This is a genomic window from Burkholderia sp. SIMBA_051, assembly GCF_046534915.1.
In the GTDB taxonomy this organism is placed as follows: Bacteria; Pseudomonadota; Gammaproteobacteria; order Burkholderiales; family Burkholderiaceae; genus Burkholderia; species Burkholderia ambifaria.
The window spans coordinates 229015-284421 of record NZ_JAWRXS010000002.1; the positions used below are offsets into that span (position 1 = coordinate 229015).

At 68.2% G+C, this 55407-nt stretch carries 54 protein-coding genes, 1 tRNA gene, 1 other RNA gene and 1 riboswitch (2 of these 57 cut by a window edge); of the genes, 29 read left to right on the forward strand and 27 right to left on the reverse strand.

Going from position 1 to position 55407, the window contains the following annotated elements:
• Positions 1-160: the 5' portion of an iron-sulfur cluster carrier protein ApbC gene (gene apbC, locus SB771_RS05010; RefSeq protein ID WP_175660256.1), read on the reverse strand. The gene continues 932 nt to the left of window position 1, outside the view; only the first 160 of its 1092 coding nucleotides appear in the window; the start codon lies at positions 158-160; its stop codon lies off the left edge, out of view.
• 355 nt (positions 161-515) lie between these two features.
• Between apbC and SB771_RS05015 the strand changes: the two genes are divergently transcribed.
• Complete coding sequence (locus SB771_RS05015) at positions 516-1163, forward strand: OmpA family protein (protein WP_012364456.1); 648 nt, start codon at positions 516-518, stop codon at positions 1161-1163.
• A 376-nt stretch (positions 1164-1539) separates the two neighbouring features.
• On the forward strand, positions 1540-3702 hold the full coding sequence (gene metG, locus SB771_RS05020) for a methionine--tRNA ligase (protein ID WP_175660257.1): 2163 nt from the start codon (positions 1540-1542) through the stop codon (positions 3700-3702).
• 87 nt (positions 3703-3789) lie between these two features.
• Here metG and SB771_RS05025 read toward each other — a convergent pair whose 3' ends face one another.
• Together SB771_RS05025 and SB771_RS05030 are read right to left on the reverse strand one after the other, a co-directional pair.
• Complete coding sequence (locus tag SB771_RS05025; RefSeq protein ID WP_175660258.1) at positions 3790-7872, reverse strand: translocation/assembly module TamB domain-containing protein; 4083 nt, start codon at positions 7870-7872, stop codon at positions 3790-3792.
• Positions 7873-7900: 28 nt separating this feature from the next.
• Positions 7901-9736, reverse strand: coding sequence for an autotransporter assembly complex protein TamA (locus SB771_RS05030; RefSeq protein WP_175660259.1), 1836 nt, complete (start codon positions 9734-9736; stop codon positions 7901-7903).
• A gap of 264 nt (positions 9737-10000) precedes the next feature.
• Between SB771_RS05030 and SB771_RS05035 the strand changes: the two genes are divergently transcribed.
• From SB771_RS05035 to panD, 4 genes are all read left to right on the forward strand, one after another.
• Positions 10001-10189, forward strand: coding sequence for a DUF3460 family protein (locus SB771_RS05035; protein ID WP_006761252.1), 189 nt, complete (start codon positions 10001-10003; stop codon positions 10187-10189).
• Between the two features lie 4 nt (positions 10190-10193).
• Positions 10194-11066, forward strand: coding sequence for a segregation and condensation protein A (locus tag SB771_RS05040; protein WP_011657657.1), 873 nt, complete (start codon positions 10194-10196; stop codon positions 11064-11066).
• A 259-nt stretch (positions 11067-11325) separates the two neighbouring features.
• On the forward strand, positions 11326-12165 hold the full coding sequence (gene panC / locus SB771_RS05045; protein WP_011657658.1) for a pantoate--beta-alanine ligase: 840 nt from the start codon (positions 11326-11328) through the stop codon (positions 12163-12165).
• Between the two features lie 41 nt (positions 12166-12206).
• Positions 12207-12593 (forward strand): aspartate 1-decarboxylase, encoded by a 387-nt coding sequence (gene panD, locus SB771_RS05050; protein ID WP_006754524.1) that lies wholly within the window; start codon positions 12207-12209, stop codon positions 12591-12593.
• 234 nt (positions 12594-12827) lie between these two features.
• Here panD and SB771_RS05055 read toward each other — a convergent pair whose 3' ends face one another.
• From SB771_RS05055 to SB771_RS05070, 4 genes are all read right to left on the reverse strand, one after another.
• The gene (locus SB771_RS05055) at positions 12828-13487 is read right to left on the reverse strand and encodes a ParA family protein (protein WP_175660260.1); all 660 of its coding nucleotides are present in this window, start codon (positions 13485-13487) and stop codon (positions 12828-12830) included.
• Positions 13488-13612: 125 nt separating this feature from the next.
• On the reverse strand, positions 13613-14026 hold the full coding sequence (locus tag SB771_RS05060; RefSeq protein ID WP_011657660.1) for a DoxX family protein: 414 nt from the start codon (positions 14024-14026) through the stop codon (positions 13613-13615).
• Between the two features lie 165 nt (positions 14027-14191).
• Positions 14192-14332: a hypothetical protein gene (locus tag SB771_RS05065; protein WP_012364465.1), complete on the reverse strand. Its 141-nt coding sequence runs from the start codon at positions 14330-14332 to the stop codon at positions 14192-14194.
• 82 nt (positions 14333-14414) lie between these two features.
• Entirely contained in the window at positions 14415-15917 is a 1503-nt protein-coding gene (locus SB771_RS05070) for a cobyric acid synthase (RefSeq protein WP_175660261.1), read from the reverse strand.
• A 75-nt stretch (positions 15918-15992) separates the two neighbouring features.
• Here SB771_RS05070 and cobU point away from each other — a divergent pair, with 75 nt between their 5' ends.
• Genes cobU through SB771_RS05090 form a run of 4 tightly spaced genes read left to right on the forward strand, consistent with a single transcriptional unit; the run spans position 15993 to position 19426 of the window.
• The gene (gene cobU, locus SB771_RS05075) at positions 15993-16553 is read left to right on the forward strand and encodes a bifunctional adenosylcobinamide kinase/adenosylcobinamide-phosphate guanylyltransferase (RefSeq protein ID WP_126228327.1); all 561 of its coding nucleotides are present in this window, start codon (positions 15993-15995) and stop codon (positions 16551-16553) included.
• On the forward strand, positions 16547-17491 hold the full coding sequence (gene cbiB, locus SB771_RS05080) for an adenosylcobinamide-phosphate synthase CbiB (RefSeq protein ID WP_175660262.1): 945 nt from the start codon (positions 16547-16549) through the stop codon (positions 17489-17491). The genes cobU and cbiB overlap by 7 nt, the downstream gene beginning before the upstream one ends.
• Positions 17484-18503 carry a threonine-phosphate decarboxylase CobD gene (cobD, locus tag SB771_RS05085; RefSeq protein ID WP_175660263.1) on the forward strand — a complete coding sequence of 340 codons (1020 nt, stop codon included), beginning with the start codon at positions 17484-17486 and terminating at the stop codon, positions 18501-18503. Before cbiB ends, cobD begins: the two co-directional genes overlap by 8 nt.
• A complete protein-coding gene (locus SB771_RS05090) occupies positions 18500-19426 on the forward strand; it encodes a cobalamin-binding protein (RefSeq protein ID WP_175660264.1) in 927 nt (308 codons plus the stop codon). Before cobD ends, SB771_RS05090 begins: the two co-directional genes overlap by 4 nt.
• Before the next feature lie 54 nt (positions 19427-19480).
• Here the strand turns inward: SB771_RS05090 and cobC are convergent, their stop codons facing one another.
• Genes cobC through SB771_RS05115 form a run of 5 tightly spaced genes read right to left on the reverse strand, consistent with a single transcriptional unit; the run spans position 19481 to position 23735 of the window.
• Positions 19481-20065: an alpha-ribazole phosphatase gene (gene cobC, locus SB771_RS05095; protein WP_175660265.1), complete on the reverse strand. Its 585-nt coding sequence runs from the start codon at positions 20063-20065 to the stop codon at positions 19481-19483.
• Positions 20050-20829, reverse strand: coding sequence for an adenosylcobinamide-GDP ribazoletransferase (locus SB771_RS05100; protein WP_175660266.1), 780 nt, complete (start codon positions 20827-20829; stop codon positions 20050-20052). Before SB771_RS05100 ends, cobC begins: the two co-directional genes overlap by 16 nt.
• Positions 20819-21874: a nicotinate-nucleotide--dimethylbenzimidazole phosphoribosyltransferase gene (gene cobT / locus SB771_RS05105; RefSeq protein WP_175660267.1), complete on the reverse strand. Its 1056-nt coding sequence runs from the start codon at positions 21872-21874 to the stop codon at positions 20819-20821. The genes SB771_RS05100 and cobT overlap by 11 nt, the downstream gene beginning before the upstream one ends.
• A gap of 53 nt (positions 21875-21927) precedes the next feature.
• Positions 21928-22740: an ABC transporter ATP-binding protein gene (locus tag SB771_RS05110; protein WP_175660268.1), complete on the reverse strand. Its 813-nt coding sequence runs from the start codon at positions 22738-22740 to the stop codon at positions 21928-21930.
• Positions 22737-23735 carry a FecCD family ABC transporter permease gene (locus tag SB771_RS05115; protein ID WP_006761136.1) on the reverse strand — a complete coding sequence of 333 codons (999 nt, stop codon included), beginning with the start codon at positions 23733-23735 and terminating at the stop codon, positions 22737-22739. The genes SB771_RS05110 and SB771_RS05115 overlap by 4 nt, the downstream gene beginning before the upstream one ends.
• Before the next feature lie 851 nt (positions 23736-24586).
• Positions 24587-24840, reverse strand: a riboswitch (cobalamin riboswitch).
• A gap of 165 nt (positions 24841-25005) precedes the next feature.
• Here SB771_RS05115 and SB771_RS05120 point away from each other — a divergent pair.
• The 5 genes from SB771_RS05120 (at position 25006) to SB771_RS05140 (ending at position 27460) form a co-directional block, all read left to right on the forward strand.
• Positions 25006-25356, forward strand: a complete 351-nt coding sequence (locus tag SB771_RS05120; protein ID WP_006750007.1) for a hypothetical protein — start codon at positions 25006-25008, stop codon at positions 25354-25356.
• Positions 25353-25667, forward strand: a complete 315-nt coding sequence (locus SB771_RS05125; RefSeq protein WP_006478091.1) for a cell division protein ZapA — start codon at positions 25353-25355, stop codon at positions 25665-25667. Before SB771_RS05120 ends, SB771_RS05125 begins: the two co-directional genes overlap by 4 nt.
• An 80-nt stretch (positions 25668-25747) precedes the next feature.
• A non-coding RNA gene (ssrS, locus tag SB771_RS05130) (6S RNA) lies at positions 25748-25929 on the forward strand.
• 108 nt (positions 25930-26037) lie between these two features.
• Positions 26038-26499 (forward strand): EVE domain-containing protein, encoded by a 462-nt coding sequence (locus SB771_RS05135; protein ID WP_006750008.1) that lies wholly within the window; start codon positions 26038-26040, stop codon positions 26497-26499.
• A gap of 223 nt (positions 26500-26722) precedes the next feature.
• Positions 26723-27460 carry an SIMPL domain-containing protein gene (locus SB771_RS05140; protein WP_011657672.1) on the forward strand — a complete coding sequence of 246 codons (738 nt, stop codon included), beginning with the start codon at positions 26723-26725 and terminating at the stop codon, positions 27458-27460.
• 169 nt (positions 27461-27629) lie between these two features.
• Here SB771_RS05140 and lgt read toward each other — a convergent pair whose 3' ends face one another.
• The gene (gene lgt / locus SB771_RS05145) at positions 27630-28520 is read right to left on the reverse strand and encodes a prolipoprotein diacylglyceryl transferase (protein WP_105833078.1); all 891 of its coding nucleotides are present in this window, start codon (positions 28518-28520) and stop codon (positions 27630-27632) included.
• Between the two features lie 89 nt (positions 28521-28609).
• Entirely contained in the window at positions 28610-29527 is a 918-nt protein-coding gene (locus SB771_RS05150) for a LysR substrate-binding domain-containing protein (RefSeq protein ID WP_011657674.1), read from the reverse strand.
• Positions 29528-29662: 135 nt separating this feature from the next.
• Here SB771_RS05150 and ilvD point away from each other — a divergent pair, with 135 nt between their 5' ends.
• Positions 29663-31336 carry a dihydroxy-acid dehydratase gene (ilvD, locus tag SB771_RS05155; protein ID WP_175660269.1) on the forward strand — a complete coding sequence of 558 codons (1674 nt, stop codon included), beginning with the start codon at positions 29663-29665 and terminating at the stop codon, positions 31334-31336.
• Positions 31337-31461: 125 nt separating this feature from the next.
• A complete protein-coding gene (locus SB771_RS05160; RefSeq protein ID WP_175660270.1) occupies positions 31462-31791 on the forward strand; it encodes a c-type cytochrome in 330 nt (109 codons plus the stop codon).
• Between the two features lie 110 nt (positions 31792-31901).
• On the opposite strand, the gene SB771_RS05165 is transcribed toward SB771_RS05160, so the two are convergent.
• From SB771_RS05165 to SB771_RS05175, 3 genes are read right to left on the reverse strand one after another with little or no spacing between them, the layout of a single operon-like run.
• Positions 31902-32591, reverse strand: a complete 690-nt coding sequence (locus SB771_RS05165; protein ID WP_175660271.1) for a DUF2486 family protein — start codon at positions 32589-32591, stop codon at positions 31902-31904.
• A gap of 25 nt (positions 32592-32616) precedes the next feature.
• Positions 32617-33033: a DNA polymerase III subunit chi gene (locus SB771_RS05170; protein ID WP_011657678.1), complete on the reverse strand. Its 417-nt coding sequence runs from the start codon at positions 33031-33033 to the stop codon at positions 32617-32619.
• 34 nt (positions 33034-33067) lie between these two features.
• On the reverse strand, positions 33068-34579 hold the full coding sequence (locus tag SB771_RS05175) for a leucyl aminopeptidase (RefSeq protein WP_105833082.1): 1512 nt from the start codon (positions 34577-34579) through the stop codon (positions 33068-33070).
• A gap of 122 nt (positions 34580-34701) precedes the next feature.
• Here SB771_RS05175 and lptF point away from each other — a divergent pair, with 122 nt between their 5' ends.
• Genes lptF through SB771_RS05190 form a run of 3 tightly spaced genes read left to right on the forward strand, consistent with a single transcriptional unit; the run spans position 34702 to position 37354 of the window.
• Positions 34702-35793, forward strand: coding sequence for an LPS export ABC transporter permease LptF (gene lptF / locus SB771_RS05180; RefSeq protein WP_011657680.1), 1092 nt, complete (start codon positions 34702-34704; stop codon positions 35791-35793).
• A gap of 3 nt (positions 35794-35796) precedes the next feature.
• Entirely contained in the window at positions 35797-36945 is a 1149-nt protein-coding gene (gene lptG, locus SB771_RS05185) for an LPS export ABC transporter permease LptG (RefSeq protein WP_011657681.1), read from the forward strand.
• A gap of 25 nt (positions 36946-36970) precedes the next feature.
• Positions 36971-37354 carry a sirohydrochlorin chelatase gene (locus SB771_RS05190; RefSeq protein ID WP_126228340.1) on the forward strand — a complete coding sequence of 128 codons (384 nt, stop codon included), beginning with the start codon at positions 36971-36973 and terminating at the stop codon, positions 37352-37354.
• A gap of 111 nt (positions 37355-37465) precedes the next feature.
• Here SB771_RS05190 and cobA read toward each other — a convergent pair whose 3' ends face one another.
• From cobA to SB771_RS05220, 6 genes are all read right to left on the reverse strand, one after another.
• A complete protein-coding gene (gene cobA / locus SB771_RS05195; protein WP_011657683.1) occupies positions 37466-38215 on the reverse strand; it encodes a uroporphyrinogen-III C-methyltransferase in 750 nt (249 codons plus the stop codon).
• Positions 38216-38294: 79 nt separating this feature from the next.
• A complete protein-coding gene (locus tag SB771_RS05200) occupies positions 38295-39611 on the reverse strand; it encodes a sulfate adenylyltransferase subunit 1 (protein ID WP_175660272.1) in 1317 nt (438 codons plus the stop codon).
• 22 nt (positions 39612-39633) lie between these two features.
• Positions 39634-40596 carry a sulfate adenylyltransferase subunit CysD gene (gene cysD, locus SB771_RS05205; RefSeq protein WP_175660273.1) on the reverse strand — a complete coding sequence of 321 codons (963 nt, stop codon included), beginning with the start codon at positions 40594-40596 and terminating at the stop codon, positions 39634-39636.
• Between the two features lie 75 nt (positions 40597-40671).
• Positions 40672-41421, reverse strand: a complete 750-nt coding sequence (locus SB771_RS05210; protein ID WP_175660274.1) for a phosphoadenylyl-sulfate reductase — start codon at positions 41419-41421, stop codon at positions 40672-40674.
• Positions 41418-41981 (reverse strand): DUF934 domain-containing protein, encoded by a 564-nt coding sequence (locus SB771_RS05215; RefSeq protein ID WP_175660275.1) that lies wholly within the window; start codon positions 41979-41981, stop codon positions 41418-41420. Before SB771_RS05215 ends, SB771_RS05210 begins: the two co-directional genes overlap by 4 nt.
• Before the next feature lie 25 nt (positions 41982-42006).
• The gene (locus SB771_RS05220; protein WP_105833089.1) at positions 42007-43686 is read right to left on the reverse strand and encodes a nitrite/sulfite reductase; all 1680 of its coding nucleotides are present in this window, start codon (positions 43684-43686) and stop codon (positions 42007-42009) included.
• Positions 43687-43905: 219 nt separating this feature from the next.
• Here SB771_RS05220 and SB771_RS05225 point away from each other — a divergent pair, with 219 nt between their 5' ends.
• The 6 genes from SB771_RS05225 to SB771_RS05250 all read left to right on the forward strand — a co-directional run bounded on the left by SB771_RS05225 (position 43906) and on the right by SB771_RS05250 (position 48663).
• Positions 43906-44847 carry a CysB family HTH-type transcriptional regulator gene (locus SB771_RS05225; protein WP_126228346.1) on the forward strand — a complete coding sequence of 314 codons (942 nt, stop codon included), beginning with the start codon at positions 43906-43908 and terminating at the stop codon, positions 44845-44847.
• A 152-nt stretch (positions 44848-44999) separates the two neighbouring features.
• Positions 45000-46157, forward strand: a complete 1158-nt coding sequence (locus SB771_RS05230; RefSeq protein WP_175660276.1) for an ABC transporter substrate-binding protein — start codon at positions 45000-45002, stop codon at positions 46155-46157.
• Between the two features lie 97 nt (positions 46158-46254).
• Positions 46255-46339 (forward strand) — tRNA-Leu (locus tag SB771_RS05235).
• 872 nt (positions 46340-47211) lie between these two features.
• A complete protein-coding gene (locus tag SB771_RS05240; protein WP_175660277.1) occupies positions 47212-47769 on the forward strand; it encodes a hypothetical protein in 558 nt (185 codons plus the stop codon).
• A gap of 130 nt (positions 47770-47899) precedes the next feature.
• Positions 47900-48298, forward strand: coding sequence for a hypothetical protein (locus SB771_RS05245; RefSeq protein WP_175660278.1), 399 nt, complete (start codon positions 47900-47902; stop codon positions 48296-48298).
• Positions 48299-48360: 62 nt separating this feature from the next.
• Positions 48361-48663, forward strand: a complete 303-nt coding sequence (locus tag SB771_RS05250; RefSeq protein ID WP_175660279.1) for a hypothetical protein — start codon at positions 48361-48363, stop codon at positions 48661-48663.
• Positions 48664-48824: 161 nt separating this feature from the next.
• Here SB771_RS05250 and SB771_RS05255 read toward each other — a convergent pair whose 3' ends face one another.
• Positions 48825-49727 (reverse strand): LysR family transcriptional regulator, encoded by a 903-nt coding sequence (locus SB771_RS05255; protein WP_175660280.1) that lies wholly within the window; start codon positions 49725-49727, stop codon positions 48825-48827.
• A gap of 117 nt (positions 49728-49844) precedes the next feature.
• Here SB771_RS05255 and SB771_RS05260 point away from each other — a divergent pair, with 117 nt between their 5' ends.
• Both SB771_RS05260 and SB771_RS05265 read left to right on the forward strand, forming a co-directional pair.
• Positions 49845-50582, forward strand: a complete 738-nt coding sequence (locus SB771_RS05260) for an SDR family oxidoreductase (RefSeq protein WP_175660281.1) — start codon at positions 49845-49847, stop codon at positions 50580-50582.
• Positions 50583-50658: 76 nt separating this feature from the next.
• On the forward strand, positions 50659-51558 hold the full coding sequence (locus SB771_RS05265; RefSeq protein ID WP_175660282.1) for an SDR family oxidoreductase: 900 nt from the start codon (positions 50659-50661) through the stop codon (positions 51556-51558).
• A gap of 31 nt (positions 51559-51589) precedes the next feature.
• Here SB771_RS05265 and SB771_RS05270 read toward each other — a convergent pair whose 3' ends face one another.
• Positions 51590-52480 (reverse strand): alpha/beta fold hydrolase, encoded by an 891-nt coding sequence (locus SB771_RS05270; protein WP_175660283.1) that lies wholly within the window; start codon positions 52478-52480, stop codon positions 51590-51592.
• Positions 52481-52584: 104 nt separating this feature from the next.
• Here SB771_RS05270 and SB771_RS05275 point away from each other — a divergent pair, with 104 nt between their 5' ends.
• Positions 52585-53481 (forward strand): LysR family transcriptional regulator, encoded by an 897-nt coding sequence (locus SB771_RS05275; protein WP_175660284.1) that lies wholly within the window; start codon positions 52585-52587, stop codon positions 53479-53481.
• 84 nt (positions 53482-53565) lie between these two features.
• Here the strand turns inward: SB771_RS05275 and SB771_RS05280 are convergent, their stop codons facing one another.
• Positions 53566-54495, reverse strand: a complete 930-nt coding sequence (locus SB771_RS05280; RefSeq protein ID WP_175660285.1) for a LysR family transcriptional regulator — start codon at positions 54493-54495, stop codon at positions 53566-53568.
• 175 nt (positions 54496-54670) lie between these two features.
• Positions 54671-55407 carry the 3' portion of an SDR family oxidoreductase gene (locus SB771_RS05285; RefSeq protein ID WP_011657695.1) on the reverse strand. It continues 37 nt past the right edge of the window, so 737 of the gene's 774 nt are visible here — the last part of the coding sequence; the start codon falls outside the window, past its right edge — the gene reads right to left on this strand; its stop codon occupies positions 54671-54673.

The following is a 55407-nucleotide window of genomic DNA, read 5'->3' on the forward strand; positions in this document are numbered from 1 at the left end:
GCTGGCTGCGCGCGGGATAGCCGAGCACCACGTCGACCGCCACGGCGTCGCCGTCGATCGCGACGTTGCGCACGCCCTTGTGTGCCGCGTACGGGCGGTCGGTATTGGGGTCGACGACCGCCGCCAGCGCGGCGTCGACTTGTGCCCGGTCAATGCTCATCGAAACTCCGTGAAAACGTTTTTCTCCCGCGCAAACGTCAAAAAATATCAAATTACGCTGCGAAAATCGGGAAAAGTGAAAGAATCTGTTGCACGCCATTGCGCGAACGCGCGCGGCGGCGCAATCTTCGCGTGCGGCATGCTATGGGGCCAAATCGGCCGCCAACCGCCTATATTGTAGAGGCTGACGCATCACCTGTCCGGAACAGCCACGCTGGCGAACAGGGCATGCAGCCGCCTCGGCGGCTGCCGCGAGCCCGGGCCCGCCCGCCTTTGTCGGGCGCCCGTGGTGGGAGCCGTCACTGTTGTTTGTCGTCGTTGTCGACTCGTTCAACCAAGAAAGAGAGGAATCCAAGATGAACATGAAAATCGCGACCCGCTTGTCCGTCTTCGCATTGGCCGGCGCATTGCTGGCAGGCTGCGCCACGCAGCAAGGCAACAACGCGGCCGTCGGCACCGGCACCGGTGCGGCGCTGGGCGCGGGCATCGGCGCGCTGGCCGGTGGCGGCAAGGGCGCGGCGATCGGCGCAGGCGTCGGCGCACTGGTCGGCGGCGTGACCGGCTACAACTGGCAGGCGATCAAGAACAAGCTCGCACCGTCGGCAGCACAGACCGGCACGCAAGTGACCGAGCAGCCGGACGGCTCGCTGAAGCTGAACGTGCCGAGCTCGGTGACCTTCGCGACGAACCAGTACGCGATCACGCCGGCCTTCACGCCGCTGCTGAACGACCTGGCGACGACGCTGAACCAGAACCCGCAACTGACGGGATCGGTCATCGGCTACACGGACAGCACGGGTTCGGCACAGCTGAACCAGACGCTGTCGCAGAACCGTGCGCAAAGCGTCGTGAACGCGCTGGCGCAGCGCGGCGTCGCGGGCGGCCGTCTGTCGGCACAGGGCATGGGCCCGTCGAACCCGATCGCGGACAACGCGACCGAAGCCGGCCGTGCGCAAAACCGCCGCGTCGAGATCTACCTGCGCGCGCCGCAGCAGCATCAGTAAGCATCGCCACGAGAGGGAACGGGGCCGTGCGCCACGCGCACAGCCCCGCCGCACAAGGCTTCCAGCAGGATCCGTAACAAATCGAAAAAAATTTCGAACTTCCGTCGCGGCCTGCGGTCTGTCTTTACGGTACGCGGCTGGCGCTGCCGGCCCGTCACCATTCTCCTCTTGTCGTTGTTGCTCCGGGGCCGTATCCGCCCCGGTTTTTTTTGCCCGAAAATCGTGTGCTGCACCGCAGCATTTCACTGCCGGGCACGCGTCCCCCGCCCGCTCGCCCGTCGCGGCACCCCCTGTCGAACACCCGCCCCGGCTGACCGGCGCGCGCCCCTGCTAGAATCGCAGTTTCCGTCGTTTTCGCCGTTCTTCTACAGACCCTATGTCCGCATCCGACCTGACTTCCGTGCAGGCTACGGCGCCGCAAGGCCGCCGCCAGATCCTCGTTACGTCCGCACTGCCCTATGCCAACGGCCAGATCCACATCGGCCACCTGGTCGAGTACATCCAGACCGACATCTGGGTGCGGACGCTGCGAATGCACGGCCACGAGGTCTACTACATCGGCGCCGACGACACGCACGGCACGCCGGTCATGCTGCGCGCCGAGAAGGAAGGCCTCACGCCGAAGCAGCTGATCGACCGCGTGTGGACCGAGCACAAGCGCGACTTCGACAGCTTCGGCGTGTCGTTCGACAACTTCTACTCGACCGACTCGGACGAGAACCGCGTTCTGAGCGAGAGCATCTATCTCGCGCTGAAGGAAAACGGCCTGATCGCCGAGCGCGCGATCGAGCAGGCGTACGACCCGGTCAAGGAAATGTTCCTGCCGGACCGCTTCATCAAGGGCGAGTGCCCGAAGTGCCACGCGAAGGACCAGTACGGCGACAACTGCGAAGTGTGCGGCTCGACCTACCTGCCGACCGAACTGCTGAATCCGTACTCGGTGGTGTCGGGTGCGACGCCGGTGCGCAAGACGTCGACGCACTACTTCTTCCGCCTGTCCGACCCGCGCTGCGAGTCGTTCCTGCGCGAATGGGTCAGCGGCCTCGCGCAGCCCGAAGCCACCAACAAGATGCGCGAATGGCTCGGCGACGCCGGTGAAGCCAAGCTCGCCGACTGGGACATCTCGCGCGACGCGCCGTACTTCGGCTTCGAGATCCCGGGCGCGCCCGGCAAGTACTTCTACGTGTGGCTCGACGCGCCGGTCGGCTACTACGCGAGCTTCAAGAACCTGTGCGACCGCGAGGGCATCGACTTCGACGCGTGGATCCGCGCGGGTTCGACCGCCGAGCAGTACCACTTCATCGGCAAGGACATCCTGTATTTCCACACGCTGTTCTGGCCGGCCATGCTCGAGTTCTCGGGCCATCGCACGCCGACCAACGTGTTCGCGCACGGCTTCCTGACGGTCGACGGCGCGAAGATGTCGAAGTCGCGCGGCACGTTCATCACCGCGCAGAGCTACATCGACACCGGCCTGAACCCCGAATGGCTGCGCTACTACTTCGCCGCGAAGCTGAACGCGACGATGGAAGACATCGACCTGAACCTCGACGACTTCCAGGCGCGCGTGAACAGTGACCTCGTCGGCAAGTACGTGAACATCGCGAGCCGCGCGGCCGGCTTCCTGATCAAGCGTTTCGACGGCCGCGTGCAGGACAGCGCGATGAACCATCCGCTCGTCGCGAAGCTGCGCGATGCGATTGCGTCGATCGCCGCACACTACGAAGGACGCGAATACAGCCGCGCGCTGCGCCACACGATGGAACTCGCGGACGAAGTGAACGCGTACGTCGACGGTGCGAAGCCGTGGGAACTCGCGAAGGATCCGGCCAACGCGGTCGCGCTGCACGAAACCTGCAGCGTGAGCCTCGAGGCGTTCCGCCTGCTGTCGCTCGCGCTGAAGCCGGTGATGCCGCGCGTGGCCGAAGCCGTCGAGACCTTCTTCGGCGTCGCGCCGCTCGCGTGGGCCGACGCCGCGACGCCGCTGTCGTCGGCGCAGCCGATCAAGGCGTACCAGCACCTGATGACGCGTGTCGACCCGAAGCAGATCGACGCGCTGCTCGCCGCGAACCGCGATTCGCTGCAGGCCGACGCGGCGGGCGCCGCTGCCGCGGGTGCGACCGCCGCCAATGCCGCGAAGGACGCGAAGAACGCCAAGGCGAACGCGAAGGCGGTTGCCGCGAACGGTGCCGACGACGCTCCGATCTCGATCGACGATTTCGCGAAGGTCGACCTGCGCATCGCGAAGATCGTCGCGTGTCAGGCCGTCGAAGGCTCGGACAAGCTGCTGCAGCTCACGCTCGACATCGGCGAGGAAAAGACCCGCAACGTGTTCTCGGGCATCAAGTCGGCCTACCAGCCCGAGCAGCTCGTCGGCAAGCTGACGGTGATGGTCGCGAACCTCGCGCCGCGCAAGATGAAGTTCGGGCTGTCCGAAGGGATGGTGCTCGCCGCGTCGGCAGCCGACGAGAAGGCCGAACCGGGCCTCTACATCCTCGAACCGCACAGCGGCGCGAAGCCCGGCATGCGCGTGAAGTAAGCAGCACACGCCGCTCCCTGAGCAAGAAAGCCTCGCACGATCCGTGCGGGGCTTTTTTTCATGGCGCGGCGGGACCGCGCCCCTTCATCACCGCTGGCTGAACCAGCGATCGAAGCGCCGCGTGTAGTTCAGGTCGACGCCCTGGAACGTGCCGCCATACGCGGACACCGACCAGAAGCGCGTCAGGTTGATGGTCGCCTTGAACGCGTTGCTCGCCGATTGCAGCCCTTGCTCGTAACCGAGCACGAAGCGCTCGTTGATCGCCTTCGAGATCTGCACGACCTGCGCATCGGTCAGGCCGACATCGCTGCGGCCGATCGAGAATTCGTCGAGGCCGATGCTCTGCGCGACCCGCTTGCCGGTCGCGCTGCCGAGCAGCGCAAGCGCGGCGGTCATCGCATTCTGCTGGCCGACGTTGTTGCCCTGGTCGGTGCCGTGACCGAACAGCAGCCACGACAGCTTCTCGTTGTCGGTGACGTTCGGCTCGGACACGAGCTTGACCGTCGGCGACTGGATCGTGCCGATGACCTGCACGCCGGCCTCGACCTCCTGGTTGCGCCGCATCGCGAGGATGTTGATGCCCGGATTCGACACCGGGCCGTTGAACGTGAAGAAACCGTTCTCGACCGCGAGCTTGCGGCCGAACGACGTATAGGTCGACCCCTCCGTCACGCGCACGTTGCCGACCGCGCGCAGCGGCACGCCCGGCGCGCTCATCACGGTGATCGTGCCGCGCAGCCCGAGGTCCGCGCCGTGGCCCCGGAAGCGGAAGTTGTTGCCGAGGCCGATGTCGATGTTGGCGCGCGGCGCGAGCGACGGCGCCGGCTTTTCATCGACCTTCAGCGGCTTCGCGACCGCGGTGCCCGTCTGCACGTCGCCGCGCACCGTGCCGTCCGGGCGCACGATCACGACGTCGTCGGACAGATGTGGCGCGCCGTCCTCCGGCAGGTCGAACAGCGCGCGGTCGACGACGAACTTGCCGTTGATCGCCAGCGCGCCGCGCGGCCCGTCGTTCGCGACGGTCGCCTTGCCCGACAGCGACAGCTTGCGGTCCGGCGCCGCGAACAACTCGAGCTTGTCCGCGACGATGCTCGCGGTCAGGTCCGGCGCCTCGCCGTCGAGACGCACGCGGCCGATCGCGCGCAGCGTGCCGTCGCCGCCGTGGAACTCGACCTGCTGGAATTCGACGAGGTTCTCCGCGAGCTTCACGCGCACGATGCCGTCCTTCAGCTGCACGCCCTGGTCGACCAGCGTCGCGGACAGGTCGTCGCCCGTGAGGCTCCCCGACACGTTCGGCTTCACCGGCGTGCCCGCGACCGTCAGGTGCAGCGCCGCGCGCCCGCCGAGCAGGTAGCTCGGCCCGAACAGGTTGCCGGTCGCCTTCAGCGACGGGATATCGGCGTCGATGCGGCCCGACAGCGGACCATCGTCGACGACGCCGAACACGCCGTCGCGCAGCGCGAACGGGACGGTGACGTTCGCGGCGAGCGTGCCGATCCGGTTCGCCTTCGCGAGCGCCACCACGTTGAGCCGGTTGCCGGGTGCGAAGCTCGCGCGCGCGGACAGGTCGGTCAGCCCGAGCGACGCGATGCCGCGGCCGCTCTCGATCGTCACGTCGCCGCCGCGCCGTTTCATCTGCACATGGCCGGTCGCATTCGCGCCGAGCGAGAAGTCCCAGTCGGCATCGAGCACGACGTCGGTACGCACCGGCGGCCGCTGGCCCGTCAGCGCCTGGCGGACTTCGAAGAAACGCGCGACCGATGCATCGCGCACGGAGCCTGCCGAGCGCATCTGGCCGCGATCGAACACGAACGACTTCAGGTCGATCGACGCGCCTTCGAGCGTGAGCCGCGTCGCGCCGAGCGTCACGCGGCCGGCACCGGCCGATATGGTGAGCGGCGCCTGCAGCGCGAGCGCCGGCGTGCCGCGGTTCGCGAGGCGCGTGACGGTGCCGTCCCAGCGCATCCCGTCGCGGTTCTCGACCACGCCGCCGTTCGCCGCGAGCGTCAGATTGATCACGCGGCCGTCGGCGATCCCCATCGCCGACGCATCGAGCGTGTGCTTCGCGCGCGTGCCGTCGAGGTTCGCGCGCAGCGATTTCAATTGCAGCGAGCCGAGCGCGAGGTCGGTCGCATCAGCCGTGAACACGAGCGCGCCGTGCGCGCCGTCGCGGATGTCGGCGCGGCCCTGCGCGGCGCCGATCCGGTTCGAGCCGACCACGACGTGCTGAGCCTTGTAGGTGCCCATCACGTTCGGATGCGCGAAGCTGCCGGTCAGCTCGCCCTGCGCCTGCACCAGGCCCTGCATGCCGAAGCCGAGCCGGTCGAGCTGCGGCGCATCGACGACGAAGCGCAACCGGTCGCCCGGCGCGCCGAAGCTGCCGCGCAGGTCGACGTGGTTGCCCGCGATCGACAGGGTCGCGTTGCTCGGCAGGATCCGCGGGCCGACCAGCTGCACGACGCCGGCGCCGGTCAGCGGCACGCCGTCGTACAGGCTGTCGCCGAGCTTGAAGGTCGCCTTCGTCGACACCTGCGGCGCGAACGCGCCGGAGGCCGTCAGCGTGCCCGATACGCGCGTCTCGCCGTGCTTGACCGGCGCCTTGGTCGCTTTGGCCGCGTTCGCCGTCTTTGCGGTCTTCGCAGCCGTTTTTGCCGCCGGCTTGCCGCCAGCCGCGCCTGGCGCATTCATCGCGGCGAGCAGCAGCGGATCGAACGCCGTCAGCGTCGCCTTCGCGTCGTAGCTCGAATGCGCGTCGTGGCGGAACACGCCCGTCAGGTCGATCCGGCCCTTGCCGGCCGTCACGCGCGCATCGGTCAGCACCGTCTGCTGCGCCGTCAGCGCGACCTTCGCGCGCGCGCCGAGCGCGAGCTTCGGATCGTTCAGGTTGAAGTCGACGGTCGTCACGTCGCCCGCGAGCGTCACGCCGAGCGGGCCGCCGAGGCGCATCGGCCGCAATTGCGCGACGAATGCATTGAGGTCGAGATTCGCGACCTGCAGGTCGAAGCGGCCCTTGCCGCCCGTCAGCGTGCCGCCGCCGGTCACGCTGCCGTCGCGGATCAGCTTCAGCGCGAGGCCGTCGATCCGCTGCGCATGCGCGTCGAGATTCACGGTCGCATGCGCGTCGACGACCGGCAACAGATGCTCGCCGAGCAAGCCGGGCTTCGCGTTGACGATCGACACGGGGCCCGTCACCGCGAAGCCCTTCGCCGGTGCGGCGCCGGCCGGCGCGGTCACGGGCGCCAGCTCCGCGCGCACCGCGAGATCGGCGGCCGGCGCGCCCGGCGAAATCGCCTGCGGGTTCACGTGCTCGAACGCGATCGACGCCCGCGTGAGCGGCACCGCGCCGAACGGCGCGGCCTCGACGTGCGCGCGCCCGTTCAGCTTCATGCCGCTCGCGGCGACGTCGGCAACTAGTGCCTCGAGCGAACCCGACACGTTCGCGCTCGCGTTGACCGCTTCGTCGGCGAGCTTGCCCACGTAGGTCGCGTTGCCCGTCAGCGCGAACGGCTTCACGCCGTCGAGCTTCGCGCGCGCGGTGAGCGCGCCGTACGGCGTGTCGACGCCGTCGAGCGCGAGCTCATGGTGACGGCCGTCGCTGCGGCCGTTCAGCGCGAGATGGTCGAGCTGCGTCGTCGAGCCGCCTTCGTGGATCGCCAGGTGATCGACGCGCAGGTCATCGATTCGCACCTGCAGCGGCAGGCTCAGGTCCTGCGGTGTCGTGGCCGGTTTCGACGGCCCCGGCACGATCCGCACGTCGATCGTGCCCGCGCGCAGGTACGCGACCGACAGTCGCCACGGCGCGCGGGTCAGCGCCCAGCGGCCCTCGAGCCGGTCGATCCGCACTTCGGTGCCGGCGCCGCCGGGGCTCGTCCACGCGAAGCCGCGCAGCCGCACGCCGGTCGCGAGCGCGCCGCCGTCCAGCGTGCCCGTCAGCCGAGCGCCCAGCACGCGCACGGCCGTCTGCCAGGCGAGCCGCGTGCCGCGCTCGGTCGTCGCGGCGGCGAGCACGAGCCCGACCGCCAGCACGACGAGCAGCACGACCGTCGCGAGCGTCCACGCGACGACCCGGACCGCCCGCCCGCGGCGCGGTGCGCGCGGCGGCGCGTCGGGCGCGCGCTCGGGCGAATCCGGATCGTGAGGCGGCGGCGTGTCGTTCGGGTCCTTCGTCATGCGGTTCGTCGTGGATCGGGCAATAAGGTCAGAAAGCGATGCCGAGCGTCAGATACGGGCGCACGCTGTGGTTGCGCAGCCCGTACGCGACGTCGACGTTGATCGGGCCGACCGGGCTGCGCCAGCGCGCGCCGATGCCGACACCCGGATAGAACACCTTCTCGCCCCACGCATCGGTCGCGGTGCCGATGTCGAAGAACGTCGCGGCGCCCCAGTCGCGGTTAAACCAGTGCTGGTATTCGGCGGTGCCCGTCATCAGGTACTTGGTCGGCAGCACGGAGCCGGCGACGCTGTTGCCGATGCTCTGGTAGCCGTAGCCGCGCACCGAGTTCGAGCCGCCCGCGCGGAACAGCAGCGACGCCGGCACGCCGGTCGAGCTGCCGCTCGTGAACACGCCGCCGAGCTCCGCGCGGAACACGAACAGGTCGCGCTTGCCGATCGGCACGTACTGCTGGCCGCGCGCGTAACCGCGGATGAAGGTCTGGTCGGTCAGCACGCCCTTGATCGCGAAGCCGGCCTCCGCGTGGATCAGGTTGCCCGAGCGCGGGAACAGCGGATCGTCGACGTTGCGGCGCGTCCACGACCACTGCGGCACCAGCGCGCGGCTCGTGGTCGGGCCCGCGCCGTTCTGGTCGAGCCGGTCCTGGTAGTACATCAGCGAGTACGCGTAGTCGATGAACTGGCCGGTGCGCGTGCGCTGCGCGCCGATCCGCGCGCTGTAGATGCGCGTGTCCGACACGTTGGTGTTCGTGTACGACGCGAGCACGCTGTTGGTCCACCCTTTCTCGCCGGGCGGCATCGACAGCTGTACCTGGCCGTACTGCTGGATCTGGTCGACCCGGCCCGACACGGTGAACGGCCATGCGGCGCCGAACGTGTCGAGGTACGTGTACGAGCCCTGCACGTGCGGGCCCGTGTCGGTCGCGTAGCCGACGCCGCCGCGAATGTTGTTGTACGGGAACTCGCTGACCTTCACGTGCACGGGCGTGAGCTCGGGCTTCGACGTATCGTCGCCGACGTCGATCGCGACGCTCGCGTAGTACGGCGTGTTCTGCAGTTGCCGCTGCAGCTCGGTGATGCGCCGCGCGTCGTAGATCTCGCCTTCGGACAGCGGGTTCACGTTGGTGACGATCTTCTCCGGATAGCGGCGCACGCCGTCGACATCAACCTTGCCAATCGTAAATGTCGGGCCGCTGTCGAACGCGACGGCCAGCGTCGCGCGCTGCGTGCGCGGATCGATGCGCGCCTCCGACGACGTGATCTTCGCGCCCAGGTAGCGGCGCGACTGCAATTGCTTGAGCGCCTCGCCCTTTGCGGTGTCCCAGCCGGACTGCGTGAACGGATCGCCGGGCTTCAGCGAGAACGCGAAGCGGGTCGCGGTCTCCTGCTTCGGATCCTCGGTGTCGACGGGCCCCTTGAACGTCAGGTCGACCGTCGACACGACGGTCTGCGGCCCCGGATCGACGGCGACGCGCACGTCGCGCTTGCCGTCGCGCGTGCGCACGTCGGTGCGCACGACCGGCGAAAAATAGCCGGCCGTCGCGGCCAGGTCGCGAACCTGCTGCGGCGTGGCGGTCACGAGGAAGTCGAACTGGTCGTCGCTGATGTCGTCGCGCTTCGCGAAGCGCGCAATATCGAGATGGGCCTTCAGGAGCTTGCGGATCGAGCGCGGCGCGTCGATGTCGACGTCGTACTTCGCGTAGGCCGGCGATACGACGCACGCGGCGAGACAGCCCACGAGGGCGGCCCGGGCCGCGGCAGCGACGCCGCGCCGCGCGCGATCACCCGCGTGCCGGGCCGCGCACGGTTCGCGCGGCGCCGCCTCATGCGCCGGATATGCTTGCTGGTTCGCCTGACCCGCCAAATATGACCTCGCCCTCGGTTGTCATGGTTTCGTGGAAAGCCCTGTATTTGACCACAGGGCGGCATCCCTGCCCGCGCCGGCGCCGCTTTGACGCTTGCGCGCAACGACGCGCGTGACCGGCCGGTCACGCGTGGGCAGTCACGCCGCACGCGCCGGCCAGCGGATTCGACGCGCGATTGCCGCCGGCTGTTCCCCGCGATGCGGTAAAATCCCGCCATCGAGAATCCGGCGCATCGTGCGCCCCCTGAAACGGAAAGCCAAGCCATGCCGTACCAGTCCGACGTCACGCAATTCCTGAATCAGCTCAAGCAACAGAAGCCGACGCTCGAAGCCGAGCAACGCAAGGGCCGCTCCCTGCTGTGGGACAAGCAGCCGATCGACCTCGACGAGCGCGCCGAGCAGCAGGAATCGCGCGTGAAGCAAACGTCCTACGTCTACTACCAGAACTTCTAAGCACGTGAGCGCCGCCGACGAGGCCAGCGCCGCCCGCCAGGACGACGCGATCGCCGCGCCTGCGGGCGCCGATTCGACGCCCGACACGGTCGACGGCGTCGCGGCGTTCGCGCGCCTGTACGGCGAGCCGCTCTTCAAGCTGCCGCAGGATCTCTACATCCCGCCCGATGCGCTCGAGATCTTCCTCGAGACGTTCGAAGGCCCGCTCGACCTGCTGCTTTACCTGATCCGCAAGCAGAACTTCAACGTGCTCGACATCCCGATGGCGCAGGTCACCGCGCAGTATCTGGGTTATGTCGACCAGATCCGCACGTCGAACCTCGAGCTGGCCGCCGAATACCTGCTGATGGCCGCGATGCTGATCGAAATCAAGTCGCGGATGCTGCTGCCGGTCAAGAAGGCCGACACCGGCGAGGAAGCCGAGGATCCGCGCGCGGAGCTCGTGCGCCGCCTGCTCGAGTACGAGCAGATGAAACTTGCCGCGCAGCGCCTCGACCAACTGCCGCAGCTCGGCCGCGACTTCCTGCGCGCCGAGGTCTACATCGAGCAGAGCACCACGCCGCGCTTCCCGGACGTCGATTCGAACGACCTGCGCGCCGCGTGGGCCGACGTGCTCAAACGCGCGAAGCTCGTCCAGCACCACAAGATCTCCCGCGAGGAGCTGTCGGTGCGCGAACACATGAGCCTGATCCTGCGCCGGCTGCAGAATGCGCGCTTCATGGAGTTCGCCGACCTGTTCGACACGTCGCGCGGCGTGCCGGTCGTCGTCGTGAACTTCATCGCGATGCTCGAGCTTGCGCGCGAATCGCTGCTCGAGATCACGCAGGCCGAACCGTTCGCGCCGATCTACGTGCGCCTCGCCTACCTGCCCGCATAACGCGGGCCGCCGCGCCCGCGCTGTCCCCGCACACCGCCACATACCGTATTCCGCCGCCGGGCCCGCCCGCGCGGCCGGCCAGCGGCACGCCCGACTAAAAAGTGAACGACCGTACTTTTTTCGGTGCGCCCGGCGGCCAAATCCTCTACAATCCGCCGACGCCCGATGCGCCGCCCGCGCGCCGGCGTTCTCCGCTTCGACCCCGACGCCGCTGTTGCGGCGCCAACGCGCGCATGCGCGAGGAACCCGCTACCCGATCATGAAAGTCATCAGCTCGATCCAGGAACTGCGCGACCAGTTGCGCGGCCAGAACCGCACGGCGTTCGTGCCGACGATGGGCAACCTGCACGAAGGTCACCTGTCGCTGATGCGCCTCGCGCGCCAGCACGGCGACCCGGTCGTGGCGAGCATCTTCGTCAACCGGCTGCAGTTCGGCCCGAACGAGGATTTCGACAAATATCCGCGCACGCTGCAGGACGACATCGAGAAGCTGCAGAAGGAAAACGTCTACGTGCTGTTCGCGCCGACCGAGCGCGACATGTATCCGGAGCCGCAGGAGTACCGCGTGCTGCCGCCGGACGACCTCGGCGGGATCCTCGAGGGCGAGTTCCGCCCCGGCTTCTTCGCCGGCGTGTGCACGGTCGTCACGAAGCTGATGTCCTGCGTGCAGCCGCGCGTCGCCGTGTTCGGCAAGAAGGACTACCAGCAGCTGATGATCGTGCGCCGGATGTGCCAGCAGCTCGCGCTGCCGGTCGACATCATCGCGGCCGAGACCGTGCGTGACGAGGACGGCCTCGCGCTGTCGTCGCGCAACCGCTATCTGACGACCGACGAGCGCAAGGAAGCGCCCGAACTCGCGAAAACGCTGCAGCGTGTGCGCGACGGCGTGCTCGGCGGCGAACGCGACCTCGGCAAGCTCGAGCAGACCGCGCGCGCGCACCTGGCCGAGCGCGGCTGGGCGCCCGACTACATCTCGATCCGCCGCCGCGCGAACCTGATCGCGCCGAGCGCCGCCGAGCTCGAAGCCGGCGAGCCGCTCGTCGTGCTCGCGGCCGCGAAGCTCGGCGCGACGCGCCTGATCGACAACCTGGAAATCTGACGGGCCGCCCGCCCTCGCCTCTCACGCATCACGGAGATACCATGCAGCGCCACATGCTCAAATCGAAGATCCACCGCGCGGCCGTCACGCACTGCGAGCTGCATTACGAAGGCTCGTGCGCGATCGACGAAGACCTGCTCGAAGCGGCGAACCTCGTCGAAAACGAACGGATCGACATCTGGAACATCAACAACGGCGAGCGATTCTCGACGTATGCGATCAAGGGCGAGCGCGGCAGCGGGATGATCTCGCTGAACGGCTCGGCCGCGCGCCGCGCCCAACTCGGCGACCTCGTGATCATCGCGGCGTTCGCGATGGTCGACGAAGCCGAGCTGCAGGCCGGCTGGAAGCCGAAGCTCGTGTTCATCGACGAAGGCAACAAGATCAAGGGCCACCGCGATCACGTGCCGACGCAGAACTGGACCTGATCCACGCGGCCGCCGGCGTGTCGCGACACGCTGGCTTGTTGTATCGCGGCGCCCCGCGCGCCGTTGCTGCCGGTGTCGTGCAGCCGTAGACGTACGAAGGGCCTGATCCGGCGCGATGCCGGATCAGGCCCTTCGTCATTCGATCGAGTTCGCCGCTTCTCCGCCGCTGGGTTGGGCCGGGTTGGGCCGGGTTGGGCCGGGTTGGCCGGGTCCGCCCGGGTTCGCCCAGCCCGGTCAGGACGCCTTGCCGACCTTCTCCGCTTTCGGCGCGCGCCGCTCGGCCCATTCGACGATCGGGCGCCACTGCTCGAGATCCTTCTCGACGCGGCTCTTCGCGACGTCCCACAGCGTCAGGCCGTGCGCGGCGATCTGCACGTAGTTCTGCGTGTCGCGCACGTAGCCGAGCACCGGCAGCCCGAGCCCCTCGACGAAACGATGCAGCTGGTCGGACGAGCGCGTGCGCGCGTCGACCCGCATCCCGACGATCCCGACCTCCACGCTGCCCTTGCGCACGGCCTTCTCGCCGGCGAGGCGCTCCAGAAACTGCTGGGTCGCGAGGATATCGAACATCGACGGCTGCAGCGGCACGATGATCTTGTCGGCGAGCTGCAGCGCGACGCTGAGCCGGTTGCCGTGCAGGCCGGCCGGCGTGTCGATCACCGCATATTCGAGGCCGCGCGGCGGCTTCGACGGCGCGTCCGGATCGAGCGCCCACGCCTCGATCGCCGGCAGGCCGGCCGGCCGCAGGTCGAGCCACGCATGCGCGGACTGCTGCCGATCGAGATCGGCGAGCGCGACCCACGCGCCCTGCGCCGCGAAATAGCCGGCAAGATTGGTGGACAGCGTGCTCTTCCCCACGCCGCCCTTCGGATTCGCCACCACGATGACCGTCATGAATTCCCCCAAAAAGCCGCGCGGCGCCTGCCGCCTCGCAGGCGCCGCTCGATTGCGGATACAGGGAGCGATGATATCGGCAAACGGGGGGTCACCGGAACGGGTCGCGCCGATGCCCGCCCCGTTTATGCGGTGCGCGTCGCGGTGCGCGGTGCGCCGAGCGCGAACGCGCCGCCACCCAGCAACGCCTGCACGGCCAGCGTGACGGCCCAGAACGCCGGGTATTCCCAGCCGCCGTGCGGCGACCCGAAGCTCCAGCCGTTCGGCAGATGCGCGGACACCGCGCCGAGCATGAACGGCAGCAGCACGAGCGCGACGACGCGCACGCGGAAGCCCGCCAGCAGCGCAAGGCCGCCGGCCAGTTCGACGAACGTCGTCACGTACGCGAGCCAGCCCGGCAGGCCGATCGACGCGAAGAACTGCGCGGTGCCGGGCAGCGTGAAGACGAACACCTTCTGCGCGACGTGCGCGAGATACAACACGCCGAGTGCGACACGCAGCAGCGTCGCGCCGAGATCGTTGAGGCGATTGGGGTTCATGGCGAAATCCTTCGTGAGTGGCTGAGAACGGATGCACTCTATTCGAATCGATTCGGCCGATAAACACGCACCAGCGCTTTAATTGATTCCCAACGAGAACGAATCAGGCCATAAAAAAGGGCATGACCGATCATGCCCTGCGTCGTCCTGTCTCGGCTACGGCTGTCAGCCGCCGCTCTTGCCTTGTGTTGCGTCGCCCGAGCCGGCCGGACCGCCGCCCGGTGCATACGAGTCGCACGCGTGCGCAAGCGCCGACGCGCCCAGCAGCGCCGCGAGCAGCACGCTCAACCACCATCGAGCCTTCATCGTCGCGCTCCTTCGGGCGGACCTCCGCCCACCTGAGTTGTACGCGATCCTGCGCAAAATGCCAGGCCGGCCGCGCCGTGCGTCAGCGGAATTCGGCATACAGCGCGCGCAGGTCGAGATGCTCGGCGAACGAATCGGCCAGCCGCTCCAGCGACGCTTCGCGCAGCGCCGGATAGTCGATGCGTTCCGCGCCGTCGAGCCCGGCCCACGCGAGCAGCGCCGCGCACGCGTCAGGCGCGTCGAACAGCCCGTGCACGTAGGTCGCGAGGATCTGCCCGTCGGCCGACACCGCGCCGTCCGTGCGCACGGCGCCCGGTGCGTCGCCCGCCGCCAGCGTCAGCGCGGGCGCCGCGAGCGCCGGCCCGCGCGTGTCGCCCATGTGGATCTCGTAGCCGTGCACGGCGGCCGCGCCGGGCAGTGCGAGATGCCCGGTCACGTTCTTCAGCGTCTTGTCCGGCTGCAGCGTCGTGTCGAAGTCGAGCAGCCCGAGCCCCGGCACGCTGCCCGGCGTGCCCTCGAGGCCCAGCGGATCGTCGAGCGTGCGGCCGAGCATCTGCATCCCGCCGCAGATGCCGATCACCTTGCCGCCATAGCGCAGGTGCCGGCGGATCCCCGCGTCCCAGCCCGTGTCGCGCAGCCACGCGAGATCGCGCTGCACGCTCTTCGAGCCGGGCAGGATCAGCAGGTCGGCGTCCGGCACCGGGCCGCTCTTCCAGTACGTGAACTCGACCTGCGGATGCGCGCGCAGCGGATCGAAATCGGTGTGGTTGCTGATCCGCGGCAGCGCGGGCACCACCACGCGCAGCACGCCGGCGTCGCCGCGCGCGGCGGCGCTGCGTGCCTGCGACGGCAGCATGTCCTCGGCGTCGAGCAGCAGCCCGTGCAGGTACGGCAGCACGCCGAACACCGGCTTGCCCGTCTGCGCGCGCAGCCAGTCGAGGCCCGGTTCGAGCAGCTTGATGTCGCCGCGAAAGCGGTTGATGACGAAACCGCGCACGCGCGCACGCTCGCTGTCCGACAGGCACGCGAGCGTGCCGACCAGATGCGCGAATACGCCGCCGCGATCGATGTCGGCCACAAGCACGACCGGGCAGTCCACGCGTTCGGCGAAGCCCATGTTCGCGATGTCGCCTTCGCGCAGGTTGATCTCGGCCGGGCTGCCCGCCCCTTCGACGAGCACCGTGTCGTAGCCGGCGCGCAGCCGCGCGTACGATTCGAGCACCGCGTCGAACGCGACCGGCTTGTAGTCGTGGTACGCACGCGCATCGAGGTTCATGCGCGCCTTGCCGTGAATGATCACCTGCGCGCCGCGATCGCTCGTCGGCTTCAGCAGCACCGGGTTGAAATCGGTATGGGGCGCGACGCCCGCGGCGAGCGCCTGCAGCGCCTGCGCGCGGCCGATCTCGCCGCCGTCGGCCGTCACCGCGCTGTTCAGCGCCATGTTCTGCGGCTTGAACGGCGCGACGCGCGCGCCCGCGCGGCGCGCGAGGCGGCACAGGCCCGCGACGAGCGTGCTCTTGCCCGCGTCGGACGTCGTGCCCTGGATCATCAACGTGCCGCGCGGCGGCGCTTCGGGTGCGTTCATCGTGTGCAAGGTCGTGGCGAAGCAAAGGCCGCATTATCGCCCGCGCCGCCGCGCGTGCGCCGTTACAATCACGCGATGATTCCGCACGACCTCACCTTCGTCCTCGGCGGCGCGCGCTCGGGCAAGAGCGCGCACGCCGAGCGGCTCGCCGCCGACAGCGGCCGCTCCGTCACCTATATCGCGACCGCAACCGCGAGCGCCGCCGATGCCGAGTTCGAGCAACGCATCGCGCATCACCGCGCGCGCCGGCCGGCCAACTGGGGCTTCGCCGACGCGCCCGTCGACCTCGCCGGCACGCTCGCGCGGCTCGACGATCCGCGCGCGTGCCTGCTCGTCGACTGCCTGACGCTGTGGCTCACGAACCTGCTGTGCCCGCTCGACGGCGAGCCGCTCGACGACGCGCAGTACGCGGCGCAGGTCGAGCGGCTCGAACACGCGTTGCGCAACGCGCGCGCGAAGGTGATCGTCGTCAGCAATGAAATCGGGCTCGGCGTCGTGCCGCTCGGGTCGGTCACGCGCCGCTACGTCGACGAGCTCGGGCGCCTGAACCAGCGCATCGCCGCGCTCGCGACCCGCGTGACGCTGCTGGTGGCCGGGCTGCCGCTCGAGCTCAAGGCCGGAGCGCCGTCATGCTGATGCTGTCGCTGCCCGTCGTCGCGATGCTCGCGGTCGCGGCCGCGATCGTCGATCGCATCGTCGGCGAACCGGCCGGCTGGCATCCGCTCGTCGCGTTCGGCCGGCTCGCCGGCCGCATCGAAGGCGCGCTGAACACGGGGCGGCGCGGCCGCGTGGTCGGCGTCGCCGCATGGGTCGCGGCGGTGGTGCCGCCGGTGGCCGTGGCCGCGTGGCTCGTGGCCGTGCTGCCCTGGCCGCTCGCGGCCGCGCTGCACGTCGCGCTGCTGTGGTTCGCGCTCGGCGCGAAGAGCCTCGCCGACCACGTCGCCCCGATCGCCGCCGCGCTGCTGCGGCACGATCTCGACGCCGCACGCGCGCTGACCGCGCGCATCGTGTCGCGCGACACGAGCGAAGCCGACGAAGGCGCGCTGTCGCGCGCGGCCGTCGAATCGGCGCTCGAGAACGGCAACGACGCGATCTTCGGCGCGCTGTTCTGGTTCGTCGTCGCGGGCGGCCCCGGCGCGCTGCTGTTCCGGCTCGCGAACACGCTCGACGCGATGTGGGGGTACCGCACGCCGCGCTTCCTGACCTTCGGCTGGGCCGCCGCGCGCCTCGACGACGCGCTCAACTGGATTCCCGCCCGCCTCACCGCCGCGAGCTACGCGCTGCTCGGCGACACAGCCGCCGCGTGGCGCTGCTGGCGCACGCAGGCACGCCACTGGGACAGCCCGAACGCGGGCCCCGTGATGGCCGCAGGCGCCGGCAGCCTGAACGTGCAGCTCGGCGGCCCGGCCGTCTATCACGGCGAAATCGAAGACCGTCCCGCGCTCGGCACCGGCGCGAGCGCGACGGCCGTGCACGTGGTCGCCGCGCTGTCGCTCGTCACGCGCACGCTCGCGCTGTGGCTCGCGCTGCTCGTCGCGAGCGGCGCACTCATCCTCGCTACCCATCATGTCTGACGCACGCATCCCGCACGGCGGCAACCTGCACGAAGCCGCGCGCCGCCACGGCATTCCGCACGACGACTGGCTCGACCTGTCGACCGGCATCAATCCGATCGGGTATCCGGTGCCGCCGGTCCCGGCCGACGCCTGGCGCCGCCTGCCCGACGACGGCGATGCGCTCGCCGTGTGCGCGGCCGGCTACTATCACGCGCCCGATGCCGCGCACGTGCTGCCGGTCGCCGGCAGCCAGGCCGCGATCCGCGCGTTGCCCGCGCTGTTGCCCACCGGCGACGCCGGCGTCGCGGCACTCGCGTATGGCGAATATGCGCCGGCCTTCGCGCGCCACGGCCATCGCGTCGTGCCGCTCGACATCGACGCGAACGTGTTGCCTGCAACGGTGCGTCACGTCATCGTCGGGAATCCGAATAATCCGACCGCCGAATGCGTGCCGGCTGAACGGCTGCTCGGCTGGCATGCGCAGTTGTCGGCACGCGGCGGCACGCTGATCGTCGACGAGGCCTTCGCGGATACGGGCGCCACGCCCTCGCTCGCGCAGTACACCGATCGTCAGGGTCTGGTCGTGCTGCGCTCGGTCGGCAAGTTCTTCGGGCTCGCCGGCATTCGCGCGGGCTTCGTGCTCGCGCATCCCGACCTGATCGCCGCGCTGCGCGACGTGCTCGGCGCATGGACCGTCAGCGGTCCTGCGCGTCATGCAGTGACCGCCGCGTTCGCCGATCGCGCCTGGCAGGCGGCCGCGCGCGAACGCCTCGCGACCGACGGCGAACGACTCGCCACGCTGTTGCGCACGCACGGCTTCGCGGTGCACGCGACACCGCTCTTCAGTTGGACCGACGACCCGCGCGCTAGCGCGCTGCATGCGGCGCTCGCCGCGCGCGGAATCTGGACGCGGTACTTCGCGCAACCGTCGAGCGTGCGCGTCGGCCTGCCGGGCTGCGAAGCCGAATGGCGGCGCGTCGCCGGCGCGCTTGCGGAGTGCGTCCCGATGCTGCAACAGGTATCCGCATGAACGCTCGCTTGTCGCGCCTGTTGCGACCGCTGCCGCCGCTCGCGATGCTGGTCGCGCTCGCGCATGCTCCTATCGCGCACGCCGACGTCACGGCCCGCGACGATGCCGGCAATACCGTCACGCTGCCCGCCCCGGCGCAGCGCGTGATCAGTCTCGCGCCGCATGCGACCGAACTGGTCTACGCAGCCGGCGGCGGCGCGAAGCTGGTCGGCACGGTCACGTACAGCGACTATCCGCCCGCCGCGCAGGCCGTGCCGCGCGTCGGCGACAACAAGGCGCTCGACCTCGAGCGGATCGCCGCGCTGAAGCCGGACCTGATCGTCGTCTGGCGGCACGGCAATGCCGAACGGCAGACCGATGCGCTGCGGGCGCTGCACATCCCGTTGTTCTTCAGTGAACCGAAACATCTCGACGACGTGGCGACGTCCCTGCGCCAGCTCGGTACGCTGCTCGGCACGGCGCCGGTCGCCGACGCGGCCGCGGCATCGTTCTCGCGCGACATCGCGGCGCTGCGCGCACGCTACGCGGCGCGCGCCCCCGTCACGATGTTCTTCCAGGTATGGGACCGGCCGCTGACGACGCTCAACGGCGCGCACCTGTTCAACGAAGTCATTGCGCTGTGCGGCGGACGCAACGTGTTCGCGGCGCTGAAGCCGCTCGCGCCGAGCGTCACCGACGAGGCCGTGCTCGCGGCCAATCCGGAAGCGATCGTGACGACGAGCGCCGGCGCGACGCGCTCGGACGCGCCGCTGCCGAGCCTCGCGCGCTGGCGTGCATGGCCCGCGCTGACGGCCGTGGCACGCAACAACCTGTTCGCGATCGACGGCGATCTGCTGACCCGGCCGTCACCGCGAATCGCGCAAGGCGCGGCCGCGCTGTGCGAGGATCTCGACGCCGCGCGGGCGCGGCGGCCGGCGCGCTGATTCCGGGCTTCGAAGCGCTTCCGCGTATGCGCTTCAGGCGAGCATGCGCTTCGCCTACGCGTCCCAGTGGACGAGTTCCCACGTGCGTGCGGCACCATCCACGCGCAACCACACGACGCCGGCCGTCGGCACCGGTCGCGACAGCAGCGTATCGAGCGGCACACGCAACGCGTGCGCGGCGAGCACGCGAATCACGCCTGCATGCGTGAGTACCCATTGCGGCGCGTCGGTCTGCGCGACCGCGTCCGCGAGTCGTGCGACACGCGCGGCGAACCGCGCAACGCTTTCGCCGCCATGCGCGCACGCATGCATCAGGTCGGCCGCCCACGCATCGAGCGCGGCGCGGTCGATATCGTCCCAGCGCTGCAGCTCCCACGCGCCGAAGTCCATTTCCTGCCAGCCCGCGTCGCGCCGCAGCGGCACGCGCAACGCCTGCGCGAGCCGCTCGGCGACCGACGCGCAGCGTATCAGCGGGCTCGTCCAGAGCTGCTCGGGCAACGGCGCCCCGAGCGCCGCCAGACGCTCGCGCACGGCCCGCGCGCCCGCGTCGGCCGACGCGGCGAGCGGCACGTCGCTGCGTCCGTAGCACACGCCCGGCTCGACATCGACGGCCGGATGGCGAATCAGGACGAGATCCATCCGAGCACCACCAGATAGATCGCCAGTTCACTCAGTTGCTGCGCAAAGCCGAGACAGTCGCCGGTATAACCGCCGATCCGCTTCACGAAATAGCGGGCCACCCATGCCCGCACGAGCACGAGCGCGACGAAGGCCGCGACACCCGCGCGCCAGTCCGGCCACAACAGCCACGGCAGCCCGAATGCGGCCGCGACCCACGCCGCGCGCGCACCCATGCGCTGCGCGACCGGCTTCGCCTTGCCCTCCGGCCGAACGTAGTCGAGCGACATCAGCAGGCTCACGGCCGCCGCCCGGCTCGCCGCATGCGCGGCGACCATCGTCCACGCGGCGCGCAGCGGCGGCATGGCCGCGAGCGCCTGCCATTTCAGGCCGAGCGTGACCACGAGCGCGGCCGCGCCGAACGTGCCGATGCGCGAGTCGTGCATGATCCGCAGCACGTCTTCGCGCGTATAGCCGCCGCCGAACGCATCGCAGCTGTCGGCCAGGCCATCCTCATGGAACGCGCCGGTCGCGAGCAGCGTCGCGGCCATCGACAGGCCGACCGCGATCGACGCGGGCAGCACGCGCAGCGCCGCGAGATAGACGAGCGCGCCCCACGCGCCGACGCATGCGCCGACGAGCGGGAAGTAACGCGCGGCCTGATCGAGATCGCCGGCCGCGTAGCCGATCGCGCGCGGCACCGGCACGCGCGTGAAATAGCCGAGCGCGACGAAGAAGTAGCGCAGTTCGGCACGTACGCCGCCGCGCGCGCGCTCAGGCGTCACGATTGTCGACGCCCGCGGATTCGAAGCTCGCCATCTCGGTGAGGAACGCGGCCGCCGCGCGCACCAGCGGCAGCGCGAGCGCGGCGCCCGTGCCTTCGCCGAGCCGCAGGTCGAGCGCGAGCAGCGGCTTCGCGCCGAAATGCTCGAGCATGCGCCGGTGGCCGGCCTCGTGCGACGCATGCGAGAACACGCAGTAATCGCGCACGCCGGGCGCGATGCGCTCGGCAACGAGCAGCGCGGCCGTCGCGATGAAGCCGTCGACGAGGATCGTCATCCGCTCGCTCGCGGCCGCGAGATACGCGCCCGTCATCATCGCGATCTCGAAGCCGCCGAACGTCGCGAGCACGTCGAGCGGCGCGATCGCGTGCGAATGCCGGACGAGCGCGCGGCCGAGCACCGCGCGCTTGTGCGCGAGCCCCTGGTCGTCGAGGCCCGTGCCGCGCCCCACGCACGCGTCGATCGGCACGTCGAGCAGGCGGCTCATCAGGCACGCGGCCGACGACGTGTTCGCGATCCCCATTTCACCGAAGCCGATCACGTTCGTGCCGAGCGACGCGTGCAGGCGCACGCGCGCGGCACCGGCCGCGAGCGCCTTCGCCGCCTCGTCGCGCGTCATCGCGGGTTCGGCCGCGAAGTTGCGCGTGCCGCGCGCAACCGGCAGCGACACGAGCCGGTCGGATACCGGCAGCGGCGACGCGACGCCCGCATCGACGATTTCGAGCACGCACTGCGCGGCACCCGAGAACGCATTGATCGCCGCGCCACCGGCCAGGAAGTTCGCGACCATCTGCGCGGTGACCGCCTGCGGATACGGGCTCACGCCCTCGGCCGCGATCCCGTGGTCGCCGGCGAACACGATCGTCACGGGACGCTGCACGTGCGGCCGCTCGGTGCGCTGGATCAGGCCGATCTGCAACGCGATCGCCTCGAGCTGGCCGAGGCTGCCGGGCGGCTTGGTCTTGTGGTCGATCACATGCTGCAGGCGCTTGCGCAGCGCGTCGTCGAGCGGCGCGATCGCGGGCGGGAAGTCGGTCGGATTCGTCATCGGAAGGTTTGCCTCGTTGGCGCGGCCGGTGCCGCGCATCGAAAGAAGGAAGTTCATCGCCGCTCGGGCCACGCGGGCAGCAGCGCGTCGCGACCGTTCTCGCGGATCAGCACGAGCGGGTAGCCGAACGCGTCGCTCGCGCGCGCCGGCGTCAGCACGTCGTGCACGGGGCCCGCCCACGCATGGCCGCGGCCGTCGAGCAACAGCGCGTGCGTCGCGAAACGCCGCGCGAGATTCAGGTCGTGACACGAGAACAGCACCGTGCGCGGGCCCGCGTCGAGCCATGTGCACAGCGCGGTGAGGCCATCGATCTGGTGATGCAGGTCGAGATGGGCGAGCGGCTCGTCGAGCAGCATCAGCGGCGCATCCTGGCAGAGCGTCGCGGCCAGCGCGACGCGCTGGCGCTCGCCGCCCGACAGCGACAGCACGTCGCGCGACGCGAGCGCGCCCAGCCCGAACGTCGCGAGCGCAGCGCGCGCAGCCGCGCGGTCGCCGTCGCGCTCCCAGCCCCAGCCGCCGAGATACGGAAAGCGGTTGAGCAGCACCGTGTCGAATACCGTCGCGCTGAACGCGTCGTGCAGTTGCTGCGGCATCAGCGCGCGGCGCCGTGCGAGCTGTTCGGGCGGCCACGCGGCGAGGGGCACGCGGTCGATCTCGACGTGGCCGCCGGTCGGCTGCCGCAGGCCCGCGAGCGTCGCGAGCAGCGTCGTCTTGCCTGCGCCGTTCGGCCCCGCGACGCACCAGATCTCGCCGGGCCGGAACGCCTGCGTGAAGCCATCGAGCAGCGTGCGTTCGCCGGCCTTCAGCGTCAGGTCGACCGCCGCGCAGGTCATGTCGCCGGCGGTGTGCGGTGCGGCGTGCGTCATCGCATCGGTCTCCTCAGCAACATCCACAGGAACACCGGCACGCCGATCAACGCGGTCATCACGCCGACCGGCAATTGCGCGGGTGCGATCGCGGTGCGCGCGAGCAGGTCGGCCGCCATCACGCCGCCACCGCCCGCGAGCATCGCGGCGGGCAGCAGCATGCGCTGGTCGTTGCCGAATGCGAGCCGCAGCGCGTGCGGCACGACGAGGCCGACGAAACCGATCGTGCCGGCCGTCGTCACCGCGGCCGCGGCGGCCAGCGACGCGACGAGGTAGATCCGCATGCGCAGCCGCGCGACCGGCACGCCGAGCGCGAGCGCGGTCGCGTCGCCGCGCAGCAGTACGTTGAGTTGCGGCGCGGCCGGCAGCGCGACGCATGCGGCCAGCAGCAGCGCGCCCCATGCGAACCAGGGCGCCGTCACGCCGTTCAGATCGCCCGTCAGCCAGAAGATGATGCCGCGCAGCCGCGCATCGGGCGCGAGCGACAGCAGCAGCGTGACGAGCGCGCCCCACCCGGCCGCGATCACGACACCCGTGAGCAGCAGCCGCGGCGACGCATCGCGCGAATCACCGCGCCCCAGTTCGCGGCGAGCCAGCCCGAGCACGAGCGCGACCGACACGAGCGCGCCGGCGAACGCGGACGCATCGACGAGCCACCACGCGGCGCCCGCGATCATCGCGACGAGCGCGAAGCCGGCCGCCCCGCCGGATACGCCGAGCACGTACGGCTCCGCGAGCGGATTGCGCAGCAGCACCTGCAGCAGCGCACCGGCCAGCGCGAGCAGTGCGCCGCAGGCGAAGCCCGCGAGCGCGCGCGGCAGCCGCAGCGTGCGCACGATGTCGGCGAACAGCGCGTCGCCGCCGTGCGGCACGAGCGACGCGAGCGCCTGCCACGGCGACATCGGCACGCTGCCGATCGACAGCGACGCGACGAACAGCAGCGCGACCACGGCCGCGAGCGCGGCCCAGATCGACGCGGCACGCGCGGCGCTCATGCGGTGCACGACATCGTGCACGACGCACGATGTCGTCGCTTGTCGCCGTTGCCGGCCGTGCGCGGCGCGGGCGTCGCGCCGCGGCGTGTTGTAGGCATACGCAAGCTCGTCATCCTTGTTGAGCAGGTTGTTGATGCGTGCACGGACGACCGGTGATCCCGAACAGCAGCGCGACCACGGCCACGAGCGCGGCCCAGATCGACGCGGCACGCGCGGCGCTCATACGGCGCACGAGGCGTCGTCATCGCGCGCGGCAAGATTGACGACACCCTCGTCGCGGCGCCGCGTGCCGCCCGAGTCATTGTGCGCACGGCTCAGGCGCCACGCGCCGTCCAACGCGCGATTCGCCGCCATCGACGCACGATACCGCGTGCGGCGATCGGCCCCCCCGAATCCGCGTTTCGCCGCGCGCGTCGCGCGACGTGGCGGCAGGTCCCGCGTCGGTCGAGCCGACGCGACGCCATCGCGCAGATGGCCGCGCACACGGCCGCGATCCGCCGAACCGCACGTTCGCGCGGCCGACGTTCTGCGCAATATAGTGGAAGCCGCCCCATCGGGTCGACCGGCGTAGCGCTCGCGTCACCGTCGAGCACGATCGGCTCGGCAACGGCGACTTCCGGCGACAACGGTGCGTCAGCACGCCGCGCGACGGATCGCGGCGCCGCGTGACGCGCGACGTGCGACGTCGCCGCTCCGGACGGATCGGCGTACGCCGCAGCCCGCGCGACGGCGGCAAGCGGCACACCGCGGCACGCACCGAACGCCCGGCGAACGATTGGGGTCAGCATCGAAGACAAGTCCCGTGAAGCACTGCGCGCCCCGCTTCCCCGCAGGCCGCGCGTCATGAAGCCGTGCAGGCTCCTCGCCTCGGCCGGTATCCGGGCTGGCGGCGTACCGGCTCGCCTTCCCGCGCGTTTCACGCGCAGTGGCCCGCGCCCGTGTGCGACCTGCACGCGAAACGCGCCCGAGCCGGCCTGCGTCATGCGACGCGGCCGCTTACCGTTGCGGGGGCAGCGCAGGTTGGCGATCTCCGTGCGGAGCACGCGCCCTGCTTCCCGTTTAACCGCGCGACACACGCGCGAGCACCGAGGCGGCGCCAGTTTAGGAGCGGGCCGCACGAGCGTCAAGAAAGCGCCCGGACGCATGCCGGGAGCGCGTCGGACGCGCATATTCGCGGCAAGAAGCGGGGGTGTTACGACTGGAAACGTTACAGATGTCGGAATGCGCGTTATTCCGCGCTAAAATGCTGGGTCTTTAGAGGACGCAGCAGATGCTCAACGAACTCGAAACTTTATCTCAAAATATTGGCCGTCTGATCTCGCTGAACAAGCGCTATCACTCGGAACGGCTCGCGCTCGAGGAGCAGGTCGCGCAAATGCGCGCGGAAGCGGACACCGTCCGCGCGGAACTCGCGCAGCTGCGCGACGAACGCAATGCACTCGCGGCGGAGCGCGACACGCTGTCGGCAAAGATCGACGACGCTCAGGTCAAACTGAACGCGATTCTCGAAAAGCTGCCGCGCACGAAGAGCGCCGAGCAAGCCGACAACCAGCTCGATCTGCTGGATGCGCAGGCGCGCCCGGATAGCGACGACGCGGCCAGCCACGGAGAACATGCATGAGCACCAAGCAGATCGAAGTCTCGATTCTCGGTCAGCCCTATCGGCTCGCCTGCTCGGCCGAGACCGAAGCGGCGCTGCTCGAGGCCGTCGCGCGCGTCGATGCCGAAATGTCGAAAATCCGCTCGAACAGCTCGGTGCGCGGCACCGATCGCATCGCGGTGATGGCCGCCCTGTCGCTCGCATCCGAATTGCTGCGACTGCAAACGAGCGTGCGGCACGGTGAAGCATTTCCGGCGGAAGAAATCCGTCGTACAATGCACCAGATGAACGAACAGCTCGGCGCGGTGCTCGCACAGCACGAGACGCAGTAACGTTTGATCGATGTGTCGATTCCCCTTGATCTCAGCGATCAACGGTGGTCAAATTGGCGCAACGAAACACAGTTCAGTCAGCTTCCCTGCCTGGTTCGCCAAGGTCATATATTCCTTGAACCAATGCCATGTGCACGGTTGCGGAAATTTGTAGCACGGGCGCGCGCGTCACTCTGTCTGATGTACCCGAAGTGCTGCTAACTGCGACCAATTCTGAACCTCAGGTTCAGGATGCCGGCCTAGCGGCCAAGGTGGGGACCTATTCAACGGCATCGGGGCTTCCCGATGCCGTTTCCTTTTCAAGGTCTGTCTGCATGCCGAACGCGTATGCAGCCAGGCCGTCACGCCCTTTCTGCATCGATCACGATCCATGCAATACTGGCTGATGAAGTCCGAACCGGACGAAGCAAGCATCGACGATCTCGCCCACGCGCCGCAGCACTCGCTGCCGTGGACCGGCGTGCGAAACTATCAGGCGCGCAATTTCATGCGCGACACGATGAAGATCGGCGACGGCGTACTGTTCTATCACTCGAGCTGCCCCGAGCCGGGCATCGCGGGCCTTGCCGAAGTGTCGTCGACGCCCTACCCCGATCCCACCCAGTTCGATCCGAAAAGCCCGTATTACGATCCGAAGTCGACGCAGGAAGCACCGCGCTGGCTGCTCGTCGACGTGCGCTTCGTGAAAAAGTCGCCGCTCGTGCCGCTCGCCGCGCTGCGCGAACACGACGAACTCGCCGACATGCGCGTGCTCGCACGCGGCAACCGGCTGTCGATCACGCCGGTCACGCGCGCCGAATGGCGCTTCATCACCGAAAAGCTGATGAAGTAGGCACGCGCAGCAGGCGCACGCAGTAGGCGCGCGCAGCAGGCACGCACAAGCCAAACGTCAAATCCCGTCAACACGCGCCACCGCCACGGAACTCGCGGCGCGTTCGCGCGGCCTAAGCAACCGCTGTCGCCCGATCTGGCCGACGGCCGTATTTTCGTCGCGCGGCACGCCCGCGTCGCGCACGCGTGATCCGCGTGCGCGCCCTCGCACAAGGAGTCCAACAATGACCAAGAAAACCGCACTCGCGCTGTCGCTCGCCCTCGCCGCCGCCGTGCCCGTCGCGCTGACGCTCGCGTCGCCGGCCGCGCATGCGCAGGCCGCGAACCCGCACTTCCCCGAGCCGGCGGGCGTGCTGTCGCTGTCGTCGCAGGCCAGCGCCGACGTGCCGCAGGACATCATCCACATCACGCTGTTCTACGAACAGCAGGCGAAGGACCCGGGCAGCCTCACGTCCGCGCTGAACCAGCGCGCCGATGCCGCGCTCGCGCAGGCGAAGGGCGTGTCGGGCGTGACCGCGCACACCGGTGCGTTCTCCGTGTATCCGAGCACCGATCGCGACGGCAAGATCTCCGCATGGCGCGGCCGTACCGAAGTCGTGCTCGAATCGCGCGATTTCGCGGCGGCGTCGAAGCTCGCGGGCCAGCTGTCGAACCAGATGCAGATCGCGAACGTCGAGTTCTCGCTGTCGCCCGAAGCGCAGCGCGCGGCCGAACAGAAGCTCACGACCGAAGCGATCAAGTCGTTCCGCGCGCGCGCGGACGAAGCCGCGAAGGCGTTCGGCTACGGCAGCTACTCGATCCGCGACGTCAACGTCGGCGGCGGGCGCAACGTGCAGCCGTATCCGCGCATGATGGCGATGGCCGCGGCGCCGATGGACGCGAAGATGAGCGCACCGATCGCGGTCGAAGGCGGCAAGGCGACCGTGTCGGTCACGGTCAACGGCTCGGTGCAGATGAAGTAACGCGCATCGCGCCGCACCTCCGCAGATGCGAAAACGCCGGCCCGAGGGCCGGCGTTTTTTCGTTTGCGCTCCTGCGATCGATGCGCATGCCGATCGTCTGCATCGGCAGCGCATCACGCGTCATGCGTCACACTGCTCGCGCACGACGCAATCACATCACGCAACCCCATCACGCAGCCGCATTCACCGGGCGTCGGCGGTAGCCCCACACCAGCAGCGCGATGCCCGCGAGGATCATCGGCAGCGACAGCCACTGCCCCATCGACAGGCCGAGCGCGAGCAGGCCGAGGAAGTCGTCCGGTTCGCGCGCGAATTCGACCGTGAAGCGCGCGAGCCCGTAGCCGATCAGGAACAGCGCGGACACCGCACCCAACGGCCGCGGCTTGCGCGCGAAGAAGAACAGCACGAAGAACAGCGCAATGCCTTCGAGCGCGATTTCGTAGAGCTGCGAAGGATGGCGCGGCAGCATCTGGTACTGCATGAACACGTCGGCGAGATGCCACTTCTCGACGAGCGCCGGATGCTTCGACAGCCACGCCGCGTCGTCGCGCATCGCGCCCGGGAACAGCATCGCCCACGGCGCATTCGGATCGGTCACGCGGCCCCACAGCTCGCCGTTGATGAAGTTGCCGAGCCGCCCGGCCGCGAGCCCCGCCGGCACCATCGGCGCGACGAAATCGGTGACCTGCAACCAGTGGCGCTTGCGCTGCCACGCGAACAGCACCATCGCGAGCGTCACGCCGAGGAAGCCGCCGTGGAACGACATCCCGCCCTCCCACACCTTGAACACGTCGAGCGGATGCGAGAAGTAGAAGTCGGCCTTGTAGAACAGCACGTAGCCGAGCCGGCCGCCGAGCACGGTGCCGAGCACGCCGTAGAACATCATGTCGTCGATGTCCTTCGCGGTCCAGCCCTGCGCCGCGACGTGCGGCAGCTTCAGGCGGATCCGCCCGACGACGATCGCCGCGATGAAGCCGACGAGATACATGAGGCCGTACCAGCGCACGGCCAGCGGCCCGAGATGGATCGCTACGGGGTCGAAATTCGGGTGAATGATCATGGATTAGCGATGAAGTTTTCGAATGCGGTACGGCGCTCGCACCGGCGCCGCTCCGCGCATTGGACGGCGCCGGCGCGCCATCGTTCGCATCACGTGGCGAGACCGTGCGCGCGCACGACGTCGATGAAGCCGGCGAGCACGGGACTGACATCGCCCGTGCGCCACACGAGGCCCGTCTCGACGACTGGCGCGTCGCCGGCGAGCGGCCGGTAGACCACGCCGGTGCGCCGCAGGTTACGCAGCGATTGCGGCACCAGTGCGACGCCCATGCCGGCCGACACGAGGCTGACGATCGTCTGCATCTGGATCGCCTCCTGGCCGATGTGCGGGGTTTCCCCCGCCGCGCCGTAGCAGCCCGTAATGATGTCATAAAAGCCGGGCGCCAAACGACGCGGGAAGATCACGAGCGGCAGCGCGGCCAGGTCGGCCAGATGCACGGGCTCGTCCTCAGGCCCATCGGGCGCCGCGGCCGCCGGCATCGCGACCACCAGCGGCTCGCGCACGACCGGCAGGTACGACAGCCCGGCCGCGTGGCGCGGCGGCACCGGCGGAATCACGAGCCCCGCGTCGATGCGTCCCGCGACGAGTTCGTCGATCTGCACGTCGCTCGTCGCCTCCGCGAGCTGCAGCCGCACCTGCGGATAGCGCGCGCCGAACGCGCGCAGCAGCGACGGCAGCAACCCGTAATCGGCGGTCGACACGAACGCGAGCGACAGCGAGCCGGCTTCGCCGCGTGCGAGGCGCCGCGCGAGCGGCGGCAGCGCGTCGGCCGACGCGAGCAGCCGGCGCACGTCGGGCAGCAGCGCCGCGCCGACCGCCGTCAGCGCGACCGAGCGCTTGGTACGCACGAACAGCGCGACGCCGAGCGCCTCCTCGAGCGCCCGGATCGCCTGCGACAGCGGCGGCTGCGTCATCGACAGGCGCTCGGCCGCGCGGCCGAAGTGGCGCTCGTCGGCAACGGTCACGAAATAGCGCCACTGGCGCAGGTCGGGCGTGGGCTCAGCCATGTTTCACTCATTCGCAAAACGACTTAATAAGCGATAAATAATATATTGGACATCCCAAACCGGACACTCCATTCTTGATCGATCCGAACCGGCGCGCCGTTCGCGAGCGCCGCCAACACAACGATGGAGTCCCCCATGCCGTACAACCGTCGCTCGAAGCACATCACGCAAGGCGTGGCCCGTTCGCCGAACCGCTCGATGTATTACGCCCTCGGCTACCAGAAGGACGATTTCGACAAGCCGATGATCGGCATCGCGAACGGCCACTCGACGATCACGCCGTGCAACTCGGGCCTGCAGCGGCTGTCGGACGCGGCCGTCGCGGCTGTGAAGGCGGCCGATGCGAACCCGCAGATCTTCGGCACGCCGACGATCTCGGACGGCATGTCGATGGGCACCGAGGGGATGAAGTACTCGCTGGTGTCGCGCGAAGTGATCGCCGACTGCATCGAGACCTGCGTACAGGGCCAGTGGATGGACGGCGTGGTGGTGGTCGGCGGCTGCGACAAGAACATGCCGGGCGGGATGATCGCGCTCGCGCGCCTGAACGTGCCGGGCATCTACGTGTACGGCGGCACGATCCGCCCCGGTCACTGGAAGGGCCGCGACCTGACGATCGTGTCGTCGTTCGAGGCGGTCGGCGAGTTCACCGCGGGCCGGATGTCGCAGGAGGATTTCGAAGGGGTCGAGAAGAACGCGTGCCCGACGTCGGGGTCGTGCGGCGGGATGTACACGGCGAACACGATGAGCTCGTCGTTCGAGGCGCTCGGCATGTCGCTGATGTACTCGTCGACGATGGCGAACCCCGACCAGGAGAAGGTCGATTCGGCCGCCGAATCGGCGCGCGTGCTGGTCGAGGCCGTGAAGCGCGACCTGAAGCCGCGCGACATCATCACGAAGGCATCGATCGAGAACGCGGTGTCGCTGATCATGGCCACCGGCGGCTCGACCAACGCGGTGCTGCACTATCTCGCGATCGCGCACGCGGCCGAGATCGACTGGACGATCGACGACTTCGAGCGCATCCGCAAGCGCGTGCCGGTGCTCTGCGACCTGAAGCCGTCGGGTCAGTACGTCGCGACCGACCTTCACCAGGCAGGCGGCATCCCGCAGGTGCTGCGCATCCTGCTCGATGCGGGGCTGCTGCATGGCGACTGCATGACGATCACCGGCCGCACGATCGCCGAGGAACTGAAGGACGTGCCGGGCGTGCCGCGCGCGGATCAGCACGTGATCTTCCCGATCGATCGCGCGCTGTACAAGGAAGGGCATCTCGCGATCCTGAAGGGCAATCTCGCGGAAGACGGCGCGGTCGCGAAGATCACCGGCCTGAAGAACCCGGTGATCACGGGCCCGGCGCGCGTGTTCGACGACGAGCAAAGCGCGATGGACGCGATCCTCGCCGACCGGATCCGCGCGGGCGACGTGCTGGTGCTGCGCTATCTCGGCCCGCAGGGCGGCCCCGGCATGCCGGAAATGCTTGCGCCTACATCGGCGATCATCGGCAAGGGGCTCGGCGAATCGGTCGGCTTCATCACGGACGGCCGCTTCTCGGGCGGTACCTGGGGGATGGTGGTCGGCCACGTCGCGCCCGAGGCGTTCGTCGGCGGCACGATCGCACTCGTGCAGGAAGGCGATTCGATCACGATCGATGCGCACCGGCTGGTGCTGCAACTGAACGTCGACGACGCGGAACTTGCGCGCCGCCGCGCCGCGTGGAAGCAGCCGGCGCCGCGCTACACGCGCGGCGTGCTGGCCAAGTATGCGGCCCTCGCCCGCCCGGCGAACGAGGGCGCCGTCACTGGTTGATGCGGCGCACGGGGCATGCGAACCCACTTCAAGCGGCCGCCCGGGAAACGCGCAAAACGCGTTTCCCCTTTGCTTTTATAATGCGCGGACCGTGAAGCCGGCCGTCCCCGCCGGCGGAGAACCGCATGAAACAGACGATATTGCGCGCGCTGCTCGCGGCGCTGCTGACCGCCAGCACGGCGGCCGCGCACGCCGACCTGGCCGGCGACGGGCTCGCGCTCGCGCAGCGCAAGAACTGCGTGGCCTGCCATGCGATCAACAAGCCGCTGATGGGCCCGCCGTTCCACGACATCGCCGGCAAGTACGCGGCGCGCGCCGACGCGGTCGATTACCTCGCGCAATCGATCGTAAAGGGCAGTATCGGGGTGTGGGGCAGCGTGCCGATGCCCGCCAATACGCAGCTGACGAGCGCCGAGGCGCACACGCTCGCGCAGTGGGTGATGTCGCTGCGCTGAGCCGGATGGCTGGGCACCGCCCGGCTCTTCTCGACATGACCGGCTCGGCGATCGCCATCGACAAGGAACGGAACCGCACTCGCGTTCCCGTGCACGAAACGATCGTGCACTCAGCCTGAACGACCGGTCCGGCGGCGGGCGACCTCTTCGTCGACCGCGTCGCGGACCCACTCCATCACTTCCGTTTCGAGCGCCAGCGCCACCTCGCGCGTGATCTGGCCAACCAGCCACGCCGTATGGTCGTGCAGCGCGTCGCGACAGCGGGCCTCGATGGCCTCGCGCCCTTCCCCGGTCAGATAATTCGTCAGCCGATTGCGCAGACGCTCGGCGATATGCTGCGCGTCCTCCGGCGTCAGCGCGGCGGCCGGATGCGTGTCCGGCTGCGCCGCGGCGGCGAGATGATCGGTAGCCAGCCCGTCGGCACCCGGCGCGACCCCGTGCGGCAGCATCGCTTCGTCGGCCTGAGCCGGCGCCGCGGCAAAGCCGGGCTCCTGCGCGTCGTCGGCGGCCAGGGCCGAGCGCAGCGGCGCCTGCATCCCCGCCGCTTCCTCCGCAACCACGTGCCCGGCGGCACCCGGTAGCGCCGGCGCGTCGCTGTCGCCCGGCAGTTCGACGGTCGGGACATGCGGCGTCGGCACGGGCTCAACCACCACGGTTTCGGGGTCGGTTCCCGCGTGTTCCGGCACGGCGGCATCGTCGCGCGGCGGCACATCGGCCACGGCAGAACGCGCCGGCACCGGCTTGCCCGGCACCAGCACGTCGGTCAGTGTCGGGATCGAAGAGGATTCGGCTTGTGTCACGGGAAGGCTCCGTCGACGGTTGCGGCTAACTGCCCTGCTTGTAGTTGTTCAGCGCGTAGCCGCGATCGCGGTAGAAGCGATAGCGGTCGCGGCCCGCGGCCAGCTCGTCCGGCGCGTTGCCGACCACCTCGAGCAGGCGCTCGAAGCGGGCGAACTGCGCGGGCACGGCCGCACCGAGGTTCAGCAGCACATGGTAATGCGGCGCCTGGTCGAGATCGGCGGCCAGCACGATCGGCGTGCCGGCCGCGTGCGCGCTGTCGACGCCGCAATGCGGGATGAAATCGAGCGGCGAGAACGTCCAGAGCCGCTCGTCGAGCGCGCGCAGGCGCGCGGGTTCCGCGACCACGACGACCGGCTGCCCGGCCTGATAGGCCTTGCGCAGCAGCCGGCATGCGTACGCGAGCGAATCGCCGACGTTCGAATGGAAATCGATTCGCGTCATTGCCCGCGCACCCGCATCGTCGTGAGACCCGCCATCACTGGCCGGCGCGGTCGATCAGGAACTGCGCGAGCAGCGGCACCGGACGGCCGGTCGCGCCCTTCGCCGCGCCGCCCTTCCAGGCGGTGCCGGCGATGTCCAGGTGCGCCCACGGATAGCTGTCGGTGAAGCGCGACAGGAAGCACGCCGCCGTCACCGCACCGGCCGGACGCCCGCCGATGTTCGCGATGTCCGCGAAATTCGACTTCAGCTGATCCTGGTACTCGTCGTCGAGCGGCATGCGCCACGCCGGATCGTTCGCTTCACGCGATGCGTCGAGCAGTTCGCCCGCCAGCGCGTCGTCCTTCGAGAACAGGCCGCTGTTGTGGGCGCCGAGCGCGATCACGCAGGCGCCCGTCAGCGTCGCCACGTCGATCACCGCGGCCGGCTTGAAGCGCTCCGCATAGGTCAGCGCGTCGCACAGGATCAGACGGCCCTCGGCGTCGGTGTTCAGCACCTCGATCGTCAGCCCCTTCATGCTGGTGACGATGTCGCCCGGCTTCGTCGCGTTGCCGCCCGGCATGTTCTCGCAGGTCGGCACGATCGCGACCACGTTGATCTTCAGGCCCATTTCGGCGACCGCACGCATCGTGCCGAGCACCGAACCGGCGCCGCACATGTCGTACTTCATCTCGTCCATGGCCTCGCCCGGCTTCAGCGAGATGCCGCCTGTGTCGAACGTGATGCCCTTGCCGACCAGCACGACCGGCGCGGCCTTCGCGGCGGCGCCCTGGTAGTGCAGCACGATGAACTGCGGCGGCTCGACCGACGCGCGCGCGACCGACAGGAACGACCCCATGTTGAGCGCCTGGATCTGCTTCAGGCCGAGCACCTCGGCCTTCAGACCCCAATCCTTCGCGATCTTCTTCGCGGTGTTGCCGAGATAGGTCGGTGTGCACACGTTCCCCGGCAGGTTGCCCAGGTCGCGCGTGAGATCCATCCCGTTCGCCAGCGCGACGGCCTGCTTGACCGCCAGCTTCGCCGCCTTTTCATCGACCGGATCGACGCTGAACACGACGCGCTTGAGCGTGTGCGACGCCGGTTCCGGCTTGCTCTTCATCTGCGTGAAGCGGTAGGTCTCGTTGCGCAGCGCGAGAATCGCCGCGCGCACGCCCCAGTCGGAGCTGCGCTCGTCGACCGGCAGCTGCGCGAGCGTGAACGTGACCTGGACGATCTTGGTCGACAGCAGCGCGCGCCATGCGGCCGTTACCGCGTCGGTGTAGGCTTTCTGATTGAAAGCATCCTGCTTGCCGAGGCCGACGAGCAGCACGCGCGACGCACCGATGCCCGATACTTCATGCAGGAACAGCGTCTTGCCGCGCTTGCCGTCCATGTCGCCGGCCTTCACCACGCGCGAGATCAGCCCCTTGGTGGCCGTGTCGATGTCGAGCGCCGCGCCAGAAAGGGTTTGCGCCTCGAAGATGCCCAGCACGATGCAATCGGACTTCCCCGTCAGGAACCCCTTGGCCTCGCCTTTGCTCCAATCACAGCCTTTTATGCTAAAGTCCATCGCGCTTGTCCTCGGATAAAATCTGGGCTAAGGATGAAAGCCGCAATTATCCGCTATTTTTCCCGTGGCGGCGCGAGCGCTCCACCACGCGTGCGCAGCCTCCCGCCCTCTTCTCATCAAGAATGATCTTCGAACGCTCCCTCCAGCGCGAGCTTGCGTATACGGCTGGCGCCGTGTTCATGGTGCTGCTCACGATCATGCTCACGACGATGATGATCCGCATCGTCGGCTATGCCGCGTCCGGCGAAATCGATCCGCGAGACGTGCTCGTGCTGATCGGCCTGACCGTGATCGGCTATCTCGCCGTGATGCTCGTCGTCACGCTGTTCGTGTCGATCCTGTTCGTGCTGACCCGGTGGTACCGGGACTCCGAAATGGTCGTCTGGCTCGCGTCCGGCGTCAGCCTCACGCGCCTGATCAAGCCGATCGGCGTGTTCGCCACGCCGCTCATCCTGCTGATCGCGTTCTTCGCGTTCGTCGGCTGGCCGTGGTCGAACCAGCAGAGCAAGATGATCAAGGCGCGCTTCCAGCAGCGCGACGAGATCTCGCTGCTCGCGCCCGGCCAGTTCCGCGAATCGGCGTCGAACCATCGCGTGTTCTTCATCGAGAAGATGTCGCCGGACCAGAGCAAGGTGCAGAACGTGTTCGTCACGTCGACCGAGAACGGCAAGGTCAATATCGTCGTATCGCACACGGGCCACACGGAAACGAAGGACGGCGATCGTTTCGTCGTGCTGGAAGATGGCCGCCGCTACGACGGCACGCCCGGCCAGCCGAACTTCAAGATCATGGAGTTCCAGCGCTACGGCGTGAAGATCACGAGCACCCCGGTCACCAACGTGCCGACCACCAACAGCACGCCCACGCCCGACCTGCTGCGCAACCCGACGCGCGACAACCTCGCGGAATTCGCGTGGCGCGCGGGCTTGCCGCTGATCGCGATCAACCTGATGGTGCTCGGCATCCCGCTGTCGTACCAGAACCCGCGCCGCAGCCGCACGATCAACCTCGTGATGGCCGTGCTGATCTACCTCACGTACTCGAACCTGCTGAACGTCGTGCAGGCGCAGATCGAGCAGGGCAAGATGTCGTTCGGCGTCGGCCTGGTCGGCCTGCATGTGGTTGTCGCGGCGATCGTCGCGCTCATCTTCTGGTTGCGCGTGCGCAATCGTCCGCTGTTGACACGCGCGCTGTTCGGCCGCTCGGGAGCATGATCGATGCGGCTCTATGAAAAATACTTCGCGCGGCAGATCTACGTCACGTTCATCTTCATCCTGTTCGCGTTCTCGGGCCTGTTCTTCTTCTTCGACCTGATCAGCGAACTGAACTCGGTCGGGCACGGCAACTACAAGTTCGGCTACGCGGTGCTGCGCGTCGCGCTGCAAACGCCGTCGCGCTTCTACGAGATCATCCCGGTCGCCGCGTTGATCAGCGCGATCTACGTGTTCGCGCAAATGGCCGCGAACTCGGAATTCACGATCTTCCGCGTGTCGGGCCTCGCGACCAACCAGGCGCTGCGCTCGCTGCTGAAGATCGGCATTCCGCTCGTGATCATCACCTACCTGATCGGCGAATTCGTCGGCCCGTACGCCGACCAGCTGTCCGAACGCGTGCGGTTGCAGGCGCTCGGCGCGTCGGTGTCGTCGAACTTCCAGTCGGGCGTGTGGGTGAAGGACACGCTCGCGGCCCGCGAGAACGGCGAGCAGGTCACGCGCTTCGTCAACGTCGGCAACCTGTCGCCCGATTCGACGATCAGCAACGTGCGCATCTACGAGTTCGACTCGAAATTCCAGCTGCAGAACGTGCGGATCGCGCAGACGGGCCGCTACGAGCCGCCCGGCCACTGGCTGCTCACCGGCGTGACGGAAACCGAACTGACGCCGATCAAGCCGATCAGCGGCGCACCGGCCGACGCGCTGAACCCCGTGTACCGGTCGCAGCAGGTCACGCTGCCGGAATACCGGCTGCGCTCGGACCTGACCCCGCAGATCCTGTCGGTGCTGCTGGTGTCGCCGGAGCGGATGTCGCTCATCAACCTGTTCCGCTACATCCAGCACTTGCGCGAGAATCAGCAGGACACGCAGCGCTACGACATCGCGCTGTGGCGCAAGCTGCTCTACCCGTTCGCGGTGTTCGTGATGCTCGTGCTGTCGCTGCCGTTCGCGTACCTGCATACGCGCGCCGGCGTGGTCGGCGTGAAGGTGTTCGGCGGCATCATGCTCGGCATGAGCTTCCAGCTGCTCAACACGCTGTTCTCGCACATCGGCACGCTGAACACGTGGCCCGCGCCGCTGACCGCGGCGACGCCGGGCCTCATCTATCTCGCGCTCGGCCTGTTCGCGCTCAAGTGGGTCGACCGGCACTGAGCGCCGTCACGACGGAGGCTTCGACATGAGTTCGCACGGCATCGTCCTGTTCGGCCACGGCGCACGCGATCCGCGCTGGGCCGAGCCGTTCGAGCGGCTGGCCGCGCGGCTGCGCGGCAGCGGCGCACCCGCGCCGCAGGTGTCGCTCGCGTTCCTCGAACTGATGACGCCTTCGCTCGACACGGCCGTCGCCGCGCAGGTCGCGGCCGGCTGCACGCGCATCACCGTGGTGCCCGTGTTCTTCGGCCAGGGCGGCCATGTCCGTCGCGACCTGCCGCAGCTCGTCGACGCCTGCCGGGCCGCCCATCCGAATGTCGAGATCCGTTGCGCGACGGCGGTCGGCGAAGACGACGGCGTGCTCGATGCCATCGCACGCTACTGCATCGACCAGCTCGGCCGCAACGCGTAGCCCGTAGCCGGATCCCCGGCACCAATGAAAAAGCGCCGGCTTCCGCCAGCGCTCATTCGAATCACCCACCGCGAAGCCGAGCGGCTGCCGCTTGGGAACCGCTACGTCGACTCAAGCCGCATTGCGCAACGCATCGCCCGCTTTCGCGGGTCGCACGCGTTCGGCGAATGCATCGCCGATCATCAAGAGGCTCGGCTCCGCCGGATCGAGCCACGCCTGCGCGTCGCCCGCCGCCATCTGCGCGAGCGTCAGCGTCAGCGTGCGTTCGCGCGCGGTGCTGCACGCCTCGACGATCGCCACCGGCGTCGCGGGCGCACGGCCCGCGTCGATCAGCTCCTGCGCGATTCCCGGCGCGCTGTCGCGGCCCATGTAGTAGACGATCGAATCGGCGCGCGCGGCCTCGCGAATCTCGTCGCTGCCGGGTGCGCGGCTGTGCGTCGCGAACGCGACGCTGCGCGACACGCCGCGCAACGTCAGCGAGCGCTTCAGCGTCGCCGCGCCGGCCAGCGCCGCGGTGATGCCCGGCACGACCTCGAAGTCGATGCCGGCCGCCTCGAGCGCACGCATTTCCTCTTCGGCGCGACCGAACAGCATCGGGTCGCCGCCCTTCAGCCGCACGACGCATGCATGCTCGCGCGCCGCGTCGACGATCTGCTTGTTGATGAAGTGCTGCGCGGTCGAACGCTGCCCGCAGCGCTTGCCGACCGCGATCTTGCGCGCGTTCGGCGCGTAGTCGAGCATCGCCTGCTCGACGAGCGCGTCGTGCAGCACGACGTCGGCTTGCTCGAGCAGCCGCGCGCCGCGCACCGTGATGAGGTCCGCCGCGCCCGGCCCTGCTCCGATCAGATACACCTTGCCCATGTTTGTCGCTTCGCTTCGGTTCTGCCCGTGCGGACGGCGGCCGGCCCCGCGCCGCCACGAGGGCGGCGCGAAACACCGGTTACGCCGAGAACGCCCGGATCATGCCGGCGGCGACCGTGTGGTGCGTCGCCTCGTCGATCAGCACGAATGCGCCCGTGCCCGGATGTGCATCGTACGTGTCGCAGACGATCGGCTTCTGCAGCGTCAGCGCGACGCGGCCGATGTCGTTCATCTTCAGTTCCTGGCGGTCGGTCGCTTGCGACAGCGTATGCACGTCGAGCACTTCCTTGACCGCGCCGATCTTCGCGAACACCGTGCTCGTGGTCTGCTTCAGCAGATACTTGCGCTGCGGCGACAGCGGCGTCTCGTCGAACCAGCACAGGTCGGCCTCGAGCTTCTTCGCCGGCTCGACCGGCTCGGCGGTCGTGACGAACATGTCGCCGCGCGACACGTCGACATCCTCCTCGAGGCGAATCGTCACCGTCTGGCCCGCGAATGCGTGTGCGACGGACGCGGTGCCGCCCGGCACCGGCGCGACGATCTCGGCGACCGTCGCGGTGCGGTTCGACGGGAGCACGACGATCTGGTCGCCAACCTTCACTTCGCCCGATTCGATCCGGCCCATGTAGCCGCGGAAATCGTCGGCCGAGCTGCCGTCCTGGCGTGCGACCCACTGCACCGGGAAGCGCAGCGCGTCATGCGCCTGCGTCTCGACCGGCAGCGACTCGAGCACGTCGAGCAGCGGCTCGCCCGCGTACCACGGCATGCGTTCGCTCGCGCCGACGATGTTGTCGCCCTTCAGCGCCGACACCGGCACGAAGCGCACGTCGGTCAGGCCGAGCTGCTTCGCGAGCGTGACGTAGGCGTCGCGGATCTCGTTGAAGCGCGCTTCGCTGTAGTCGACCAGGTCCATCTTGTTGATCGCGACGATCACGTGCTGCAGCGCGAGCAGCTTCACGATCGCGCTGTGGCGCTTCGTTTGCGGCAGCAGTTGCGCGACGCCGTTCTCGAGCGTCACGCGCGTCGCGTCGACCAGGATGATCGCCGCATGCGCGGTCGATGCGCCCGTCACCATGTTGCGCGTGTACTGCTCGTGGCCCGGCGTGTCGGCGATGATGAACTTGCGCTTCGCGGTCGCGAAATAGCGGTACGCGACGTCGATCGTGATGCCCTGCTCGCGCTCGGCCTCGAGCCCGTCCGTCAGCAGCGCGAGGTCGAGCTCGTCGCCGACGGTGCGCTTGTTCTTCGCGCGCGACAGCGCGGACAGCTGGTCGGACAGCACGGCCTTGCTGTCGTACAGCAGGCGGCCGATCAGCGTGCTCTTGCCGTCGTCGACGCTGCCTGCGGTGATGAAGCGCAGCACGCCGAGGTCTTCGGTGTTCTCGATGATGCTCATGATTTGAATGTCCTCGTGTGCTTCAGAAATAACCTTGCTTCTTGCGCTGTTCCATCGCGGCTTCGGACGCCTGATCGTCCATCCGGGTCGCGCCGCGTTCGGTGATCTCGGTCACGGCCGTCTCGGCGATGATCTTCTCGACGTCGTCCGCATCGCTCGCCACCGGGCACGTGCAGCTGATGTCGCCGACCGTGCGGAAGCGCACCTGCGCGATCTCGCTCGTCTCGCCGTCACGCATCGGCGTGAGCGGCGTGACGGGCACGAGCAGCCCGTTGCGGCGCACGATCTCGCGCTCGTGCGCGTAGTAGATCGACGGCAGTTCGAGGTTCTCGCGTGCGATGTACTGCCACACGTCGAGTTCGGTCCAGTTGGAGATCGGGAACACGCGCAGGTGCTCGCCCTTGTGCAGGCGGGCGTTGTACAGGCTCCACAGTTCCGGGCGCTGCGCCTTCGGATCCCACTGGCCGAATTCGTCGCGGAACGAGAAGATCCGCTCCTTCGCACGCGCCTTCTCTTCGTCGCGGCGCGCGCCGCCGATCAGCGCGGTGTAGCCGTGCTGTTCGATCGTCTCGAGCAGCGTGACGGCCTGCGCGGCGTTGCGCGAATCGGTTTCGCGGCGCAGCACGACCGTGCCGCGCTTGATCGAATCCTCGACGTGGCCGACCACCAGCTCGGCGCTCAGCTCTTGTGCACGGCGATCGCGGAAGTCGATCACTTCCTCGTAGTTATGGCCCGTGTCGATGTGCACGAGCGGGAACGGCAGCGTCGTCTTGCGGTTCGCACCGAGGCCGAAGGCCTTCAGCGCGAGGTGCAGCACGACGACCGAATCCTTGCCGCCCGAGAACAACAGCGCCGGCTTGCTGCACTCGGCGACCAGCTCGCGCAGGATGTGGATCGACTCGGCTTCGAGCCAGTCGAGGTGGCCCATGCGGTTGTCTGCACCGGTGGGCGGGGCAAAGGCGGATTGCTCGAGCGTCGTGCTCATGATTTCAGTCCTTCTCTTCTGGGTTCGTGCCGCCCGCTGTCGCAGGCGGCGCAATATTCGGTTTCTGGTCGGCTGTCAGTGCGCGGCGCCGGCTTCGGCGTTCGCGGGAATCGGCGTGATCGTGATGTGCAGCCCGCATTCCTTCGTGTCGCGCGACTCCCACCACCAGCGGCCCGCCCGGCTGTCCTCGCCGGGACGGATCGCGCGCGTACACGGCTCGCAGCCGATGCTCGGGTAGCCGCGCGCATGCAGCGGGTTGACCGGCACGTCGAACGCCTTCAGGTACGCCCACACGTCGGCTTCCGTCCAGTCGGCGAGCGGGTTGTACTTCGCGATCCCGCGCGCTTCGTCCTGTTCTTCCTCGTGCAGCTCCGCACGCGTGACCGACTGCTCGCGACGCTGGCCCGTGACCCACGCGCCCACGTCGGCCAGCGCACGGTTCAGCGGCTCGACCTTGCGGATGTGGCAGCACGACTTGCGCAGCTCGACGCTTTCGTAGAACGCGTTCAGGCCGTGCTCGGCGACGTACTGGTCGACCGCGTCCTGCTGCGGGTGAAACTGCTCGATCTCGTAGCCGTAGCGTTCGCGCACGCGGTCGATCATGCCCAGCGTTTCCGCATGCAGGCGGCCGGTGTTCAGCGAGAAAATGCCGATCGACACGCCCTTCGACAGGATCGCGTGCGTGAGCAGCATGTCTTCCGCGGCGAGGCTGCTCGCAAACTTCACCTTCTCGTGCCGGGCGCCGATCTGCGCGAGCAGCGCGTCGAGGCGCGCGACCTTCGCGGCGAGTTCCGGCGTCAGTGCGGCGGCGGTCGCGGTGCTCATGCGCTCACCTTCGTGTCGGGCGTCGCTACGTCGGGCGTTGCTGCGTCGGCGCGGCGGCGGAACAGCGGCGCCGGCTCGTCGAACGCGCCCTGGTAACGCTGCGTGAATTCGCCAAACGCGTTCAGCGCGTCGTGGATGTCCTTGTCGGCACGCACCGCGAACGCATCGAAGCCGCAACGCGACATGTACAGCAGCTGGTCGCGCAGCACGTCGCCGATCGCGCGCAGCTCGCCGGTCCAGCCGTGGCGCTCGCGCAGCAGCCGGCCGATGCTGTAGCCGCGGCCGTCCGCGAAGCGCGGGAATTCGACGGCGATCAGCGAGATCGCGCCGAAGTCGGCCACGAGATCGGCCGGCTCGCTGTCGGGCGCGAGCCACACGCCGAGTTCGTCCTTCGTCTTCGCGGCGACGAGCGCCGCGCGCTCGGCCTGCCACAGGGTGAACGGCACCAGCACCTTGCCGGCCGGCAACGCGTCGACCGCGGGCAGCGCACCGTCTTCCGCCGCGCGCACGACCTGCCATGCGTCGTCGATCACTGCGCGGTTCTTGATAATCGAAGCCATCTGCAAATTCCTTCTAGCCGGTTGGTTACGCGTTCACTGCCTGGCGCGCCGCATACACGCGCTCCTTGAACGGCGCGATGCCGATGCGGTCGTACGTGTCGATGAAGCGCTCGCCGTCGATGCGCGCCTCGACGAACGTGTCGATCAGCTTCGCGATCACGCCCGGCACTTCTTCCGCCGAGAACGACGGCCCGATCACGCGGCCGAGGCGCGCGCCGTTGCGGCCCGTGCCCTGCTCGCCGCCGAGCGACACCTGGTACCACTCGGCACCGTCCTTGTCGACGCCGAGGATGCCGATGTTGCCCACGTGATGATGACCGCACGAGTTCATGCAACCGGAAATATTCAGCGACAGGTCGCCGAGGTCGTACACGTAGTCCAGATCGTCGAAACGCTGCTGGATCGCCAGCGCGATCGGGATCGACTTCGCGTTCGCGAGCGAGCAGAAGTCGCCGCCCGGGCACGCGATGATGTCGGTCAGCAGGCCGACGTTCGGCGTCGCGAAACCGGCCGCCTTCGCCTTTTCCCACAGCGCGAACAGGTCGCGCTTCTTCACGTTCGCGAGAATCAGGTTCTGCTCGTGCGACACGCGCAGTTCGCCGAACGAGTACGCGTCGGCCCAGTCGGCCACCAGGTCCATCTGCGCGTCGGTCGCGTCGCCCGGGGCCACGCGGTGGTCCTTCAGCGACAGCGTGACGGCGGCATAGCCCGGCACCTTGTGCGGCGCGACGTTACGCTCGACCCAGCGCGCGAACGCCTTGTTCTCGAGCAGGTGCTGTTCGAACGATGCGTCGGTGTCGGCGAGCTTCTCGTAGACGGGCGGCAGGAAGGACTGCGACACGCGGTCGAGCTCGGCCTGCGTGAGCGTCGATGGGCCGTCCTTCAGGTGCTGCCACTCTTCCTCGACCTGCTGCGCGAACTTCGCGGGCGACAGCGCCTTCACGAGGATCTTGATCCGCGCCTTGTACAGGTTGTCGCGGCGGCCGTAGCGGTTGTACACGCGCAGCACGGCTTCGCAGTAGGTGAGCAGGTGCTGCCACGGCAGGTCTTCCTTGATCACCGCACCGACGATCGGCGTACGGCCGAGGCCGCCGCCCGCGAGGATGCTCGCGACCACTTCGCCCTGCGCGTTCTTCTTCAGGTACACGCCGAGGTCGTGGATCTGCACGGCCGCGCGGTCGTCCTTCGAGCCGGACACCGCGATCTTGAACTTGCGCGGCAGCCATGCGAATTCGGGATGGAACGTCGACCACTGGCGCAGGATCTCGGCCCACGGACGCGGATCGATCTCCTCGTCCTGCGCGACGCCGGCGAACTGGTCGGCCGTGATGTTGCGGATGCAGTTGCCCGACGTCTGGATCGCGTGCATCTGCACCGATGCGAGCTTCGCGAGGATCTCCGGCGTGTCTTCCAGCTCGACCCAGTTGAACTGGATGTTCGAGCGGGTCGAGAAGTGGCCGTAGCCGCGGTCGTGTTCGCGGGCGATGCGCGCCAGCATGCGGAGCTGGTCGCTGCGCAGGTTGCCGTACGGAATCGCGATGCGGTGCATGTACGCGTGGCGCTGCATGTACAGGCCGTTCTGCAGGCGCAGCGGACGGAACTCGTCTTCGCTCAGCTCGCCCGACAGGCGGCGGCGCACCTGATCGCGGTACTGTGCGACGCGTTCGTCGACGATCGTCTGGTCGTACTGGTCGTACTGATACATTCGGGGACCCCAGGGTTTTCGTGGTGACCGCGCGACGTCCTAGCCACGTCGCGCCCGAATCTCCGTTCCGTCGCCACCGCCGGCGGCCTTCCGCTGCCCGGCTGGATTGCTAATGACGAAAACAGATATCCATATTTGAAAAACTCCGGTGAATCGTAATAAACTCGCCTTATATTTCAAACGACTAAAAAATTCTGTTGATATGCGGAAGGGTTATAAATGAACCTGCACCAATTTCGCTTCGTGCGCGAGGCCGTCCGGCAGAATTTCAACCTCACCGAGGCCGCCAAGGCGCTCTACACGTCGCAGCCGGGGGTTTCGAAGGCCATCATCGAGCTCGAGGACGAGCTCGGCGTGGAGATCTTCACGCGGCACGGCAAGCGCGTGCGCTCGCTCACCGAGCCCGGCAGGATCATCCTCGCGTCGGTCGAGCGGATCCTGCAGGAAGTCGAAAGCCTGAAAAGGGTCGGAAAAGATTATGCGGCTCAGGATCAGGGCAACCTGACGATCGCCGCCACCCACACGCAGGCGCGCTACTCGCTGCCGGCCGCGATCGCCGAGTTCAAGAAGCGCTTCCCGAAGGTGCACCTGTCGATCCTGCAGGGCAGCCCGACGCAGGTCGCCGAGATGGTGATCCACGACCAGGCCGATCTCGCGATCGCGACGGAGGCGATCGCCGACTACAAGGAACTCGTGTCGCTGCCCTGCTTCCAGTGGCATCACGCGGCCGTGGTGCCGGCCGACCACCCGCTGCTCGAACGCAAGCCCGTCACGCTGGACGATCTCGCGCAATACCCGCTGATCACGTACGACGATGCGTTCGCGGGCCGCAAGAAGATCAACCATGCGTTCGCGCTGCGCGGGCTGGCGCCGGACATCGTGCTCGAGGCGATCGACGCCGACGTGATCAAGACCTATGTCGAGCTCGGCCTCGGCGTCGGGATCATGGCCGACATCGCGTTCAACCCGGAGCGCGATCGCAACCTGCGGTTGATTCCGGTCGGCCACCTGTTCGGCAGCAACGTGACGCGCGTCGCGCTCAAGCAGGGCGCGTATCTGCGCAGCTATGTGTATACGCTCGTCGAGCTGCTGTCGCCGACGCTGAACCGCAAGCTGATCGAGCAGGCGCTCAAGGGCGAAGCCGAATCGTACGAGCTTTGACCGGCGCCCTAAGGCCGGTCGCTTCGCGCCAGACGCCCGGCGAGGATCAGGAACCCCTCGGGGCTGCCGGCATTTTCGAGAAACGAGGTGTACGTGTATAACCACAGGGGCGCATATCGCGCCCCTTTTCGTTGCCCGACGGAGATTCCCGCATGACGCTTCCCGCCCTGTTGCGCCGCGCCGCCGGCGCCGCCCTCGCGCTCGCCTGCGCGGCCGCGCATGCCGACCTGAAGGTCGGCGTCGACCTGTCGTCCACCGGCCCGGCCGCCGCGATCGGCATCACCAGCAAGAACGCGATCCTGATGTGGCCGAAGACGATCGCCGGGCAGCCGGTGCAGGTGACGGTGCTCGACGACGCGTCGGACCCGGGCACCGCCGTGCGCAACATCCGCAAGCTGGTCGACGAGGATCACGTCGACGTCGTGGTCGGGCCGAACATCACGCCGGCCGCGCTCGCGGCGCTCGACGCGGTGGCGGCCGGCCAGACGCCGATGATCACGCTGGTCGGCTCCGGCGCGATCGTCGAGCCGCAGGAAGGCGCGCGGACGTGGGCGTTCAAGATGGCGCAGAGCGACAGCGCGATGGCTGACGTAATGACGCGCTACATGGCCAATCACGGCGTGAAGACGGTCGGCTTCATCGGCTTCGCGGACAGCTACGGCGACAGCTGGCTGAACGAATTCACGCGCTTCGCGCAAGTGCGCAAGATTCGCGTGATCGCGACCGAGCGCTTCAACCGCACCGACGCGAGCGTGACCGGCCAGGCGCTGAAGCTGATCGCGGCGAAGCCCGACGCGATCCTGGTCGCCGGCTCGGGCACGCCGGCCGTGCTGCCGCAACGCACGTTGATCGAGCGCGGCTACAAGGGCGCGATCTATCAGACGCACGGGATCGCGACGCCGGAGTTCATCAAGCTCGGCGGCAAGGACGTCGACGGGACGCTGTTCCCGACGCAGCCGGTCGTCGTCGCGCGCACGCTGCCGGCCGATCATCCGGCGCGCAAGGCGGCGCTCGCGTTCGTCGACGCGTACGAAGCGAAGTACGGCGCCGGCACGGTCACGCAGTTCGCGGGCGACGCGGCCGGTGTGTACCCACGGCTGGCGGATGCGGTCGGCCGGGCGCTGAAAACCGCGCAACCCGGCACGCCCGCCTTCCGCGCGGCGCTGCGACGCGAACTCGAACGCGCGAACGAGCTCGTCGTGCCGAACGGCGTGGTCAATACCAGCGACAAGGATCACGTCGGGCTCGATCAGCGCGCAAGCGTGATGGGAATCGTCAAGCAGGGCCGGTTCGTCTATCTCAGCCAGTAACGCGCGAACGGCTCGCCTGGCGGCTTGCCCGGCGAGCCGTTTTCCGCCATAATCTGCCGTTCGCCGCGCGCGACTGCAGCGCGGCCAGAATCAAAAAGCCCAGGTGGTGAAATTGGTAGACGCAGGGGACTCAAAATCCCCCGCCGCAAGGCGTGCCGGTTCGATTCCGGCCCTGGGCACCAGTAAAGAAGCGCAAGAGAATCGAAGACTTGCGCAGCGCCTTCCCCCGGAGGGCTGTAGAAGACCGAAGCAGCAAACATCTTCCGAGCGACAAGACGCGCCGAAGAGTCTGCCGGAACAGAGCCCCGTGTCAGCGATGACCGGGGCTTTTTCTTTGCTCGCTTCGTCCAGCGGCCAACAGCGGGTGCGCCGGCCTGCTCCCGTTCCTGCTCAAGCGGCACGATACGTGCGGTGTGCGCCCCCCTCGAGCTTCGAACTCACATGCTGGCCCGGGAAGAACGCACGAGCAATAACGTGATTCCATGCTGTGCCCGGCACGCCCGCACAATTTCAAATACCGATTCCAAGCATGGAATTGCACCACAATATAAACCAATGGATTTATAAAAACACACCCGAATACTAATAACCCAGCCAATCAATAACTCCATCCATCATGGCAGTTACCACAAGCATATAAATCGAATGTTTGATTCCCGGGATATTTTGTTTTATTGAGCGGCAAAATCCAAAATGTTAAATATTCTACAGAACCGCATTTAACGAATATTCACAATGATCCTGTAGGATTTGTCAGTTTGCCTAAGTGATTCCAAGTCATAAACTCAAATCACGTTATGTTTTAGGCACCCCACATAGAAATAAATAGAACCAGATACACCTTCTCTTTTAATCGATTTCCATTCGGACCCGTTCCCGAGTGGCCGGGACGTGTTTTAGCGAAGCGACAACCCTATAGAACATTTACATACGAGATCGCCAGGTCGGCAATTTCCATCCAGTCTGGAGATATTGCGCCGTAAACGAAAAAAGCCCGCCGACCGAGCGAGGCGCAATACCTTCATCGCGACACGAAGATCATAGAGGCATCAAAATGAGTGAAACGCTTAAAGATGTGACGCCGGATCAGATTGCCGAACTCGAAAAGAAATCTCAGGCGGCCTACGACGTGGCGATCAAGAACAGGCAAGCGCTGGTCGCCAAGAAGCCGGAACTGAAGACTGCCTTTGACCAGAGCGTGCAGCCGCAATCGTTGTGTGGCTGCGGATGCCAGCAGTATATCTGCGGCTATTTTTGCTTCGAGGGTTGCGGCTGCGGTTGCGGGCCTAATGACGAGACGGTCTATATCAGTACGTCAGTTGCCGCGATCGGCCCGCAGCCCAATCAAGGAATCCGGGTGAAGTTCGTGGGGCAAGCAACAGGGAGCGGAACGAATATCAACGTTTCCGGCATGTATATGCAGGGGACGGTTCCCGATGCGGAGAATCTGATCGGCGTTCCGCTTTCGTTGTCGCTGTCGATCAATTCCGGCTCGGTTTCCATGACCCTATTGGAAGGCCCGCGCGTGCTGGCCGTGCTGGTATCGGGACCGTGGGTAAGCGCGAACGGCGAGTTCACGGGTTCCGGAACCGGCATGTTCACGCAAGCCTGAAGTAGCCGGCGGCACGACGTTACGTCACTGGCGCGCGCTACACGCCCGATGCCAGCCGACGACCGGTCAGGGCGTCACTTCGACGGCGCCCTGATCCGTTCAATAGAAAGACATCCATTCAGGACACGAAATGACTGCCATTACCCTCAAATATTCGGGAACGCCTTCACTCTATTTGTCCGTGGACAGCAACGGACGGTTGGCGTTCAGCGAAAATCCGTCGATATGGAATACCATCAACCCCGTCACAGGTAACGAATTCGAGAAGGTGACGTTGCAGCTGAATTCCCCCGGAAACGCTTTCGACCTACGGTATCTCAGCTGCCCTCCCAATCCGGAGTCCGGCAATCCATTTTTGCTGCTCCCGGATGCCCATGCCGCTGCCCGGCTTTCCCAGGTCGGCCCGAGCATCAATGGTTTTCCGATCATCGTCAACGGCCTGACGAATGCCTTCCTGAACCGCACCGTTGAAAACGATGTCATCGTCGGAAGCGACGGGATGCAAGCTTTTATCGTGACCCCCGTTTAATAGTCGAGAAAGCACTTCGCTTCAGCAAAATTCACGTGGCATTCTTATCCAAGGAAAATCCGATGAACAAAGAAGCATTGAAGAACGATGCGCGATTCCAGGCATTCGCGTCTCGCGATAGCTCGGCGTCGCTGGCCTTCGTCACGGTCACGGGAGTGAACTTCGTCAACAAGTTCGGCGCAACGTTGACCGACGCATCCGAGGGCGTCGCGTATCAAGTGACGAATGACAGCATCGATGCCAGCATCGTGGCCATTTTATGCGCGGCCCGGACGACAGGCGCCCCCGTTTTGATCGCATTCAATCGAGTCGGCCCTGCCTACCAGAACCAGCAAAACATCATCCTTACCGATCTTACCTATTGAGGTAGCGGGAAGCTGAAGAGCAGCGAGTGGCGTTCATGCAATGGGTAATTGACGCCACTCGATGCCCCGCTATTGTCTTCCGTCCCGCTAATTGGGACCTTGTCCGATTGTCGCGTGCGCAATTCCCGCCGCACGGCCGCACCGTGTGCTGTCACATCGCCTCAGCCCGTCAGCTCCCGCACGAAGTCGAGAAACACGCGCACCTTTGCGGAAACGAGATTCGACGCATGGTGATACGCGTAGAGCGGGAATGTCTCGTCCGCCCATTCCGGCAGCAACTGCACCAGCCGCCCTTCCGCAAGGATGTCCCTCGCATAGAGCTCCAGCAGCTGCGCAACGCCCTCACCGCCAACGCATGCGCCGAGCAGCGCCCCCGTATCGTTGACCGTCAGCCGTCCGATGGCGTCGAACGGCACCACTTCGTCGCCGCGATGGAATTCCCATCCGTACGGACGGCCCGTCACCGGATCGCGAATCAGCACGCAGCGGTGCCCGTCCGCGAGATCCCGCGGGTGCCGCGGCTCGCCGTGACGCGCGACATAGGCCGCCGACGCGCAGGTCAGCACGTGCGTCTCCAGCAGCAGCCGCGCACGGTATGACGACGGCTCCGGAATGCCGAAACGCACCGCCACGTCGAACCCGTCGGCGACGAGGTCGCCCATCCGGTCGCGCACGCTGATCTCGACGGACAGCTCGGGGAAGCGGTCGAGGAATTCGGCCATCCTCGGCGCCAGCACGTAGTGGCCGAAGGTGCCGTCCACGTTGACCCGCAGCCGTCCCCTGACGCGCGCCCGGGAACGGCCGGCGTCGACCGCCGCCTCCTCGATGCCGGCCAGCAGCGGCGCGACCGCCTCGTAGAAGCGCCGCCCTTCGTCGGTCAACGTGATCGCGCGTGCCGTCCGGTTGAAGATCCGGATGCCGACGCGCTCTTCCAGCCGCGCGACCGCGCGGCTCACCGCCGGCTGCGTCAACCCCATCGCCTCGCCCGCGCGCGCGAAGGTACCGGCCTCGATCACCGCCGAGAGCACACCGATACCGCTGAGGAGCCTGCTGTCGAATGCCATGAGACATACTTTTAGTCATTCTTGATCTGATCATTATTCATTATTTTTATTGACCGCGGAAGCCTACATTAGTCCTGTCGCCGGATCGCCCGGCCCTCACGAACCAAGGAGCAGGACATGAACACATCGAAACAGGTCGCCCTCGTCACGGGCTCGTCGCGCGGCATCGGTGCGGAAATCGCTCGCCGCCTCGCCCGGGACGGCTTCCGGGTCGTCGTGAACTACGCCGGCGGCGCCGGCCCGGCGCGCGAAGTGGTCGACGCGATCGCCGCCGACGGCGGCGAGGCCATCGCGGTACAGGCGGACATCGCCGACCCGGCAGCGGTGGCCGCGCTGTTCGATGCGGCCGAGCAGGCATTCGGACACATCGATGTGGTCGTCAACAGCGCGGGTGTCATGAAGCTCGGCGCGATCGCCGACTACGACGACACGACGTTCGACCAGACCGTCGCGGTCAACCTCAAAGGCACCTTCAACGTCAGCCGCGAGGCGGCAAAGCGCGTGCGCAGCGGCGGCCGCATCGTCAACCTGTCGTCGACGATGGTCGGCGTGCGTCTGCCCACCTACGGCGTGTACGTTGCGACCAAGGCAGCCGTCGAGGGACTGACGCAGGTCCTCGCGCAGGAAATGCGCGGCCGCGGCATCAGCGTGAACGCCGTCGCGCCGGGGCCGGTCGCGACCGAGCTGTTCCTCGAGGGCAAGAGCCCCGAGCAGGTCGATCGCCTGGCGAAGATGAACCCGCTCGAGCGGCTGGGCCAGCCCGCGGACATCGCCGGCGTCGTCGCGTTCCTCGCCGGCCCCGACGGCGCATGGGTCAACGGCCAGATCCTGCGCGCCAACGGCGGCATGTGCTGACCGACGCAGGAACCGCGCACACCGCACAAGGGCCGCCCGCCGTGGCCCGCCCCCACCCGCTTGCAGGAGATCGATCATGAAGGAAGTCATTCTCGTCACCGGTGCGTCCAGCGGCTTCGGCCTGCTGACGGCCCAGGCACTCGCCCGCGCCGGCCATACGGTCTACGCGTCGATGCGCGAGAGCGCCGGGCGCAATGCGCCGCGCGTCGCCGCCATCGCCGACTACGCACGCGAGCACGGCGTCGACCTGCGCACCGTCGAACTCGACGTCGGCGACGACGCATCCGTCGCCGCCGCGATCGAGCGCGTGATCGCGGACAACGGCCGCCTCGACGTCGTCGTCCACAATGCCGGCCACATGGTGTTCGGCCCGGCGGAAGCGTTCACGCCCGATCAGCTGGCGCAGCTCTACGACATCAACGTCGTGTCGACCCAGCGCGTGAACCGGGCCGTGCTGCCGCACCTGCGCAGCCGGGGCCGCGGCCTGCTGGTGTGGGTGTCGTCCTCGTCGGCGCGCGGCGGCACGCCGCCGTTCCTCGCACCCTACTTCGCCGCGAAGGCCGCGATGGATTCGCTCGCGGTGTCCTATGCGGCCGAGCTTGCGCGCTGGGGCATCGAAACATCGATCGTCGTACCGGGCGCGTTCACCCACGGCACGAATCACTTCGCCCACGCGGGCAAGCCGGCCGACACGGCGGTGCAGGCCGCGTACGACGACGGCCCCTACGCGAGGGTCGCCGAGCAGGCGTTGCAAGGCCTCGCCGCACTCGAGCCCGCGGACGCCGATGCCGCCACCGTCGCGACGGCGATCGTCGACATCGTCGCCGCGCCGTCTGGCAAGCGCCCGTACCGCGTATTCGTCGATCCGTCGCAGGACGGCGCGGAGGAAGTGTTCCGTGTTGGCGATCGCATTCGCCGCGAGATGTTCCGCAACATCGGACTCGCCGACCTGCTCACACCGCGCGTCGGCAACTGATCGCGCCGCGCGCCGGGCCGGCCGGCGCGCGTCAGTCTCGCTCGCAGAACCCGAGGATTGCCTCCGCGACCGCGGCCGGCGCCTCCCGCTGCGGAAAGTGCCCCACGCCGTCCAGCACCTGTCGCGCGTAGCGCCCCGTGAAGAACCGCTCGCGCCCGGCCGAGCTGTCCGGGTGGTTGCACGCATCCGCGCCGCCATGCAGCACGAGCGTCGGCACCGACAGCCGCGGCGCCGGATTCAGCCGCGCGTCGTCGTCCGCATAGGCCGGCGTGCCGGGCGCGAAGCCCCACCGCTGCCGGTACGAATGCAGCACGACGTCGATCCAGTCGGGCCCGTCGAACGCGGTGGCAGCCGCGTCGAATTCCGCCTCGCGGTACCAGCCCGGCGGCGACCACGTATCCCACATCAGGCGCGCGAACGCGCGCCGGTCGTCGCGCAACGCCTGCTCGCCGCGCGGCGTCGCCATGAACCAGTGATACCAGTAATTGCGCGCCTGCTGCAGCGACAGCGGCTGCGCGGGATCGTTGGTGCCGTAGCCGACCGACAGCATCACCAAGTGCGACGCGACGCCGTCGCGCAGCCCGCATGCGTTCGCGACCGCGCGGGCGCCCCAGTCGTGTCCGATCAGCACGGGCCGCTCGAGGCCGAGCACGTCGACGAATTCCAGCAGGTCGCGCCCGAGCGCCGCGAGCTGGCCGCTGCGCGGCACCGTCGCATCGCGAAAACGGGTCGGCGCGAAGCCGCGCAGCGCGGGCGCCAGCACGCGGTAGCCGCGGACAGCCAGCGTTTGCGCCACCGTCTCCCAGCCGACGGGGCTGTCCGGCCAGCCGTGCAGCAACACGGCCACGCGTTCGCCGCGCGGATTCCATTCGAGATAGGCGAGTTCGAGCGACGCGGTCGTCGCAAATCGATAAGCGGTCATCGTGCACTCCGGTGAATCGTCTGAAGGTCGATGGTAGACCCGCCTCTCATCATGATTCGCGGCGTATCATGATCCATTCTTTGAATATCGCGTTGAATCGACCCATGGAACCGCCAATCGATCGCGCATCGACCGCGCTCGACATCGCGCTGTTGCGCACCTTCCTCGAAGTCGTCGACAGCCGCGGCTTCGCGCCAGCAGCGGAGCGCCTCGCGCTGACGCCGTCCGCGGTCAGCGGCCACATCAAGCGGCTCGAGCAGGCAGCCGGCACGGTGCTGCTCGCGCGCACCACGCGCCGCGTCGCGCTCACGCCGGCCGGCGACACGCTGTACGCGTACGCGCGCAATATCGTCGACATGGAGCGCGAGGTGCGTGCCCGGCTGCGCGGCGCGCCCGCGCATGGCCGGCTGCGCGTGGGCGCATCGGAGGACTTCGCGGGCACGTGGCTGCCGCAGGTGTTGCGCACGTTCCGCGACAACCATCCGCGCACGTCGATCGAACTGAAGGTCGGGATCACCGCGTCGCTGTTGCGCGAGCAAGCGCTGGGCCGGCTCGACGTCGTGTTCGGCAAGCAATGCCGGCAAGTCGACGCAGCGGGCGAACTGCTATGGGAAGAACCGCTCGTGTGGGCGTTCGCGTCGGATACGGCGCTCGACGCCGCAGGCGACGTGCCGCTCGCGCTTTTCCCGGAGCCGTGCGTGTATCGGGAAGCCGCGGTGTCCGCGCTCGCCGCCGCGCTGCGGCCGTTTCGCGTGCTGTTCGAAAGCGGCAGCATGGCCGGGTGCGTATCGGCCGCGCTCGCCGGCTTCGCGGTCACGGCGCTCGCGCGCAGCCAGTTGCGCGACGGTCTGCGCGCATGCGGGCCCGACGACGGCCTGCCGGCATTGCCGGCCGCGCGCTTTCATGCGTTCGCGTCGAAGCCCGACGGTGCGGCAGCCGCGCTGATCGACGCGGTGCGGGCCACCGGGCGCAGCCGGCAGTTCGCCGCGCGGCCCGGCTGAACCCGCACGCCGCGGCCGCAACACCCGTCGACGGCCGCTCACACCTGCCGATCTCGGTCGGCGCACGCGAGCGCGGCGCCCTTTTCAGTCGCCGCGCGCGGCCACACCCGTGTCGCTCAGCGCATCCGCCATCAACTCCCCGAACCACTCGATGAACGCATTGAGCCGCCGCGACCGGTGCCGGCGATGCGGATACACGGCCGACACGTCCATCGGCGCGGCGCGATGGCCGGGCATCACTTCGACCAGCGCGCCGCTGTCGAGCAGGTGCGCGACGTCGAAGCGCGGAATCTGGATCAACCCCATCCCGGCGATGCAGCTCGCGATATACGTTTCGGCGTTGTTGACGATCACGCGGCTCGGCAGCGCCAGCGTGTGCTGCCCGCCGTCCGCGCAGTATTCCCAGCCGAGTTCGCGCCCGGTCGTCGGCGACGCATAGCCGATCGCCCAGTGTCCGTGCGCGAGCGCGTCCGGATGCTCAGGGACGCCGCATTCGCGCAGGTAGTCGGGGCTCGCGCAGTTGATCAGCGCGAACTGTCCGAGCGGCCGCACGACGAGGCTGCTGTCCGCGAGCCGTCCGACCCGGATCGCGCAGTCGACGCCCTCCTGCACGAGATCGATCGTGCGGTCCGTCGAGCCGAGCGACAGTTGCAGCTTCGGGTGGCGGCGAAACAGCGACGGCAGTGCCGGCGCGATCACGCGGCGTGCGATCCGGCTCGGCGCATCGACGTTCAGCCGCCCGACCACGTCGCGATCGCGACGCCGGAACAGCCGGTCGAGTTCGTCGGCTTCCGCGAGCAGGCGCCGGCCGCGCTCGAGCAGCAGCGCGCCGTCGGCAGTCAGCTGGACTTGCCGCGTCGTGCGGTGCAACAGGCGCGTGCCGAGCGCCGCCTCGAGTTGCTGGACAGCGGCCGACACGGTCGCGCGCGGCACGTCGAGCGCGTGCGCGGCCTTGATGAAGCTGCCCATCTCGGCAACCTGAAGGAAGATTCTGACCTGGTCCAGCTTGTCCATCGGAGCAAAACGTAGGTTCGGACGACCGTCGCCGGCACCCGTCGCATGGCGCGGCCGAGCCCGGCGGCACAGGAAAAGCGGGCGCGCGGCTTGGTGGCCGCGCGCCCGTCCATTGTCCATGCAAACGGTCCATTGCGGGCGGCTGCGCGCACGCGACGCCCGCCGACGCGGCCCGTTACTTGGTCGTATAGCCGCCGTTGATCAGGATCGTCTGGCCAGTGATCCACCAGCCGTCGGTCACGAGATGACGGATGAACGGCACGACGTCCTCGATGTCGGTAAGGCCCGTCTTGCTGAACGGCGACAGCGCGGCTGCCGTCTTGTGATACGCGACCGCGTCGGCGCCTTCGGCCGGATAGAAGAACGGCGTGTCCATCGGACCCGGCCCGACCGCCGTCACCGAGATGCCGCGCGCGCCGTACTCCTTCGACGCGGCGCGCGTGAAATGCTCGACCGGCGCCTTCGACCCTTCGTAGGCCGCATAGAACGGCGTGAACGCGCCGAGCAGCGACGTCACGAGCGTGACGAGCTTGCCATGATCCTCGAGGTGCCGCCCCGCCTCCTTGATGAAGAAGAACGCCGACTTGCTGTTCACCGCGAACATCTCGTCGTATTCGGCCTCGGAGATGTCGGTGAACGGCTTCTTCAGCACCTTGCCGACGGTATTGATCGCGATGTCGATCTTGCCGAAGCGCTGCTTCGCGTCGTCGAACAGTTTCTCCACTGCAGCGGCGGTCGTCAGGTCGGCCTGGAACGTCGCGGCTTGCGCGCCGGCCGCGCGCACGGCGGCAGCCGTCTCTTCGGCCTGCGCCTGCGACGCCGCGCTGTTGTAGTGAATTGCCACCGCCTTCGCGCCGTGGCCGGCCAGGTCCCGGGCGATCAGGCCACCGAGATTCTTGGCGCCGCCTGCGA

What these genes read in the sequence shown, in the direction of transcription:
- SB771_RS05265 (WP_175660282.1), top strand. Translation starts at nt 50,659, where the DNA reads ATGAAGGAAGTCATTCTCGTCACCGGTGCGTCCAGCGGCTTCGGCCTG.
- SB771_RS05175 (WP_105833082.1), bottom strand. Translation starts at nt 34,579, where the DNA reads ATGGACTTTAGCATAAAAGGCTGTGATTGGAGCAAAGGCGAGGCCAAG.
- SB771_RS05250 (WP_175660279.1), top strand. Translation starts at nt 48,361, where the DNA reads ATGAACAAAGAAGCATTGAAGAACGATGCGCGATTCCAGGCATTCGCG.
- cobU (WP_126228327.1), top strand. Translation starts at nt 15,993, where the DNA reads ATGATTCCGCACGACCTCACCTTCGTCCTCGGCGGCGCGCGCTCGGGC.
- SB771_RS05275 (WP_175660284.1), top strand. Translation starts at nt 52,585, where the DNA reads ATGGAACCGCCAATCGATCGCGCATCGACCGCGCTCGACATCGCGCTG.
- SB771_RS05230 (WP_175660276.1), top strand. Translation starts at nt 45,000, where the DNA reads ATGACGCTTCCCGCCCTGTTGCGCCGCGCCGCCGGCGCCGCCCTCGCG.
- SB771_RS05210 (WP_175660274.1), bottom strand. Translation starts at nt 41,421, where the DNA reads ATGAGCACCGCGACCGCCGCCGCACTGACGCCGGAACTCGCCGCGAAG.
- lptG (WP_011657681.1), top strand. Translation starts at nt 35,797, where the DNA reads ATGCGGCTCTATGAAAAATACTTCGCGCGGCAGATCTACGTCACGTTC.
- panC (WP_011657658.1), top strand. Translation starts at nt 11,326, where the DNA reads ATGAAAGTCATCAGCTCGATCCAGGAACTGCGCGACCAGTTGCGCGGC.
- cobA (WP_011657683.1), bottom strand. Translation starts at nt 38,215, where the DNA reads ATGGGCAAGGTGTATCTGATCGGAGCAGGGCCGGGCGCGGCGGACCTC.
- cobC (WP_175660265.1), bottom strand. Translation starts at nt 20,065, where the DNA reads ATGGATCTCGTCCTGATTCGCCATCCGGCCGTCGATGTCGAGCCGGGC.
- cobD (WP_175660263.1), top strand. Translation starts at nt 17,484, where the DNA reads ATGTCTGACGCACGCATCCCGCACGGCGGCAACCTGCACGAAGCCGCG.
- SB771_RS05140 (WP_011657672.1), top strand. Translation starts at nt 26,723, where the DNA reads ATGACCAAGAAAACCGCACTCGCGCTGTCGCTCGCCCTCGCCGCCGCC.
- SB771_RS05060 (WP_011657660.1), bottom strand. Translation starts at nt 14,026, where the DNA reads ATGAACCCCAATCGCCTCAACGATCTCGGCGCGACGCTGCTGCGTGTC.
- SB771_RS05135 (WP_006750008.1), top strand. Translation starts at nt 26,038, where the DNA reads ATGCAATACTGGCTGATGAAGTCCGAACCGGACGAAGCAAGCATCGAC.
- SB771_RS05200 (WP_175660272.1), bottom strand. Translation starts at nt 39,611, where the DNA reads ATGAGCATCATCGAGAACACCGAAGACCTCGGCGTGCTGCGCTTCATC.
- SB771_RS05220 (WP_105833089.1), bottom strand. Translation starts at nt 43,686, where the DNA reads ATGTATCAGTACGACCAGTACGACCAGACGATCGTCGACGAACGCGTC.
- SB771_RS05110 (WP_175660268.1), bottom strand. Translation starts at nt 22,740, where the DNA reads ATGACGCACGCCGCACCGCACACCGCCGGCGACATGACCTGCGCGGCG.
- cysD (WP_175660273.1), bottom strand. Translation starts at nt 40,596, where the DNA reads ATGAGCACGACGCTCGAGCAATCCGCCTTTGCCCCGCCCACCGGTGCA.
- cbiB (WP_175660262.1), top strand. Translation starts at nt 16,547, where the DNA reads ATGCTGATGCTGTCGCTGCCCGTCGTCGCGATGCTCGCGGTCGCGGCC.
- SB771_RS05125 (WP_006478091.1), top strand. Translation starts at nt 25,353, where the DNA reads ATGAGCACCAAGCAGATCGAAGTCTCGATTCTCGGTCAGCCCTATCGG.
- cobT (WP_175660267.1), bottom strand. Translation starts at nt 21,874, where the DNA reads ATGACGAATCCGACCGACTTCCCGCCCGCGATCGCGCCGCTCGACGAC.
- SB771_RS05215 (WP_175660275.1), bottom strand. Translation starts at nt 41,981, where the DNA reads ATGGCTTCGATTATCAAGAACCGCGCAGTGATCGACGACGCATGGCAG.
- SB771_RS05070 (WP_175660261.1), bottom strand. Translation starts at nt 15,917, where the DNA reads ATGAACGCACCCGAAGCGCCGCCGCGCGGCACGTTGATGATCCAGGGC.
- metG (WP_175660257.1), top strand. Translation starts at nt 1,540, where the DNA reads ATGTCCGCATCCGACCTGACTTCCGTGCAGGCTACGGCGCCGCAAGGC.
- SB771_RS05245 (WP_175660278.1), top strand. Translation starts at nt 47,900, where the DNA reads ATGACTGCCATTACCCTCAAATATTCGGGAACGCCTTCACTCTATTTG.
- SB771_RS05055 (WP_175660260.1), bottom strand. Translation starts at nt 13,487, where the DNA reads ATGACGGTCATCGTGGTGGCGAATCCGAAGGGCGGCGTGGGGAAGAGC.
- SB771_RS05270 (WP_175660283.1), bottom strand. Translation starts at nt 52,480, where the DNA reads ATGACCGCTTATCGATTTGCGACGACCGCGTCGCTCGAACTCGCCTAT.
- SB771_RS05225 (WP_126228346.1), top strand. Translation starts at nt 43,906, where the DNA reads ATGAACCTGCACCAATTTCGCTTCGTGCGCGAGGCCGTCCGGCAGAAT.
- SB771_RS05090 (WP_175660264.1), top strand. Translation starts at nt 18,500, where the DNA reads ATGAACGCTCGCTTGTCGCGCCTGTTGCGACCGCTGCCGCCGCTCGCG.
- SB771_RS05120 (WP_006750007.1), top strand. Translation starts at nt 25,006, where the DNA reads ATGCTCAACGAACTCGAAACTTTATCTCAAAATATTGGCCGTCTGATC.
- ilvD (WP_175660269.1), top strand. Translation starts at nt 29,663, where the DNA reads ATGCCGTACAACCGTCGCTCGAAGCACATCACGCAAGGCGTGGCCCGT.
- SB771_RS05280 (WP_175660285.1), bottom strand. Translation starts at nt 54,495, where the DNA reads ATGGACAAGCTGGACCAGGTCAGAATCTTCCTTCAGGTTGCCGAGATG.
- lgt (WP_105833078.1), bottom strand. Translation starts at nt 28,520, where the DNA reads ATGATCATTCACCCGAATTTCGACCCCGTAGCGATCCATCTCGGGCCG.
- SB771_RS05170 (WP_011657678.1), bottom strand. Translation starts at nt 33,033, where the DNA reads ATGACGCGAATCGATTTCCATTCGAACGTCGGCGATTCGCTCGCGTAC.
- panD (WP_006754524.1), top strand. Translation starts at nt 12,207, where the DNA reads ATGCAGCGCCACATGCTCAAATCGAAGATCCACCGCGCGGCCGTCACG.
- lptF (WP_011657680.1), top strand. Translation starts at nt 34,702, where the DNA reads ATGATCTTCGAACGCTCCCTCCAGCGCGAGCTTGCGTATACGGCTGGC.
- SB771_RS05190 (WP_126228340.1), top strand. Translation starts at nt 36,971, where the DNA reads ATGAGTTCGCACGGCATCGTCCTGTTCGGCCACGGCGCACGCGATCCG.
- SB771_RS05025 (WP_175660258.1), bottom strand. Translation starts at nt 7,872, where the DNA reads ATGACGAAGGACCCGAACGACACGCCGCCGCCTCACGATCCGGATTCG.
- SB771_RS05035 (WP_006761252.1), top strand. Translation starts at nt 10,001, where the DNA reads ATGCCGTACCAGTCCGACGTCACGCAATTCCTGAATCAGCTCAAGCAA.
- SB771_RS05255 (WP_175660280.1), bottom strand. Translation starts at nt 49,727, where the DNA reads ATGGCATTCGACAGCAGGCTCCTCAGCGGTATCGGTGTGCTCTCGGCG.
- SB771_RS05260 (WP_175660281.1), top strand. Translation starts at nt 49,845, where the DNA reads ATGAACACATCGAAACAGGTCGCCCTCGTCACGGGCTCGTCGCGCGGC.
- SB771_RS05240 (WP_175660277.1), top strand. Translation starts at nt 47,212, where the DNA reads ATGAGTGAAACGCTTAAAGATGTGACGCCGGATCAGATTGCCGAACTC.
- SB771_RS05160 (WP_175660270.1), top strand. Translation starts at nt 31,462, where the DNA reads ATGAAACAGACGATATTGCGCGCGCTGCTCGCGGCGCTGCTGACCGCC.
- SB771_RS05015 (WP_012364456.1), top strand. Translation starts at nt 516, where the DNA reads ATGAACATGAAAATCGCGACCCGCTTGTCCGTCTTCGCATTGGCCGGC.
- SB771_RS05150 (WP_011657674.1), bottom strand. Translation starts at nt 29,527, where the DNA reads ATGGCTGAGCCCACGCCCGACCTGCGCCAGTGGCGCTATTTCGTGACC.
- SB771_RS05115 (WP_006761136.1), bottom strand. Translation starts at nt 23,735, where the DNA reads ATGAGCGCCGCGCGTGCCGCGTCGATCTGGGCCGCGCTCGCGGCCGTG.
- SB771_RS05065 (WP_012364465.1), bottom strand. Translation starts at nt 14,332, where the DNA reads ATGAAGGCTCGATGGTGGTTGAGCGTGCTGCTCGCGGCGCTGCTGGGC.